Here is a 57,671-nt window from a genome sequence, read left to right as displayed (position 1 = left end):
AGCTTGCCGGCGGCGACATCACCGGCCACGCGTACCGCTTCGGCCAACGGGCGGATCGCCAGGCGGCGCAGCAGCACGTAGACGCCGGCGCTGAGGGTCAGCGCGGCGATCACGCCGACCAGCAGGGTCAGCCACAGCAGCTGGCGTGCCTCAGACACGATCACCGCATGCGGCATCACCACGCCCAGCGCGAAGCGTTGCGGGGCGTCGCCCACGCGCAGCGGCACATACACGCGTACGTTGCCGGCCGCGTCGGGGCTGAAGGCCTCGAACGGACGGTCGGCGGCGATGTCGGCCAGCATGCTGCGGGTCAGGGCATCGTTGCGCGGCTTGCCGATCTCGGCGGCATTGGCCGAGGCCAGCACCACGCCCTTGGGCGACAGCAGTTCGACGCGGCCAGCCCCCATCGGCTTCAGCGTTGACAGGTGCTTCTGCAGCGCTGCCAGCGAGAAGTCGACGGTGAACACGCCCAGGAATCTGCCGTTCTCGATGATCGGCGTGCTCAGGGTGCTCATGAGCACCTTCTGGCCGGCGATGTCATAGGCGTAAGGTTCGCTGACCTTGGGCAGCTTGTCGCGGCTGGGCACCATGTACCAGTCACCGGAACCGCTGGCAGTCTCGGTGTAGTCGGTCATCACCGACTGCTGCGGTTTGCCGTCTTGCCAGGCCCAGTAGCTCATGTAGCGGCCGGTGGCATCGTGTGCTTCGGTATTGACGAACTCCGCATCCTTGCCGTCGAAGGCATCGGCCTCCCACATGGTGCTCTTGCCCAGCCATTGAGGATGAGCACGCAGCTGTTCGCCGAGCACCGCCGCCAGGCTGGCGCGGTCGGGTATGTCACCACGGGCACGCTGGGCCAGCACGGCCTCGACCATGGCGTCATTGCTGGCGAAAGCCGTGCCCAGATCAGCCGCCACCTGGCGTGCCTCAGCGTTGGCCTCGCTGGTCATGGTCTGGCGCGAGGCGCTGATCAGACTGGCGCTGGCCTGCCGGTAGATCAGGAAGGCGGTCAGGCCGAAGCACAGCAGCGCGATCACAGCGGTGCCCAGCATCAACTTGTGGGCGATGCTGCCCGGGCGTTGGGCAGCGGCAGAGCGGGAAGAAGACATGGGAGGGTCCGCAAGGCAGTTCAGGACGACCGGCACCACGAGGGCACCGCGCAGGCGCGCGATCCGTCGCGCAGGCCACCGGCCGCCGGGGCGCGCCCGGCGCTGGAAGCGCACTGGGTTAGCGGCCGCCCGCCAACGAGGTTGAGGCGGGCGGCCTGCACATTCCTGAATCCGCTCAGGCTCGGCTCAGCGCCCCCCCCTCGCGATGCCCTCACTCGGCCACGCGGTCCTTGATCCACTGTGCCCGCGGCAGTACCTCGATGCTGCCGACGGCATACTGCTGAAGCACGTCGTCGGGCCCGAAGCACGGTTTCCAGCCCAGCGCGCCGCGCAGGCGGGCACTGTCGTAGACACGGTCGATGCTCAATGGCAGCGGCCAGCCACGGCGTTCGAATTCGGCCAGCAGCTGTGGCGCGCGACGGGCCAGCACGCTACGCGGGTGGGTGGCCAGCTCCAGGCAGTCCTCGCGCCGGAACGGCGTCGGGGCACAGGCGAGGTAGCGCGCGAACCGGGCGCCTTCGTCGAGCAGCAGTGCAGCATGTGCGCTGGCCACATCGCGGGCGTCGATGCCGCGATGCAGGCGGAACATCGCCATCCGTTCGGGCGGTTCCGGGAAACACCGGCCCATGCGCAGCACGCGAACGCTGAAGCCCGGCGTGGCGGCGGCTTCGGCCAGGGTCTCTGCCTGCAGCTTGGTACGGTGGTAGATCGTGCGCGGCAGCGGCTCGGTGTCTTCGTCGATCCAACGGCAGCCACCGGCCACCACGGCATGGCCATACAACGCAGTGGTGCTGGTCAGCACGAAGCGCCGTGCACCGGCTTCGCGTGCCGCCTGCAGCAGGTGTGCGGTGGCCTCCACGTTGATCTGCTGGAACACCGCATCCGGCACCAGGCCGACATGCGGGGCATGCAGGGCCGCGGTATGGATGACCGCATCCACGCCCTGCACCGCGCGCGCGACGGCCTGCCGATCGCTGACATCGGCAATGATGCGCGTGGTGGCAAACGGACTGCGGTCCAGCCCCACCACTTCGTGGGCAGCCGCCAACGCACCGAAGATCGCGCGCCCGATGCGGCCGGAACTGCCGGTCAACAGAATCTTCATTGAGTCCATTCACTCGAAGCGCCCGGGAACTACCGGGATGCTTCGATTCTAGGCATGCAATCGCGCATCCGCGATAGGACAGCCATGCAATCGTGCGTTCATCTTGACGACTTCGCAGGCGCCAGCAGTTGCCGCGCGATGAACAGCGGATCGTCGCCGCCGGCCACATCAGGCCTCACGCCAGTACGTTCCCAGTTTCCACCGGTGCGCAGATTGATGGGTTGCCGGTCGGGAATACTGACCTGATAGCCATCGGGCAGCAGCACAGGATCACCAAACATATGCGCGGCACCGCCACTGCGCGTACCGACAATCCATCCTGCAGTTGAGCCCCCGCGCACAGCGCGCGATGCCTGCGCTGCAGGCGCAATGGCAGGCCACTGCCGTAGCGGCGCGCAGCCTCGATGCCGATCTGGGCCAGCCGCTGGAGCAGGTACTGCGCGACGCCCTTGCAGCGCTCGCACAGCGGCCCTTCGCGCAGCGCCTGCAGGACGCCCGCCGGCGCTGAAGCCTTACTGCTCTGCGGCCATTTCGATTTCGCTGGGGAAGGTCCAGCCGCCGTTGCCCAGGCGCAGCTCCATCGTGCGGCACTGCGCGGCCAAAGGGGCTGTATTGCCGAGCACGTACTCCTCTTCGGTCGAGCCCATCACGCCGGCCTGGGTGAAGGGTGCAGTTCGTCCTAGCCACTCAGGGCGATGCGCGCAGCGGCGTACCTGCGCCGTGAAAAGCAGTACGGTGCGGCGTGAAGGCAGCCGCACCGGTGCGGACACTCCGTTAGCCGGGCACCGGCAAGGATGAGCTTCCCTTCCATGCAACGGGAGCCTTCCCATGGCCGACCAGCACCACGGCACTTCCCATCGTGGCTTCGCCTCGATGGACCAGGACAAGCAGCGCGCGATCGCCGCGAAGGGAGGACGCGCCGCGCATGCGTCCGGCAATGCACACGAGTTCAGCCCGGCCGAGGCACGCGTGGCCGGCCGCAAGGGCGGCGAGGCGATCAGCCGCAACCGACAGCACATGGCAGCGATCGGCCGCGAAGGCGGGCACGCTCGCCACGCCAATGCACGGCAGCAGCGGCAAGCGGCCGAAGCGACGCCAACGAGGGACGGTTCACAACGCCAGCAGGGCTGACCGCGGCGCGTTCAGGCGCGCCTGGGCTGCCGGAGCAGCCCGGATGCCGCGAGCAGGGCCAGCACGCCGGTAGACGGTCATCGTCCCGCGCGCACCGTCAGGCGTGGCGAGGCACCATCCACCGCTCAGGCGTGGGCGAGGATGTTCAACAGCCGACCGAACGGATCGCGGACGAAGAAGCGCCGCACGCCCCAGGGTTCGTCGGCCGGGCCATATTCCAGCGCGATGCCGGCCGCGCGCATGCGCTGCAGCACGTCCTGCAGATTGTCCACTTCGATCGACAGGTCCGGCACCGGCGTGCCCGAGCCCCCTTCGCTGGCGAAGCTGACCTGCGCTTGCGCACTGCCCTGCCCGCCGTGGGTGACGATCCAACCATGGTCCATCACCACCGACATGCCGAGCAGCTCGCCATAGAACGCAGCGGCACGTGAGGGATCGGGCGTGGCGATGTTGGCGACGACACGCTTGACGGCCATGTTCCACTCCACCAGGAAGAATGTGTCGAGACTGCCCGACCTTGCGCATGAACAGAAGAGCCCCGTCACGGACGGGGCCCGTCTTCAGCCGAGCATGGCTGGGCTTACACCGCGCCGCAGCGCTCCATGACACATCGATCGTATTCGTACTGGCATTCCATGGCATCACCACCACCGGACACACATGCCTGGTAAGCCTTCCAGCAGGGTAGATCGCAGGGCTGGACCGGTCCGGCCAGGGCCACCGAGCCGCTGCAGGCCAACGCGAACACAACACCGGCGATCACTTTCCCGAAAGTACGCATCGACATCGCTCCTTGATAAGCCTGGTGATCCCAGGCCGGGCCACCTTAGCGCTGCACACGGGACGCTGGGTGAAGGCCGATGCCGCTCGACTCAGCGGTGCAGCAACCCCAGCACACGCAGCTGCCCGGCCAACTCATCAACGTTGCGCCACGGCAGGATCGGCGAATTGCCGCGCTCGTCCGGCGGGTTGTCCGGCAGCGCATCGGACCAGCCACCGGCCCCGACAAGCGGCAGCAGCGGCCGCTTGTGCAGCCAGGCCAGGCAAACCTCCGAGATCGTACCGGCGCGCCCGCCGATCACGGTGCAGGCATCACCGGCCAGGGCCATGATCAGGTTGCGCGCATCGCCCATGCCACAGGGCACCACCACCGTGGCGGGCCAATCGGCTGCCGGCATGCCGCTTTCCGGGATCACGCTGAGCACTTGGCCACCGGCGGCTACCGCCTGCTCGGCAGCTACCCGCGTAGCGGCACTGCCACAGCCGCTGACCAGCGTGATGCCCTGCACGGCCAGGAAACGTCCTGCTTCAGCTGCGCGCTCGAACGCGTCGCTGCCAGGATCGGCACTACCCAATATCGCCAACTGTGGTTTACGCAATGCGTTACGCATGGACGGCTCCAAGGCCTCGGAAAGAAAGGTCGCGGTGCCCGGCCCGGCGGAACCACGTCATGCACCGATCACAAATCATTAACGCGTTCATAAAATCCCTTTCACATTGCTGGGGGATATCGCCACGCCTTGACGTTAACGGCCTTGATGTCCGTCAACCAAGGAAGTTGTCCGATGAATCACCCGCTGTACGGCCGTTCGTCCCGCTCCCTGTCGCACCGCCCGCTGGCGCTTGCCGTCGCCAGCTCGCTGCTGCTGGCCACCGCACTGCCAGCCATGGCCAGCGAATCACTCGAGGCCTGGCAGCAGCAGCGCCAGCTGCAGGCCGCGTGGGCGCAGCCCGCTGCCAGCACGGCACCCGCAGCGACAACCGCTGCGCCTGCCGCCAGCAGCACCGCCGTTCTTGGCAACCCGGGCGATCCCGCCAGCTGGCGCAGCGATGAATTCAACGCCGATTGGGGCCTGGCTGCGATGGGCGCGGATTACGCCTATGCACGCGGCCTGACCGGCAAGGGCGTACGCCTGGCGCTTTTCGATTCGGGCTCCGCGCTGGCGCATCCGGAGTTTGCAGGACGCAATACCTCCAGCATCACTATCGGTGCCCACTGCGCGACGCCGGGTGTGGTCGCGGGGACCGGTGCCTGCGGGCAGACCCGCGGCGAACAGCCCGGCTACAACTACTACGGCCTCGGTGCCGGCGTTCCGGCCGCACTCGCGGCACGCCTCATCGCGGCCGGCCAGCCCTATGGCTTCAGCTACGCCGACCACGGAACGCATGTACTTGGCACCATCGGCGCCAACCGCAATGGCACCGGCATGCATGGCGTGGCCTTTGGTGCGGATCTCACCGCCGCCCGCGTGTTCGGCGACACCTACTATGAGTGGCGCCTGGATCCGGACAAGTACTATCGCCCGCGCGCGGTGTACCGCACCGATCCGGATGACGCCGCCACGCTGGACATGTATGCACAGATCCAGGCGCAGGGCGTGCGTGCCATCAACCACAGCTGGGGCATCTCCACGCGCAACATGACCGCCGCCGCGCTGGACCAGCAGTACGCCAACATCGGTGCCGACTACGGCGTGTACGGCAGCATCTACGCCAGCAATGGCGATACCCCGGGCTCCACCCTCATCCAGGTGTGGTCGGCTGGCAACGGCAGCGGCGCCGTCGCCGGAATCACGGCCGCCATGCCGCGCTGGAAGCCCGAACTGGAACCGTACTGGCTCGCGGTCGCCAACGTCCGCCGGCCCAACGCCGCTGCGGGCGAAACCGACTATGTGATCGATGGCAGTTCCAGTATCTGCGGCGTTGCCGCCAACTGGTGCATCTCGGCACCCGGCACCGACATCGTCAGCACCATCGTGTCCGGCGATATCCAGGGCCGCGTCGAGAACACCTCCGCCTATGTGCGGCTGATCATCGACAGCGAGAACACCCAGTACGTCTATGGCACCAAGACCGGCACGTCGATGGCGGCGCCGCACATCACCGGCGCGCTCGGCCTGCTGATGGAGCGCTTCCCCTATCTGGACAACGCGCAGGTGCGCGACGTGCTGCTGACCACCGCACGCGACCTGGGTGCAGCAGGCATCGATCCGATCTACGGCTGGGGCATGGTGGACCTGAAGAAGGCCATCGAGGGCTACGGCTCGCTGCGCGTGGACACCAACGTGGTGATGAACCAGAAGGCCGGCGGCCTGAAAGTCTGGGAAGGCGATGCCTGGGACAACTGGACCAACGACATCGGTGGCCCTGGCAAGCTGACCAAATCCGGTATCGGCTGGCTGCGCCTGAGCGGCAACAACAGCTTCAACGGCGCGGTACTGCAGGACGGTACGCTGGAATTGAACGGCGCCAACACGCTTGCATCGGCGGTCGAAGTACAGGGCGGCCAGTTGCTGCTCAACGGCAGCCTGGTCTCCACCGCACTGACCACTACCGGTGGCGTGAGCACGGTCAGCGCCAGCGGCGTGCTGAACAACAGCAACCTGGTGATCAACGGCGGCGTGGTGTCCTTCAACGGCACGCAGACCGGCGGCACCACCACGGTCGGCGCCAATGGCCTGCTGAAGGGCGTCGGCACGCTCGGCAATACCCGCGTGGACGGCCTCATCGCGCCGGGCAACTCGATCGGCACGCTGACCATCAACGGCAACTACGTGCAGGGCGCCACCGGCGTCTATGCCGCCGAGCTGGCCCCGGGTGGCCGCAGTGACCAGTTGCACGTGACCGGCACCGCCACCCTTGGCGGCACGCTGGTCGCGCTGCCGGAGCCGGGTGTGTACTACCTCGGCGAGCAGTTCAACTTCCTGCGTGCCGACGGAGGCATCAACGGCCAGTTCGCCAAAACCGACTTCAGCGCGTTCTCCCCATTCCTGCAGTTCAGCCTGGCCTACGGCACCAACGGCACGCGCATCGACGTCGCCCGTGGCGCTTCACTGACCACCGCCGCGCACACGCCCAACCAGCGTGCCGTGGCGGCCGCCGCCGACCTGCTGCCGATCGCCCAGGGCCTGCCCAAACCACTGACCCAGCTGTTCCCGCAGCAGGTTGGAGGCGCGCTCGATGGCCTCAGCGGCGAGCTGCATCCGGCCACGGCCATCGCCCTGGTCGAGGGCAGCCGCTACGTGCGCGATGCCGCGTTGTCACGCCGTGCCGGCGCCGCCGCACCCGGTAGCGACGTGGGTGACGCGACGGGTGCATGGGTGCAGGCCATCGGTGGCAACAGCAAGCTGGACGGTGACGTCAACACTGCCCGCACCGAAGCCAACAGCAACGGCCTGCTGGTCGGCATCGACCGCGGGTTCTCCGGCTGGCAGGTCGGCGTGCTGGCCGGTACGGGCCGCACCGACGTGAAGCAGCAGGAGCGTCGCGCCAAGTCGAAGATCGACAACACGCACTTCGGTGCCTACGCCAGCCACAACTGGGGCGGTTTCGGCCTGCGCGGTGGTGTGGCGTGGAGCAAGCACGAGGTGAAGAGCACGCGTGATGTCGCCTTCGCAGGCTTCAGCGACAGCCTGAGCGCGCGCTACGACGCCCGCACCCGCCAAGCCTTCATCGAAGCCGGCTACCGCTTCGGTGGGCCGGAAGCCGGGCTGGAGCCCTACCTGCAGGTCGCACGTGTCGAAGTGGACCTCAAGCGCGTCAACGAACGCGGCGGAGCAGCGGCACTGCAGGGCAAGGTGGACGATACCGGAACCACGATCGCCACTGCCGGCCTGCGCTTCGACAAGGGACTGAAGGCTTCGTTCCAGCAGGAGAGCTGGCTGCACCTGCGCGGTGGCGTCGGCTATCGCCGCGCTTCCGGTGATCGCAGCCAGGTCGCCAACCTGGCCTTCGCCAACGGAAGCACGACGTTTGCGGTCAACGGCGCGCCGATCGCCGACAACGCGGTGGTGGCCGAACTGGGCCTGTCGGCCTGGCTGACCGAGCGCCAGCAGCTGGAACTGGGCTACAGCGGCCAGTACGGCAGTGAAAGCCGCGACCACAGTGCGAATGTGCGCTGGTCGGTGCGGTTCTAGTTCCCGTCACGTGTTCTCATGAAAGATTGGGGCGGCCTCATGGCCGCCCCTTTTTTCCACTGGCCGAGGCTAGCGGCGGCCGCGCAACATCGCCGCGGCGACCAGGCTGGCCACTGGCAGCAACAGCCCATACGCCACCAGCGGCCATACCGTATCGCCTGGCAGCAGCACCGTAGCCAGTGTTCCGAAGCAGGCCACGATCAGGCTCTGCATCGCGTAGTAGAGCGCCACCGCCATACCCGACGCATCGGCAAATTCACTCAACGCGCCGTTGGCAGCTACCGAAACCACCATCACCAGCCCCACCGCGATGCCCCACATGGGCAGCACGACGCTGGCGAATGACAGTGGCAACTCCGCAGCGAGCGCCATCAACAACACACCCGCCACCATCACGCACAGGCCACGCACGAATGTGCCAGGCACCGCCCAGCGCGCGATGAACGTCGTCGCCATGCGCGACGTGAGGATCATCACCAGTGCCACCGTCGCGAACGCCAGGCTGAAGGTGATCTGGGAGTACTGCATGCGCTCGACCAGCACGCGCGGTGCGATCGAGAAGAACACGAAGAACGTGCCCATCGCGGCACTGAATCCCAGCGTGTAGACCCAGAAGGCACCACTGCGAAGAATTTTCTGCAGTGCCGGTCCAGCGTCCCTGCGCCCTGCGGGTCGGGTTTCCTTCCACAGGCGTTGCGCGCGCAGGACGGCGATCAGGCCAAGCACACCCAGCAGCACGAAGATCGCACGCCAGCCTGCTGCCGCAGCCACCAGTGCACCCAGCATCGGCCCCAGTGCCGGCACGAAGGCCAGCATCGAAGCGAACAGTCCATACAAGGACGCCCCCTGCGGTGTATCCGCGTATACGTCGCGGACGGTGGCAAACGTCGCTACCAGCGCTGCCGACGCGCCAATCGCCTGCACTGTGCGCCAGGCCAGGAAGATCACGCTATTGCTGGACAGCGCCAGCGCAAACGAGGCAACGGTGAACAGCAGCGCCCCCAGCAACAGCACGGGGCGGCGCCCGATCCGGTCGGACAATGGGCCGAACAGCAGTTGGCCGACGCCGAGCACCAGCAGGTAGATGCTCAGCGTCAGTTGCACCCGCGCAGGCGATGTTCCCAACGCGCCGGGCATCAAGGGCACTACAGGCAGATAAATATCCATGGCCAGCGAGGCCAGGAGGTCGAACGGCGCCATCAGCGCAATGGCCGATGGCAGGGTGTGGGCCCAACGCGGGGCCTGTCGATTGAACATGGGGAGTCTCCGCCCAGATTGAGTCCGGCGGTGATCCATCCACTTCGCATGCATCGCAGGGATGTTCACCGCAACAACGTCTGCATCGTTGTTGCGGCTCAGCGAACTGTCTGCGGACCGTTCCCGTTGTTCATGGTGCTCATTGTTGGCAGTGCGGAACCGGCAAGAGTGTAGCAGCGACCGATTCAGGGTGGCCGGGGCAGCGGTGCCGCCCCGGCCGCGGCGACCCTGGGGAGTGGGGCGCCGCTGATCGTCAGGCCGCCTTCATCGCATGCTTGCGCGCGCGCATCACGTTGTGGCACTCCTGCACTTCCGGCAACAGCTGGGTGACTTCCTGGCGTACCGCCGGCGGCAGCTCGTTGTCCTTCAGCACGTCCTTGAACGCGCCCAGCAGGCGGTCCTCCGACTCTTCCAGCTCGGCCACATAGCCATAGTTGGTGTCACCGAAGGCTGCACGCACCTTGCCGTAGAACTGCTGCATCGAACCCACCACGGTGCCATGCTCGGCCGGCTTGCCGCCGCTGGCAGCCACCGAACCACTCAGCGCCGCGACGATGCGGCCCTTGACGCCGGCGATGCGGGTGAACAAGGCCGACAGCTCGGCATCCTTCACCTTGGTCGCCGCTTCTTCATAGAACGACTTGCCGTCACGAGCGATCTCGATCAGGTCGTTGAGGCGATGTTCGATGGTGGACTGGGTGCTCATGGCGTTGCTCCTGTATCTTCGTTTCAGGGGAGAAAAGCAGCTTCGACTGCGCTGCCTGCGTATCCACTGTGGACATGCTTGTGTGGTTCCCGGGTGAGCAGCGATTGATACGCACATCACGTCACTCAACCCGCACTGACTGCTTCACGCCACAGTGGCGCGTGGATCACATCGAGCGAGCCCGGGCAGGCTCACCAAGGTACGAAAAGGATGATCAGTACGATCACCAGGACCGCGGCGATCGCTCCCATCAGCACGTTTCTCTGGCGCCAACTGGGTTTCGGTTTTCCGGGAGTATTCATGCCTGCTACCTGTCTCTGCGGATGACCCCGGCAGACTGATGGATCGGCGACGGTGCGTGCGTGCAGGACATGTGCAGGCGACGTGCAGAGCACCGACACCCATGTCGATTTCCGGCACACTCGCTCGTCAGATCATCAAAGCCCTCCTTGATTGCGGACCCCATGCCTCCCATCCTCACCGCCTTCGCCACCTCCCCCGACCGTGGCCAGGGCCTGGCCCGTGACATGCGCGTGCGCTGGGCACTGGAGGAACTGTCGGTAGCCTATGACGTACAACTGCTCACCTTCACCGAGATGAAGCAGCCCGTACACCTGGCACGCAATCCGTTCGGGCAGATTCCCACCTGGCAGGAGGGCGACCGGACCCTGTTCGAATCCGGCGCCATCGTCCTGCATCTGGCCGAACAGCACCCCGGCCTGCTGCCGCGCGACCCGGACGCCCGCATGCGCGCGATCATGTGGATGTTCGCTGCGCTGAACACGGTGGAGCCCCCCATCGTTGAGCGCTCCATGGCCTGGGTGCTGGAGCGCGAGCAGCCGTGGTACGCACAGCGGCTGCCGCTGCTGGATGAGCGGGTTCGGGCGCGACTGGCGCAACTGTCGACATGGCTGGCCAAGGCGCCGTGGCTGGACGGCGATTTCAGCGTGGGCGACCTGATGATGGTCTCGGTGCTGCTGCGCCTGAAGAGCAGCGGGCTGCTCGACGAGTATCCGACGGTGGCCGCCTATGTGGCCCGCGCGACGCAGCGGCCCCCCTACCAGCGCGCCTTCGCCGCGCAGCTGGCGGTGTTCCAGAACGGGTAGTTCCACGCCATGCGTGGAAACACTCAGCGCAAGCTGCGCCGGCAGGTGGCCTGCACCAGCATCAGCTGCGCCACCAGGATCAGCATTGCGCAGCCCGACAACAGCCAAGGGTCGATGTACCACTGCTCATTGAAACTGAAGTCGCCTGCGGAAATGCGTTTCCAACCGTTGAAGTGCTGCATCGCTGCGACCACGAACGCGAAGCCACCCGCTGTGTACGACAACCAGGGCACGATGAGGCTCCCCGGGCGCGCGAACAGCGTCAGCAGGCCGAGCACGCCGATGACCGTGCGCTGCACGCGGCAGTACGGGCAGACATAGGCCATCCCGCTCCATTCCACCGCCCAGGCCAGCAGGCTGACCAACATGCCCGCCACTGCGGCGGCGTGCAGGGCTTTCGGCGTGATCGTCATGCCACTCTCGTGTGCCATCCCGTGCTCCTTGGTTGAAAGACCCGGGCAGGGTAGCAGTGCTGCAGCGTCATCCCTTCTTGATGACGGTCCGCTTGCCGATGGTGCTGGTCCTGCCAGCGGTCGGCCTGGCCAAGCCAGGAATCAGGAAATCGGTGACCTTGTGGCCCATCGACACCTTGGACGCCAACCAGCGCGGCATGCGCCCGCGACCGGTCCAGGTCAGGCGCTTGTATTCCGGGTCGCGATACTTGGGCGCGACTTTGCCGGATTTACGGCGGACGGCTTTTCGGGCGGGCGCAGGTGTTTCCGAGGCTTGGCCGCCAAAGAGTTCTTCAAGGGTGTAGCCGGCTTCGGCGGCGGCGGCCTTCAGCATCCGCCGCACCGCACTGGCCGGACGGCGGCTGGAAATCAGCTGTTTCCGCCGTTCAGCGGCAACCACCAGGGCACCCAGCTCGCGAAGGCTGAGCGATTCAATATCGATCGTCATGCGGGAAAGGTCTACTGCAGCGCGGCAGCTGTCAAGGCGCCCTGCCCGGCGCGTAGACACGGGCTTCACCGCCGGTGGGCTCCGATCGCCTGCGTCGGCCATCTCCGAGGACCTCGACGTGAGCACTTCATCGCATTCGCTCGCCTACCTGCTTGCACGCATCCTGCTGATGGCCCTGTTCCTGGTCTCCGGGCTGGGCAAGCTCGGCGATCTCAGCGGTACCCAGGGCTACATGGAGGCAATGGGAGTACCCGGCATCCTGCTCTGGCCGACCATCGCGTTCGAAATCGGCAGCGGCCTGTGCATCCTGCTCGGCTTCCAGACCCGGCTGGTGGCGGTCGTGCTCGCAGGCTTCAGCCTGGTCACCGCTTTCATCTTCCACCACAACTTCGCCGACCAGACCCAGCAGATCATGTTCCTGAAGAACCTGGGCCTCGCCGGCGGCTTCCTGCTGCTGGCGTGCACCGGGGCGGGACGTTACAGCATCGATGGGCGTGGGCGGCGCGGATGAGCGCGCGGCATGCCGCCATCACCCCTGGCCCATGGGCGCGACGCGCCGCAGGCGCAGGTTGCGCCATGTCGGCTGGGAGCCGCGAAAATCCACCGCTTCGCCATCGCTGGTGAACAACAATCCTGGCTCCACCTCAGCAACCAGGCGGATGCCATCGATGTACAGCCAGCCGTGTCGTTGCTCCAGCACAACGAACATCGATGGTTTGCCCCATTGGTCAACGCGATAGCGTCCCAGCCAGGGTTGCCAATGGGGCGCCTGCGGCCCGGTGGGCCCATCGATGGGATCGTTCTGGTCCAGGCCATCCTCGCCGTTGCTGCATTCCAGGTACGCCGGCAGCATGTCCGTCGCCGCATGGTAACGGTACGTCGCAACCTCTCCATCGGTGTCCACAGTGAAAAGTTGATCGCCGTCGATGGCCGCAAAGCGGGTACCCTCGGCGTGCGCCCCTCGATGCAGTTGCAGCTCCCCGTTTCCGGCAACCCCGATCTTCGCCTTGCCGCTGCGCCCGATCCAGCTTCCCGCCATCTGCTGCATCTGGTCCTGGGTCAACCTGATCGGCGCCAGGCTTGATAGGGGCACACGCGGCTGACGGGGCCCGAAACGCGCCGACAACAGCTGATCGAGCAGACGCTCGCCGATGCCGTACCCCGCAGACGTCGCGCGATTGAACATCGCGGCAAATCCAGCGTTTGCCTGCCTGCAGTAGGTGAACACGCACCCGAATCCGAAGCCCCCGCCGCGGTGGTGCAGCAGCCGCACCGGTGTACTGCCGTAGAGGCGTTCGCTGCGCATGACACCGAGCCCGTAGTCGCCGCCCAGGCCGAAACCATGCATCTCGTCCCAGAGACGGGGCTCAAGCAGTTGCTGCGCACCGGATCGGCCGCCACCGAGCAGGAAGCCAAGATACTTCGCCATGTCGGCGGCACTGGTCCACACGCCTCCCGACACCACCAGCGGCGTCACCGGCGGTACCTGCGTATGGCCTTCCTGGGTTCCCAGTGCCCGCACCTTGCTTGCCAGGTAGACCGACGCATCGGCCGTACTGTCGTGCATTCCCAGCGGCTCGAAGATCCGGCGCTGCAGCCAGGCCGGATAGCTGATGCCCGCAACCTGCTCAAGGACATGACCGGCAAGGTCGAAGCCCAGGTTGGAGTAGCGATAGCGCGTACCCACCGGAAAGCGCAGCCATGTCTGCGAGATGCTGCGGACGTGCGCATCAAAGCCCGGCGACGCCGGTTCGTAGTTGTTGCCCAGTGGCGCCTCGTGCGTGAATCCCGCGCGATTGGCAAGCAGCAGGCGCAGGCTGATGCGCCCCTGTGGAGCATGCTCGAAGCGGCTGCGCACCGTGAACGACGGCAGATAGCGGGTAATGGGCGCGTCCAGATCAAGGATGCCGTCCTGCACGGCCAACAGCACCGCCACCGCCGCGAAGTTCTTCGAGGTGGACTGGATGCTGAACATCGTGCTGGCGTCTACGGGCACGCTGCCCTGGCCTGATACGTGACCGAAGCCTTCAGTCCAGCGCACCTGCCCGCCTTCGACCAGGCAGACGGCAACGGCACCGATGCCGCTGCCGTCCATGGCCGAGCGGATCACGCCGCGTTCCGCGTCGATCAGGCTCGCAGTGGTGACGGTTGGCTGCGTCACCGCAGCAACGCCGGTGGGCATGAGCGTGGCCGCCGGAACGGCAGCGGCGTTGGCCAGGAAGGTGCGACGACTGAGCGTACCAGGCATCAGATCACTCCACTTCAGGATGCCGCCATCTTCCCGCCAGCAGAAATGGCAGGCCATGTGTCATTCGGCACAGAGTGCGGTGATCGATGAAGCTGCACCTTCGCCGGCTGCGCAGGCCTCAGCCCGGAGGGGGCGGCAAGCGGATTCCCTGCGCCAAAACAAAGGCGCGGGACTCGCTCCAATAGGCCTGTGGCGGTTCCCGCAGCTCGGGTCGCGCCCAGTAGTCGTTGCCATGCAACGCGCTCATCACATGGCACCAGCCGTCACGCGGATCGTGAACCTGAAATCGCCCGCGATGATGGCGCGGATGATACGCGTAGTGGCCAAGCGCCTCCTGGCGCGCTTCATCCGGCGAACGACCCGCCTGATGGACCAGCGTCCATGCACGCATGTGGCGTGCATGCGCAAGCGCGCCAAGGTACTCGTCCTCATCCAGCAGCGGCACCTGCTCACCGCGGGCCAGGCACAGTGCGTCCGATTCGGCTTCGTAGTCCAGCGACGGATGCGCCAGTTCCGGGTGCTGCTGCCAATACCCTTCGCCCTTCACGTGCAGCATCGCCCAGTGCCAGGGCTCGTCGTGGAAGATCAGCGCGTGTTCGTATTCGCGGCCGGGGCTCTGGTCGGGATAGCGCTTCCGTGCCTGTTCGAGCGCCTGCGCCTCGGGCACCTGGCCATAGTGGACCAGGCACCAGGCGAACAGGTGCCGGCTGTCTTCGATTTCGGTGGCGAAGTCTTCCACCGGTGTATCGGTGTTGGGCATGGTCGATCCCTGTGTGCGGATCAGATGGTACCGACGCTGCAGGGTGCGTGGGGGGCGGGGGCAATGAGATCTGCAACAAGTCGTGCGAGGTCGCGTGGGGGCCCATCACGATTCGAATCTGGAATCGACGGAGTATGGGACCTCTACAGCGCTTCCACGCGCCTCCACAGACCTTCCGGCCGTAGTCCACGCGGCTGATTCCCAGGCCCCGCGACCATCTTCGCTCATCTTTGTGCACCTCCTTCCGCTGACAAAAGGTCGCCGAGCGGTCGCCAATGGGCGCAATGAAGGGAATGCTCGGAGAGAACGGACTGGCCACCTTGCCGATCGGCAAACGGGCCTTGGATCCAGCGTCGCATGGTGTGGGCTGCCCGGATGTGCGGAAGCTCGCCGGCGGTGGGCTCAGGTTCCGCTGCAGATACACCAAGGCCAACGGTCAACGCGATCGCGTCGCGGCCGCACCACGAGGGAGGGCGCAACCTTCGCGGTGAGATCGCAACTGCGGCGGCCGCCGTCGGGCTAGCGAGAGAACAAGCCAATTGCTACCGCGGCACGGAATGGCCATTTTGCCACTCATGCGCTCGCCTTCCGAGGAAGGGTATTTGTCGCTTTACGTCCACCGATGCGTGATTGAGAACACCCAAGAGCCAAGCGTAGCCAGCTGCAACGAATTTCTGGTTGACAGTGAATTTCACCCCGCAATATGAAACCCCGGGAATCGAGAGGCAGGGGATCAGCGCCGAAATCAGTTATCACCACGGCCCGAGGTCCAGTCCATCGCAAAGCTCCGCCACGACAAGGGAAAAAGAATCAGGTGAAGATCAGTAGAAGTCTCACATATGGAATGTTCGTCATCGGCGTAGTCGCAACCATTTCCTGGTCGACCTGCAGACCATCCGATGTCACAGGAAGCAAAGGAGATGAGGTTCCTCCCAGTGAAAAAAGCACTTCGCCAACGCATGTCGCATCTGAATCAAGCATTCATCAATCCTTGCGTTCACCACACCAATCCATCGAATCAACAGTGGCTTTGGGTGGCAAGGCATTTCTGCTCAAGATCGAAACACCTCACTACGAAGGCGACGCCTCGGAATACATTGACAGGCGCATCACGGCTGCACGGGCGGGCGATGCCCAGTCGAGCTATGAGATCCATAACCGCATTGCCAGTTGCAAGCGAGCGCTTAACTCAGGTGATGCCGATGAGTACAAGGCCTACGCATCAGTGGGCCTGGGGGAGCAGTACTCAAGGAAAATCGATCAGGAGATTGACCACTGCCAAGGGCTGATAGGGCGAACGGAACTCGGAGATGAGAATTGGCTCTCTCTAGCTGCCGCCCAAGGGTCGGTCGAAGCGAGACTGATCTTCGCCAAAGACCCGAAAGCCATCATTGGAAACTTGACCGAAGCGCTCAAGGATCCGGAACGAATAACCAATTATCGAAGGTATGCGATTGATTATCTAAATGAGTCGGTTTCACAGGGAAGCGTCGACTCGATTGAAGCCCTTGCTGACATCCATGACCGAGGGATCATTGCCGATAAATCCCCTGAAAATAGCCTTGCATACTGGCTCGCATATCAGCGCGCGCACCCCAATAGCCAATCGACGGCATCCATTGCGAGACTCTCCAAACTGTTGCAGCCCAACCAGATAGAGCGATCCAACGAGATGTCTGAGGCTATATACAGATCCTGCTGCTTGTAACCCAACAGAAGTTTCCTACTCACCCAACATGGCGCACGATGAAAGCAATTATTTCGAAGAAATGGTTGATTGCAACCTCCCTGGTTGTCGCAATTGCTGCCCTTCCCGTGGCTTATGCGATTTGGCCCTTTGATCCTGCCCCCACCGTCTTTGGCCCAGTCAGCTGTGGTACGTGTCAGTTGCAGGCTCGAATTCCAGACAATGCCACGAAGGCGTTCCTGAATAGATACAGAGATGTAACAAACCAGCAGAGAAAGGGGGGATTCGAATTCTCAATTCAGGCAGGTTCCAAAGTCATCGTCTGCAACGCGACGCACTGCGCTACCTACGAGTTGACAGACAGCAATGACTGGAATGGAACCAACCAGGAGCCCATCACGCGTCCACCCTCCAGTCGCGGCGGCGCTGGCGCCGGCAGCGGAGGAGGTAGCGGTGGCACGGGCGGAGCCAATCTGGGTGGAGGCTGCCACGGCAACTGCGGAGGCAGCGGCAGCGGAAGGGTAACGGTCAAACCGATTACTCCTATTCGCCCGAGGTAGCTTTGGAAACGCAGAACAGATCAGGCAAGCGGGATCACCACGTCCCGCAAGTAGGGGGGGGCATAGGCAATGGGTGTGCGCGCAGTGCACTACATCACCCTACCAAATGCTCGCAATCACCACTTTTGCCACTCAAGATCCCGCTGCTCGCGCCAGCCATCTGGCTCGCGTTCTAGTTCGTAGAGATCAAAGCTCGACCGACACCCATTGATGAGGAGCGCGTTCCGCTCATCCAACTGCGGTTCGACTAGCCTAGCGAAACTCCGGTCCTCGGTCACCGATACGACCAGACGATACTTTGGCCGCACCGTCCTGGTCCAAGCAAGCATCCGCTGCAAGTGACTCCAGAACGGGGCGAGCGTTGCTACCTCATGATGATCCAAGCATGAAGGTTGGGGTGCACACGCTTCCTGCCAGAATAATTGCCCTTGTCTCGAGAAGAGCACCGCCGATACTCGCCTCTCCATTCCAGCAACATGATCTACACCAGATGCCCAGTCCACCGTCCATCACCGACATCAGCTCAGATATGAAGCGGAACTGCTCATGATCCCAAGTCGCTCGAATGCTCAACTTGCGGCAACCTTACTTCGCAGTCCTATCAACGTTTTCCTCTTGCCCCCATAGCTCGCCCCTTCCAACTAAACGAACAATCTAACACTGCGCGAAATCTCCCAGATTCGCTATCAGGTGGGGGTTCCGACCCGTGCATCACAAGACGCTGTGCTAGATTCGGGACAGTGTTCCTGGCGCGAGAGGTACCTTCATGGATGCATGGCTCAACAAATGCGCTACTTCATTAAGGCGCGGAGATCGGAGTCACCTCCGGCTTGCAGCGTATCGCTGCCTCTCAATAGCCGTTTCAGCGTTGATACTGTCAGCGTGTTCGAGCGGTGCCTCACCAACCCCATCGCATAAATCTAATCAAAGACAGTCCGTCAAATCAGGGAGTGAAATTGGTATGGAGCGATTCAAGAACGACATCGAGCGCCTGTCTAGTGTACGTTTTGATGATGTCGACGCGTTAAATGAACAGCTCCACACGCATCTGGGAGAGCCGACACGCCAGGACGTGATGGACGAACGGATCGCAGAACACGGAATGTTGGGCGACCTTGAGGTCCGGAACATCAGGCTGAGAAGTGCTGCTGACGATCCTGCACTCGCGAACCTGATCTTTGAGATCGCACCACCAAGCATTGCGCTCAAGGAAATCATCTGGGAAAACTCGACCAAACATCCACCTCGGCCTGACGCGCCTGGCTCTCGCCCTTACTGGTCTGCGCAGGTGAACGATGCAAAGGTCGTGCTCGGACTCGATTCCGATAACGTGACGCTGACCTACATATCGATCAGTCAGCGCTGATCCCTGTTATTGCGAAGGAGCCGGAGCATGGAGCGTACTGAAGAATCTGGACTGCCACAGCCGCAGGAGGGAGGCCGCCCAGGAGCCACACGGCGTCCCGCATCGCCATTGGACGACCCCTCCTTGGCGCCGCTTCTAGCAAAATCCCCAACACTTCAGGCGGGCCTCACCCAGGCGAGGCGTGAAGGTATCGTTATCCAATGGGGGGCAGCCGGTGAAGGCACTTATCTTATACCCGGCGTCAAGATCGTTATTGACGAGAATGCGATTGGGCAAGGCTCAAGGATCGCAAGTTCTCTTGCTCATGAAGTTGGGCACCATCTCTTCACCGAACCCGAAAATCGAACTTCTAAGCAAGCCTATGTGAACAGCGAGCTGCGAGGAGAAGCCGCCGCGACTCTCAGCAATGTCCAGGTCCAGCGTGAGATCGTTGCAGCTGGCGGTCCAGATATTGGCGTTTCCGGCACAGGTAATCGTCCACAACAATACGGAACCATTGCGGCGGAACTCCAGGCCGGACGGATCAACCGTAACCAAGCACTTGGGCAGATCGCTGAGGTGTTCAAGACAGAGGCGCCGTCTGTTGGTCCTCATGCGACATACGAACTCTACTATGGCGACTACTACGATCGGGAAATAGCACCCACGCAACGGCGGCGTAGGCCAGATCCAGAATTTGACGCCGAGCGCATTGCGGTTGCGGGAAGAGTCGGTTCGGACAGCGACGACTCGCCCTCACGGCAGCGAGCATCCTCCTCAGCCCCTGAACTCGGCGATGCTGACCGCTCTCTCTACATGCAGATTAGGGCAGGTGTGGAACGCCTGGACGCAGAGCATGGGAAACCCTGGGACGAGTCGAGTCAGCGCATGTCTGCAAGCTTGCTGGTACTGGCGAAGGAGCAGGGCCTTTCACGGGTTGACCATGTTGTCTTGAACAACCCGACAGAGAACCTAGCTCGAGGTGAGAGGGTCTTCATAGTCGAGGGAGCAATGGACGATCCCGCCCATCGTCGAGGCCATATGAATACGATGGATGCGCTTCGCGCACCGGAGGCGGAATCGCTCCATCGCGCTGATGCGTTGAGCCAATCACAAGCAGCGAGCCTTGAACAACAACCGGCACAGCAGGCACATACGCGAGACGGGCCATCGTTCTCGAGATAAAGCCGTCACTGTGCTATCGGCGCCATTCATTCCACCGCCTTGGCCCAAAAGTGAGCGCCCACGCTGCAGCTCGGGCGCTCTCGAATCATCATGCGGTCGCCTCCAGTTCGAAGGGTTCGAAGCGGATCACGTCCTGGCCCAGCCACTCGTTAATAGCTGCCATGCGCGTCTGCAGCGGCGCCAGTTCCATCGCCGCCCACACGCCCGCCGCGTCGCGGATCGACCCAAGCCCGCCACTGTTCTGCGGCACGATACCCAGAAGCTGCGGTGGCACCCGGAGCACCGCCGACATGTCATCGCGGGTCACACTCTTGATCCCGGTGAACTCATCTCGGACCGCCACCTCACTGACCGGGATCACCTGCAAGCCGTCCTTCTTCCCATTGGGCGAGTGCACGAACAGGTTCTTGAAATTGCCCGGCCCGCGCGACTGCCGCAGCGCGTCGCGCAACGCGTCCACGTCCAAGCCCTCGGGTTGAGGGTCGGTCATGTAGAGGATGTAGCCGGCGTGCGAACCGTTGTTGTAATACTTCCGGCGGAATAGCGTGGCCGACTCGTTCAGCAGCGCGGCCTGTACGGCTGGCATCCACTCCGGCAGGCCGTAGATCTCCTGATCAGCATCTGCCTCTCGCAGCTGGAACACCTCACCGGCGGGAAACTCATGCTCTACCCGTCCGGAACGCACCGGGAAGAACTCACCGGGCTGCACGCCACGGCGCACGTACTGCGCCAGCGGCACCGCCAGACTGTGCGCGGCTCCTGACATGGGGCGGCGACGCTCGACATACCCCATGCCGAAGGTGGTGTAGTCCAGCGCCAGCTGCGAGAACGCCTCACGGCTCAGCAGCCGGTGCTGTCGGAACGTGCGCACCAGCATGTTGCGTTTGAATGTCAGGCCGCTGTGCAGGTACGGGTTGGAGCGCGTTGTGCGCGACAGCCCTTGCAGATCCACCGGTGGCTCGAAGTAGCGGCCATTGCGCCAGCATTCGAGGTAGTCGAGGAAGCCGCGTGATTCCAGCACAGGGCTGGCCTCGCCAAAGGTGAAGGCTTCGATACTCACCGGCGGCGCGGCGATGGCGCTCTGGTCGGTGTCGGTCATCAGAAAATCTCCATGGTGCCGCGCGCAGCCCGTCCGCCTTCCAGCGGCTCGCTCTGCAGCGCGTGCGTGAGTGCCCAAGCCAAGTCAGCATGGCCGGTGGTACGCGAGCGCCCGGCGGTGTAGGTCACCTGGCGCCCGCTCGGGGTGATGGTTTTCTGGATCGCCAGCAGTGACTGCGTGAGGTCGATACAGCCGGCGTCGTATTCCAGCCGTTCGTCATTGATTACGTCATAGGCTTTCAGCACCAGCCGCGCTTTCACCTCGGGCGAATAGTTGAAGACAGTCACGCCGGGGAAGAACTGGCGCACCAGCTGAGCAACGCCGGTGCCCATGCCGGTCGCATCCACGCCGATGTAGGTCACCCAATAGCGCTTGGTGATCTGCTCGATGAACGCCGCCTGGTCTTTGAACTCCATGCCCTTGAACTGGTGGCGTTCCAGCACGCGGAACTTGCCCCCAGGCACCAGCGGCGGGGCCACAACCACGATGCCCGCGCTGTCGCCGGTCTCAGCCGGGTCGTAGCCGATCCACACGGCGCGGTCGCCGTAGGGCCGGACGGCAAACGGCTTGTGGTCGTCCGCCCATTCGACCCAGCTATCGACCTGGCAGGGCTGCAGCATCGTGAGCGGGAACACACTGGCGCTGTCGTCCACGAACTCGCACATCAGCAGGTTGGCGAACTCCTCGGCGCTGTAGTCACGGCGCAGTTCCTCGATATCGAACAGGTCACAGCCACGGTCCGCCGCGTCCAGCACGGTCACGATCTGGCGCCAGATGGCGTCCTCGCAGGGCCTGCCACCCATCAGGCGCGCATGGCTCACGTCCAACACCGAGGGCAACCGTGGCGACAAGCAGGATGCGGCCGGGCACAATCGCCCACCACTACGGGCCGCTACGATCACGACTTGCCAGTCGTGAAACCACCTCGCAAGCGTTGAGTTTTCCCGCGAATTTTCCCGCCGGCACAAAAAAGGCACTTGGGCGTAAGCCTAAGTGCCTGTTTTTTTTTATGGTGGCCCACCAGCAATCACATTCATTCCCCAAGAGATTGTTGGGGAAGAACTTTTCTCGGGCGGCCAGCTGCGGTTACTCGCACCGTTACTCACATTCCCCAGAAGGGGACTGGATTCGAAGCCTGACGATCGCTGTGAGCAGTGAAGCAATAGTCCCACGCTGTACAGGAAAGTACTATCCAGTCTTCTTCATCGCGCCGCGCGTGGGCTGACCTCCATGGGCCGTGGCGACAATTGGCAGGGGACGTAGCCGATGGCCGCTACACAGAAGCCGGGACGCGATGGCGTCAAGTATTGGCGAGCCGTAGACGCCATTGAGGCCTTGGGCAGCGCGTCGCTGGCCGAGGTCGAGGAGTGGGACCTGTCGCGCCACCCTCACGACCCGCTGGGCAACGCCCGCGCTGACCTGGAGTTGTTCACGGTCAATTCGCCCAGCCGAGTTCACTACAACTACTCGCGCACGAACTGGCGAAGCGACCAAGATCACCCGCACGACCGCTTGTTCAAGCTGGTCGATCCCGGCCCGCCGCGGCGCACGCGCTACGTTCTGTTCAATCCAGCGGACCACGGGCACGTGGACCTGCAAAAGGGTGGCGACGGAAAGTGGAAAGCCAGACCCCTGATCATGGACGATCAGGCGCGGGTGGAGGCAGACGCGCAGGCAGGCGCGTTCACCGCTCCAGTGGACAGCGACCAGGACGCCCGCGTGTGGGCGATGCGCGCCGTGGCCCAGCGCCGCGGCCAGCCGTTGTTCCGCGCCAAGCTGCTGGACGCCTACGGCGGCCGCTGCGCCATCACCGGGTGCTCGGCGATTGAAGTGCTGGAAGCGGCGCACGTGCTGCCCTACAAGGGCATACATACCAACCGGGTGGATAACGGCCTGCTGCTGCGCGCCGACCTCCACACGCTTTTCGATTGCCAACTACTGTGGATCACCCCCGTGCATACGGTGGCCTTGGCGCCGTCCCTGCTCACCACCGACTACGCCGCCTTGCAGGGCAAGGCGCTGGCCTTGCCCGCTTCACCGGCCCACCGCCCCAACGCGGCGCACTTGGCCGATCACGCGGCGCGGTGCCAAGCTCGCCACTCGGGGCTCTAAGCCGATGCGACTCTTCGACCTGCTCAAAGTATGGGAGCCCGCGTTCGACGCGTCGAAGGCCAAGGTCCACCTGGCGCGCTACAACGGCAACGAGCGGCCGCTGGACGTGTTCCTGGAAGGGAAATTCGACTGGTGGCAGCGCTGGCAGACCAAGCGCAACTTCCAGCGCGAGTTCGTCGTGTCGCTGGTCAACGCGGGCTCCCCCACGCGCTGGCTCTACGCTGGACTATTCCGATCCATCGACTATGTGGAAGAAGCCGACCCAAAGCCCCACTACTTCTACACCCTTGAGCGGGTGCCCTCCTGCGAGGAGTGGGTCGGTCGCCTCTATCTAGAAAGCGTCTACACGGGACGGCCTTCCTACCTCCGCGGGGAGACTTTGGCAAACGATCTCACTGTGGTCGAACTGCTACCCTCGCGACTGTCGATCGCAGACTTTCCAGGCTTCAAGGCGGTGAACCTCACCAAGGCGCAGCTGGACATTGTGGTGCGCAACCAGTCCGCCGCCTGGAGCGCGGCCTTGTCGTCGGTGAAGGGGGTCTACGTCATCACCGACACGGCCACTGGCCGGCTCTACGTTGGCAAGGCATCGGGCGCCGACGGCATCTGGCGGCGCTGGTGCGCGTATGCCGCCAACGGGCACGGGGGCAACGTCGCCCTGCGCCAGGAGTTCGGCATCGAGGCATCCGAGGAACGGCGGCACGCCTTGCGCTTTGCCGTCCTGGAAATCGCTGACCTGTCGGCAACCGAGGCCGATCTCTGCGAAAGGGAGAGCCACTGGAAGTCCGTTCTGCTATCACGCAACCACGGCTTCAACCGGAACTAAAAATGCCCCTTGGGTCACTCGGTCGATTCAAAAACCGCGTCGAGCGCACCAGCTCACAGGTCGCCGCGTTAAGCTTCTCAGGTACATGAGTCGATGTCGAAGGTAGTGCGTGTGGAACAAAAGAGCATAGAGGAAACCCTGGCAGGACTCGCGGCTACGTTCGACAGGACACCCGAGACGTCCAACCGCAGCGACGTCATCTTCTTCAACGGGATAAAGCGCGAAGCGGTGATCGCGCTGCTGGATGCAGCCCACTCCGCCATCCAAGAGAACCAAGAATCTGCTGCCTGGTCCTATCTCGTCCAAGCATCGGAGCAATTGGGCTACCTCATTGGCATCAATGAAGCCGAGTCCCTGGCTACGCCAGAACAGGCCATCAATGCGAAGCTAGAACAATATGGCCGCAAAGGCGGATTGAAGAAGGGCGAGAACGCCAAGCAGCTTCAAGACGCTGTCGCCAGCAAACTCATTGCCGCCACACCCAAGAACGGATGGAAGAGTCGCCAGGAGGTCCATCGGCGGTTCTTTGAAGTGGCCGACGAAGTTCCCGGATTCAGTGCAACTGACTATCAGTGGCGTGCGCTGCTCAAGCGAAGCGACGTTAAAAACGTTCTGCCGGCCACCAGCAGACGAACCCGCTGAACACCGCCGCGGGCACTGATCAATGCAGATTCGTAGGGATTCAAGCCGTGAGCGGCAACGCTGGCGCCACGATTTCGTTGAATAGCGGCTATTAGATAGCATCATAGCTGCTATAAAAACGTATAGCACCTGCTAGGGATCGGCACTTTCTCTCCGAATTTTTAACGTGTGTCCAAGCATCAGCTTGCCGACACACTCATGAATTCGCAGCGACTCCAAATCATTTCCCTGCTCGAGACGACGAAGCGCCTGAACCTCGCGCGCTCCACGCTCTACACGCGTCTCGATCGGAAATCACCCTACTTCGACCCTGATCTGCCGAAGCCCGTGCGCTACGGCTCAAGCGTCGGATTCATTGAGCACGAGATTGACGACTACATCCTTGGCCTGATGCAGGCCAGAGGGGGTGTGGACTGACAGTAGATGCGCGACTGGTTCGCGACTGTCCTGCGGGGCGCTGCTCTAGACGCTCCCTGCCACACCCCGCCACTCACAACGTGGCGAATCACTTCACAAGAATCTTGGTACAGAAAAATGCAGCACGACATCAACAATGACCTTCAGTCCGAAGCCGACGACATCATGGGAGCGCTTCGGGAATTGCAGTCCAACCCTCAGCACCGAAAGGGGCAGCTGTTCTCGCTGCTTTATCCGGCAATCGTCGAAATGCTCGAGAAGAACGTCACCCAAAAGGCGATCCTGGCCACCCTCGCGCAAAGAGGGCTGAAGCTCCATCCTGCCCGCTTCAAGGAGATGATGGCGACGGAAGCCCAGAAGATCCGCGGTATTCCTGGCTCCGGCGGTGCCGAGGAGGGTACGGAATGAACACTCCCTACTTTCCTCGCGCCTACCCCATCCACGCCATGTACAGCGTCATCCGGGACGCGATCCTGGAAGTCCAGCACAACCTGAAAGCGCCCGACGCGCTGATCGCCGGTTCGTTCCTCACGGCGATGTCCATCGCCTCGCAGGGAGATGTGGATGTCGAACTTCCCACTGGCCAGATCCGCCCGGTTTCGCTGGATGTCCTGATCATTGCCGATTCCGGCGAACGCAAGTCTGCCACCGACAGCATTGTTGGCGCGCCCATCTACGAGCACGACGAGAAGGTGGCACGGGATCACGTCCAGGCCGTGCTCGCGCACAAGGCAGATCGGCGCCTTTGGGATGCAAAGGAGGCGTCCCTGCAACGCAAGGTGGCCAAGGCACTGGACAACGGCACGGACGACGACATCGAGCAACTCCGTGAAGAACTCATCCGCCATGGCGCGCGTGAGCCCGCCAGACCTGTCCTCAGTCGCATCGTGCACCAGAACATCACCGAACGCCCCCTGATGGAAAGCATGCAGGGCGATGGCAAGTCGATTGCAATCCTGAGCGATGAAGGCGAAATCGTGCTCAAAGGAGGTGCAATGAACAAGCTTGGCACGCTCAACAAGGCTTGGGACGGCGCCACGACACTGACCTTGGATCGCGCGGACGACAGCATCGTGGTCACCAATCCCCGCCTGACCATCAGCATGATGGTGCAGGAACGGGTCTTCAGGGAGTTCATGAACAAGCGGGGCGAGATGGCTCGCGGATCAGGTCACCTTGCGCGATACCTCGTCGCTTGGCCCGCGTCCACACAGGGCTTCCGTTTCATGTCACTTGAGGAACCTGCCTGGGAGCAGCTGCCCCGCTTCCATCAGCGTGTAAGCGAGCTTCTCGCGGCGGCACATGCACGTCGTATCGCCGGTGATAACACCCGTAAGACGCTCGCGTTCAGGCAAGAGGCGAAAGAACTTTGGGTGCAAACTCAGAACGCGATTGAACCGCGCCTGCGTCAGGATGGTGATCTGGCCAGCATTCGGGACTTCGCATCCAAATCGATGGAGATCACGGGGCGGGTTGCCGCAATCCTGCATCACTTCAGCGCACAAGAGGGCAACCTGATCAGTAAGGAAACTCTGGAGCGAGCGCTGGAAGTCGTGGGCTGGCACTTCCAAGAATTCCTCGATGTATTCGGAGACAGGAATCACGAACCTGAGCAGGCTAGGGATGTTCGTACTCTGGCCATGTACCTGTGGAGGCGCTACTGGTGTGCAGGATATGGGGTAGCTTTGCGCAACGAAGTGCGAAAGAACGGCCCGATCCGGAACCAGGGACGCTTCGAAGCGGCGCTCCACCAACTGCAGATGGAGGACTCTGTTCGCGTGATGCATCAGGACGCCGCCCGAGGAAAGGGCAGGCTCTGGATCCACTTGAACGGGGCTGTCTTCAGCCAGGTCACCACCTAATAACGAGACCCTGCCAACTACAGCAATGGAGGCCGCCCCGTTTATGGGGCGGCCTCGTTCATTACCCGTCCGCCGACGGGCCTGCACGAGGTGCGATTCTGCTACAGGTATCGCAAATCGCCCCCAGTGCAGGCCTGCCGGCACACCGCGAGGGTCATGGCACGGACCCGCCAGCCCATCGGCGCCCCCAAGGCAGATCAGACGGAATCGCACCTGCCATTTCGACGTAACGAAACGTATTGGGCCTTCTCTTGCGGTGACATCCCTCGGATCCTCGCCGGCCCGAGATGGCGTTCAGCCCTTCTATCAGCACCCTGCTCCTTGAGCGTCCGGTGATCGACCCTCGCAGCATGCCCGTTGATCTCCAAATGCTGATTGATGGTATCCGCCACCAACTTTCGCATCGCAATGACCTCGTCCCTGAGCTGCATTCGATTGCGTCCTCCACTGGCCTTCCTGCGCCCACCATCTTCCGGACGCTTGCTGTTGTGCCGAGCGAAGAAGCGGTCTGCAGAGCGCTCGATTCCATCATCCATGCGATCACACGTCATCAGGTGGAGATGTGGATTGGCCTCACCCTCCAGCGAAGAGGATGGAGCATGGACTGCAAGCTGGTATGGCTTTCCAGGTGTCAGCTTCGCAACGATATCGTCCACCAAGGCCGCGTTCTGCTCTGATGTCAGCTCTGTAGGCAGCGCGATGATCGCCTCGCGGTAGGCGGCACCGTTCTTGCGCTCGTACTTGTCCGCGGCCCTCCACATAACCTTCGGATCATTGGCCGCCCAATGCGGCAGGTTTCCATGGCTCGTATGAACCAGATCATCGCGTCTGCGATGAAAGCCGTTTCTGGCGATGTAATCCGCATGACCACCTGCGGTTCCTTTACCTCCACTCTTGATTTGAAGATGAAACGTTGCCATCGATGCACTACCCTTTTTGCTGGTTGCGGAAATGAAAAGACCGGCCAGGTTGCCTTGGCCGGTCTTGAGCAATTGAAATGATCCGTGAGGAAACGGTAAGTGCGCGAAGGCTTTGCCCCCCCCCTATCACTATGGGGACAACCCAGGACTGATTACTGCGGATTACCACTCATCGAATCTATCCCTGCTCATAGGGTAGTGTTACGCGGGTGAAAAATTACTTTCACTGGTTCGTGGAACTGAAGACAGATGGCGCGAGTTAGTCACTTCAGCAACTTAGCCAGATCTGCAACGATACTGGCCTGAGGGGAGGCCTACTGACTCGCGTCAGTGAAGCATCCGCGCACTGCCGCTGGCAGCACCGACAAACAGATAGGCGAACACGGCATCGCCCTTGCTCACCACCTCGTCTTCGGAATAGCCCATGTCGGCCATTCCGCTGGCCCACAGGTGGTTCTCGATCTCGTGGCGCAACTGCGCCTGCTTGGCAGCCATGTCGCGCAGGTGACTCATCAGCAGCTTGCGCTCCTCCAGCCTGGCCAGCAGCTCGACGGCCGCCCTCTTGACCGCCTCGCGATCCTTCCGGCCGAGTGACTTCTTCCGCAGCAGGTCGAACACGGCGAGCTGTTGTTCGGTCTCCAGACCTTCCCGCTGAAAGCGCCTCGCTTCCTCGTCCATCTCGTCATGGGTGGCGAACAGCTCCCCCATTACTTTCTGAATCTCCGCCTCGTCCTTGTCGGCGTTGTACTCCGCCACGATACGCTGGAACTTTTCGTACAGGTCGACCCGCGTCGGGTTCTCCTCCAGCATGGCCTTGAGTCGCTCGTCGATCTTCTCCATGAGGTTCATCGCGACCAGGTTCTTCTGCTTGATGTTCTGGAACTCAACCCGCAAACGATCGAAGTCGATGGTGCTCAGATCGAACTGTGCAGGCGCCTTACTGGCCCTCTGCTCCAGGCCGATCCCGAGATCCACCACGTCGTAGAAGCCCTGTAGCAACCCGGTGATGTCCGGCGACGTACGTGCTGCCTGCAGCTTGTTGTAGATGGCATTGAGGGCGCTCTCCTGGGCGTCATAGGCGAACAGGCCCGGATTCGGGAACAGACCCCGGTACTTGGCGGCAACGTCCTCCACGATCACCATGAACGTTTTTCGTCGCTCATTGCTGGCCGCGAGCAAGTCGCACGCCTCCAGGATCTTCTCGCCCTTGTCCATGCCCTGGGCCTCGATCACGCCCTGCAGCTCAAACCCGAGGTCGGTCAGGAACTCGGTCGCGTGCTGGATGCTCGCCGCATACTCGGCAATGGCCTCGTCGTCGTCCTCCAGATAACCTGGATCCTCGCCTTCTCTTACTTCGACCCTGCCGTCACGGTCGCCCTGGGCGAAGGTCGCCAACGCCTTGCGCAGGCTTTTGATCATACCGTTGTAGTCGATGATCAGACCGTTCGCCTTGCCCCCGCCGACGCGATTGACCCGGGCAATCGCCTGCATCAGCGTGTGGCCCTGCATCGGCTTGTCCAGGTACAGGGTGGCCAGTGACTTGACGTCGAAGCCGGTCAGCCACATCGCGCAGACGACGGCGACCCGGAACGGGTTCTCGGCCTTCTTGAAGTCCTTCTCGAGGTTGCGTGAGGTCATCTTTGCCCGGTGGGGCGCGATTTCGAGCGGCTCACCTCGATGGTTGGTCCATTTCCTGAACTCCTCCACCTCGCCCTGCTCGCTGGAGACCACCACGCAGAACTCGGTTTCGCGCATCCATTCCAGGCGTTCACGCTTTTGCTGCATGATTTTCGGGAAGGGGCGATCAGGGAACTTGGCGGTATAAGCCAACTCGTCGGCAACCAGCTCCTTCTCCAGCACGTCGCCCAGTACCTTCCACTTGTCAGCGATCAGGTCGTACATCTTCACGCAGGTGATCTTGTCTATGCAGACCATCAGCGCCTTGCTGTTGCCGCCGGCCACGGCATTGCGGCGCTGCGAGTAGTGCTTGACGAAATCCTCCGCCACCGCGTCGAGGCGCGTGGGCGAGGTGAAGATGGAGTACTCCTTGGCCAAGGTCCGGTAGAGCTTATCCTCCTTCTCGTCCGTCCAAGGGTCTTCCGCCGTCGCTCCGAGCCTGGCTTCCTCGATATAGCGGGTGATCTTCTCGTTCAGATCGTCATCAACGATCTTCAGCTTCTCGCCGTGGTTCTCGTACTTCAGCGGCAGGGTCGCACCATCGGCGACCGCGCGCTGGAAGTCGTAAACGGAGACGTAGTCGCCAAACACCTCTCGGGTCAGCTGCTTCTCCGCCGCCTCGATCAGTGGCGTACCGGTGAAGCCGAGGAACTTGGCATTGGGCAGTCCTTTGCGCATGTTCAGGGCCAGGCGCCCGTACTGGCTGCGGTGCGCCTCGTCGCTGATGACGATGATGTCGTCGCGCTCCGAATAGGGCTCGGTCACGCGCTCCCGGTACTTCTGGATCAGGGTGAAGACGTAGCTGCGATTGCTGTCCCGGAGCATTGCCCTCAGGCTGGCGCCGGTCTGGGCCTGGTCATGCTTCGCGTTGGCACGCCCGCAGTGGGTGTAGGTGCCGGCAATCTGGTCGTCCAGCTCGGTGCGGTCGGTGACGACCACAAAGGTATAAGCCGCTGACACCCTGCGCCTGATCTTCTCGGTCAGGAACACGATGGAGTATGACTTGCCTGAGCCCTGCGTATGCCAGAACACGCCGAGCTGACCTTTCGCCAGTTCGCCTTTTGCCTTCTCATCGTCCGACTGCAGGCGAGCGATGACGCGATTCACCCCCAGGTACTGGTGGTTGCGGGCAACAATCTTGCTGGCGCTGCCTTCGCTGGTATCGAACAGGACGAAATTCTCGACGATATCCAGCAGCCGCGCCTTGTCCATCATGCCGCGCAGCAGGATCGGGAGCTGCATCGTGGTCTTGGCCGGTTCTGGGTCGTTCTCATCCAGCCGCTTCCATTGGTAATGATGCTCCGGCGTGGCCGTGATACTGGCGTACTTGGCGACATGACCGTTGGAGAAGACCACGAACTGGTTCCAGTGGAACAGCTGCTCGATGGTGCCTTCGATCGCGGCCTGCTTGCCGGATTCATCGGTGCCGCGATAGTCGCGGTAGTTCTTCTTGTAGGCGTCGTTGTAGTCCACATCGAAGCGCTTGAGTTCGACGAACACCAGCGGCAAGCCATTGACGTAACCCACCAGGTCGGCACGGCGCAGGTAGTTCTTCGAGCCGCGCACCCAGAGCTCGCGCACGGCCTTGAAAGTGTTGTTGTCCAGCCCGCTCTCGCTAAAGTCCACAAGCCGCAGGCGGCGCTCCACGGCGCGTCCGGCCCGGTCCTTGAACCGGACCAGCGCGCCGTTGCGCAACAGCTCGTGCTTGTCCTGGTTGATCGCGACCAGAGTCTTGGCATGGTCGTGTGCGGTCGCCTGATCGATGGCCTGCTGGTAGGCCTCCTCCGGCAGGCCGGGATTCAGGCGTTCCAACGCTGCCCGCAGGTCCGGCTTGAGCACTGCCTCGGTAAAGCTGCTGCGCCCGGTGAGATGCGGCCTGTCCTCGGTTTCAGCCTGGGCATGGATCGATGTCCAGCCGAGATCGTCCAGAATCGCAGCAGCGTGCTTCTGGATCATCCCGTCTTCGCTGTAATCCCCCCTTGCGTTCATCCCCTCACCCCTCGCTAAAATCGAAGCCGCACTGACGGTGATGGCGCAGCGTCAGCAGATGGATGCAGTCCTGATGGATGACATACAGCGCCAGGTAGTCTCCCAGGATGTACTCGCGCAGCTCGATGTCATCGCCCAGCAGCTCCCGCACGGCCGTCCAGGCAGCGAGCACCTCGGACGTTTCGGGGTTGCGGACGATGAACTCGCGTCCGATACGCGGTGCCTGCGCCAGACGTTTGGGAAGGGCCTCGTAGGCCTGGTCCAGCAGCGCCTGCGCCGCGGCATCCGCGCCAACGTCCAGCAGATGCGCGACAGCCTCGTCCAATCTGAGCTCGTAGGCCGCGCCCAGGAGGACCCGCATGCGTCAGGTGCCCGTCTTGCGGGCAGCGATCGCTGCGTCCAGCCGGGCCTGCGAGCGCGCCCTAGCCCCCTCCACTGGCAGGCCGGGCTTGCCCGCGCGAATGTCCTGCAAACCGCCGGCAACGTCGTTCAACAGGCCAAGCTGAGCGCTGCCCCGCGCCAGAGTTTCGCGCTCAAGCCGGTGGTAGTAGTCCAGCTTTCGGGCATCCACCAGCGCCACGTAGCTCTCGCCGTTGCGGGTGATGATCTTCTCGTGGCCAGAGCGCACCTCATCGGCCAACCGGGTCAGTTCGGCACGGGCTTTGTTGAAGGGCACGATGTCCTGCGAGGTGATGGGCATGGCTGGCTCCGACGCTATGTAGATAATAACGTTAAGGTATTCGTTGATGTTTGGCAAGCCGGACTACCGGTCATACGGCCCCGGCTGCGACAGCCGGATACCGGAGACGTCCAGTTGCCCGCTCATGAGCTTGGGCAACAAGGTGTCGCGGGCTTCAGTGAGCACGCGAACCTGGTTTTTGAGTGCCAGCACCGAATCCATCATTGGGTCAACGTGCTCGGCGAACGCCGTCGCAATACTAGTGCTCGGAACAAGCATCGAATGCTCGACAAGCGCCGATCGGCGAATGTGCTGCATCGTCGCACCGACTGCATGGCCTACGAGCTGTGGGATCGCCGCCTCAACTGCAAACCGCACCAACCTTCTGTGCGACTCACTCTTCGCTATCACTTTGAAAAGGTGTTGGTTAAGCAAAGCAGGTCCTTCACTCCACTCATTCACTAACAACGTGCCCGACCACGAGAAAAGCACGTCGCCAGTATCAATGTGGTTGCGCTTTGGGACGATCAGTCCGGGGTTGTATGGGGTTTTGGGAGAGACTCCGTCTCGCAACTCTGGAATCTTCACAACCGGAAAGCCGACTCCCTGAAGATGAGCTGGCTTGAATGCGAAGCCGTTGATGAAATCCGCAACATCAGTCAACGACTTACGCCCCCACCCCTCCGGCACACCATCCGTCACCTTGATGGCTTCATGACCGGGAAAGCGCAGGTGCACGAACCATTCGCGGTAGAGCCGGCGGGCGGCTTCTTCCAGCAGCGCTATGCGGCGTTGATTGGTGGCGATGAGGTCGTCGTAGGCGGAAAGTACCGCGACAACTTGGCGCTGCTCGTCAGGTTCAGGCAGGAGAAATTCATACGCGGCAATATCCTTCCCACTGATGTGGGGAATGTTCGCGCCCGTCGTCACAGCTTGGATATGCGCCGAAAATTCCGGCGCAGCAAGTACATAACGCAAGTAGCTTGTTTCAGCGACTCCCGATTTTCCACGAAGACGGCAAACTCGTTGCACGAGAAGTGAAGGCAAATCCTTGGGCTGAACCCACGCCATCTTCAAACCGTCATCGACAATGGGGCGATCCATTGCGAGAATCACATCATTCTCAGCAAGCTGATACTTCTCCAAACCAGATATCTCAGCCGATGGCCAGAGCTTGGTTTTGTCGCCCCAGCGGATGAAACCCTGCTGCACATTGTCTCCGCGCATCAGCTTCACACCTTCCGAACCCGCATCGAGAAATCCCGAACTTTTGAAGGCAAAGCCGATAAGCATGTCTGCGGCGTCACCAAGCCTCACGCCAACAACTCCTCGAAGTTGGCAGTGATGGTCGCGGCCAGATCGCCAGCCCTCTCGTTCAATTCCGCCAGTTCATTATGGATGGCGCGCATACGCTCGCCGAATCCTTCCTCGTCATCCTCGGCAACCGCCGCCACGCCCACGTAACGCCCCGGCGTGAGCGACCAGTCGTTCTGCTCGATGCGCTTGCGGGTGACGGCAGCACACAGGCCCGGCACGTCCACGAACTCGCCCTCAGGAAACCGTGACAGTAGCCAGTGCGCTTGTGCGATGAAGTAACCGGATTGCTTCAACGCCTCCAATACAAGGTCACGCACCGTGGCCGCTTCGTCCTTCTTCGCATCGGCGGCCAGCAGGGTGCGCCTGGCCTCGCGCACTGCCTTGGAGTCGAATGCGCGGCTGTTGCGCGCGCGCAGTTCCTTCTCGGCCTTGTCCAGCAGCTTCAGCCATTGCTTGTGTCGGGCCTCAAGCTGCCGGGCCGTGGCCTTCAGTTGCGGCGCAAGGTCTTCCAGCGCGGCCTGCGCGTCCTTCACGCTGGCAAGCTTGTCGGGCCGGGCCTTCGCAACGACCTTGCGTGCAAGCTCCACCGCCGCCTCAAGGTCTGCGATGGCTTGCCCGGTGTCCTTGCCGTCCTCGCTAGCCGCGTCAAGCTCTGCCTTGAAGGCCTCCAGCGTCGCTTCATCGAGCCGGGCCTCGTCGTCCACGCCGTCATTGAGCTCGGCCAGCGTCGCGCCTTTGGCGAACACGGTCAGGTGTTGGACCAGCGTCTCGATCGCCTCCGTGTCATCGGCCAGCCGCTGGGACAGTCGCGCCAACCAACCATCCGCCTGCTGCTGATGGCTCACCACCAGCCCCGCAAACCTGTCAGCCTGCCCGCGATACAGCCACACCACCGCGTTGAGGTTGGCAAGCTGTTCCTCACTGAACACATGCGATCGCGCCGACACCACCGTGTACACATTGCGCGCATCGAGCATCAGCACCGTATCCTTGCGCGACTCCGGCTTGCCCTTGTCGAAGAACCACAGCGTGCAAGGCAGAGTGCGGGTATAGAAGAACTTGTTGCCGATGGCGACCATCACATCCACGTGGCCGGTGTTGACCAGCTTCTCGCGGATCTCTTTGTCCTTGTTTCCTGCGTCCGAGGCGCTGGAGGCCATCACAAACCCGGCACGGCCCGTCGGATTCAAGTACGCGTAGAAGTACTGGATCCAGAGGCTGTTGGCATTGGAGATCGCCCCGGTCTTGCCAGCCAGGCCTGGCAGGCCGAACGGCAAGCGGCCATCGGGCGCAACCTGGCCTTCGACCCTCTTGGTCTCCACCCCATCCACGTTGAATGGAGGGTTGGCCATCACGAAGTCACACGCGCCAATCAGTGGTTCGATCTGGTCGTAGAAGGTATTGCCCTGGCGGATATTGCTGGCATCCAGGCCGTGAACCGCAAGGTTCATGCGGGCCAGCTTGGTGTTGGTGTCGCTCTTTTCCTGCCCATGGAAGACCACGCCGGCATCCAGCGGATCCTGACCATGGCTCTCAATGAAGTGGCCGGACTGCACGAACATGCCAGCCGATCCGCAAGCCGGGTCCAGCACCAGGCCATGGTCTGGCTCGATGACATTGACGATCATCCGCACCAGGGACGGCGGGGTGAAGAACTCGCCGCCCTCCTGGGCCCCGGTCATGGCGAACTTGTTGAGGAAATACTCGTAGATGCGCCCGAACACGTCGCCAGTGGCGTTGCGGATCGCCTCCCCGTCGAAGATCTTGATGAGGCGTGCCAACAGGTCCGGCTCGAACGCGGCGTAGCCGCGCGGCAGTGCTCCCTGCAGCACTTCATGCTCGGCTTCGATGCTGTCCATGGCTGCATCGATCGCCTCGCCTACGTTGGCACCGGTCGGCAGGCTGGCGATGTGCTCGAAGCGCGCGGCTTCCGGCAGGTAGATGGCGGCCTTGCCCTGGAAGCCCAGCTTGATGAGCGCCTCCCGCCGCGACGCGGGAACCTTGGGGTCGATCCCGGCGGCGATATCCGGGAGGTAGGCGTTGAAACGGTTGCTGGCGTGCCTCAGGAAGATCAACCCCAGCACCGGCATCGAGTACTCGCTGGCAGTGAGCTTGGAGTTGGCGCGGAGGTCGTCTGCCGATTGCCACAGGTCGCCTTCAAGTCGCTGGATGTTCATGGGGTGTTCTGATCCTTGTGCGTCTGCTGCAATTCTGCGAGAAGTTCAGTCCAGAAGTCCTCGGCGATCTCGGCTTGCTCTGCTTGTAAACCCTCGATCTGCCTCTGCAGTTCGTTTTCTCTCTCCAGAATATCGACCGCCGCATTGGCTAGCGCCGCGTTCAGTGCAAAGACTTTGAGCTTGCGAAGCGTGCCGATGGACATCATCGGAATGGTCGCGCCAGTCTTGATGCCTTCCAACACCTGTTGGCCCATCTTCGATCGCAGCCACAAGCCCAAGCCACGCAGGTCCACCTCAGGTCTCTCCCCCCTCAGGACCACAAACGATTGCCCTGCGATCCAGCCGCCCTCTCCCGGTGGCGGCACGTTGTCCGGCACGATGCCGACCTTGCCCGCGGTGCCTTTCACGACCAAAAGCAGATCACGCGGCCGCAGGAAGATGTCCATTGGATTGCCGGAACGCTTGGTCGCCAAGCGCACTCTCACGCTCTTTTCAGGAGTGTGGATGTAGCCGGTGCTGGGCAGATCGGCGGCCCCAACTTCGAGAACCTCGACTCCTTCTGCCACATCCACTCCGCGATCCCTGTTGGAGACCGGAATGAGGATGCGGACCACATCCTCCAGTGTTGCGGTTGGCAGGGTTTCCAGGCGCGCTTGCGCCTCACGCTGCTGCTCTGGAATCACGTAACGACCGACATCCAGCGTGGCATCGTTGGCGAAAATTTCATTCACGCCGACCATTTCCGCATACGAGCCCGCCTCTTGGCGTTGAGCGGGTGACTTGGTGTCAGCTTCGCCCCTCAGGCTCAGGCAGAAGTCCCGAATGAAGTCGGTGTTCTGCAGCACCACCCGCCCCTTCCCCACCGGCGCATGGAAATACGGCAGCGATGCATCCACGAACCCAACGCGGCGATGGCATGCCAGCGTGTTCAGCACCAGCATGGATGTCCCCAGCCCACTGGACTGGAAAACTCCATTGGGCATCGCGATGACTGCTTCGACCCAGCCCTGCTTCAACAGGTAATCGCGAACATCCCGATCCTTGCCCGAACTGAACAGAAAACTGTTCGGAACAACAATCACGGCGATCCCGTCCGTCTGGGCTGCCATGTGCTGCACCATCAGGCCCATCGTGCTCGCCTTGGCCGCAGGGAAACGCCTGTAGATGTCTTGCATAACCACGTCATCGACGCCGCTCGTCATTCCTATCGGGGGAATCGACAAGGTTGCATCGAACCTTTCCAGGTGTCCCCCATGGACTGCTGCGGGCGCGCGCAGCGGATCGCTTGACGCAACTGTTGTAGGCGCATCACGAAACAGGGCCAGCAATGCAGCAATCTGCGATCCCGCGTGTACTTCAGCGTGGACGCGCAGGCTGGAATGATCCATCAGCACACCGACAAGCCGGCCACTATTTTCCCAGGGCAAGTATGCCGACTGCGTGGATTCATCGATCGCCAGGTCCTTCATCAGTCGTGCCAGCTCAACGGGCACATCGAAACCCTCGAAGGCGTCACCAAGCAGGTCGCCGGCAACATCGACCGACGCGAACCTCTCGAACACGCCACCGTCGACCAGGTACTTCACAGTTCTAAGCGCGGCGAAGACCGCATCATTTGCCTGCTCGACGTATCGAGTGGCGTTGAAGAACGCCACGCCCAGCGCGCCGGGCTGCCAGAACAGCTTTTTGAGTACGCTCAGCAGCCCATCGACGCCTCCCTGGGCCAGAGCGGTATCAAGCGTGACATCGGCAGCAAGCCTGCCCTTAGCCGACAGATGCGCCCAGGTGAGCAACTGGAACGCCAGCAGCCTGGATTCATCCGGGCGGAGAGAGGTGCTGCGGAAGTGTTCCTGCACCTGGAACAGGACCTGCCCGGCATTGTCCTTGGCCATGATCAGTGCCCCCTGCCCGTGTAGCTGTACGTGGTGATCTGGGCGTCGCCTTCGGCAACGACCACCAGTCCCCCCTTGTCCATGATCTTCATGAGAGTGCGGAGCGCTTCGCGGAGCTGCTCCGACTTCTTGCGACTCAGGACGACCTTGTCGCCCTCATTCTCGCCGTACCCCAGCACCAGATCGATCATCGCCTGATTGATGCCCCGCTGGCCCATCCGCTGCTGAAAATGCCTTGTCTTGTGCATTGCAGTGCCCTCCGCTGTTGAGCGTAGATTGCACCGCGAGTAGAAGTAGGTCAATTGTAATCCTGCAGTAATTTCCTACTGCCATACTTTTGTTTAGTTTTTGTTCATCTTTTCGGGCGTAGTCAACAACGACGCAATCACCTTATCCCATTGAAACAAAAAGAAAAAAGCTGGGCTGAGGCCACCTACTCCTACTTCCAGCCCCCCGGAGACAGCCCCGTTCCAACTGCCGCTGCAGGCATGAACCCCGTCGACGGCGGCGCCAGGACTTCACACTCGCCTTTGGGCGCCGGCAGTTTCCGGATGACTCGAGCGGACTCCAGCCGGTCGATGAAGTCGTTGACGGGAGAGTAGAAGTTCGGGATCCGGTCGTTCTCCTCATCGGTGAACACCCAGTAGGCCAGTCGCCGCTTGCGAAATCCCGCGCGCTGGGCCTCGGCCCGATTGGCGTACTGGGCGACGAAGAGCCTGTACAGCTCCCGCTCGGGATGGAAGCTGCGGCGGACCCAGGCGGCGACGTCCCTCTGGTTGAACCGGTCACCCGGTCGCCGCTGTGCCACGAAATGACAGTGGGCCAGGAGCTGCCAAAGCGCCGGATCCACGCCGAAGATCCAGGCATCCTCGTGGGCGCGGAGACAGGCAGACCGAACCGCCGGGGAAACGGAGTCCAGGAGCTCACTGACCCGGCCTTCTGCACTGATCCGGTACTCGCGTAGAAGCCCGTCGACTCGCTCAGGCGATGTCAGCTCCATCAGCTGCCCCAGATCCGCGGCGTGTTGTGCACGCTTCTGTCGGCGCACGTAGGACCTCCGACCCTCCTTGTCCCTGGCCTGGCTCGCCTCGCGCTCCTGGCGAGCCTTGGCGGCCTTGACCATCTGATTCCGCAGCTCAGCGATCTCCCGGTTTCTTGCCGCAACCTGCTCCTCCAGCTCCAGCTTGTAGGCCTCCCACTCCGCGACTGCCTCGGGGCACGAGATCCAGCTGCGGTTGGCAGCGTCATCGAGCACCGCATGCTCGAAGGCCGCCAGATCATGGGGGATGTCCCGGTGCAGCTGGGAAAGGTCGATCTCGACCATCCTCCGGCCCTGGGCTTGGACTCGCTCCGCCTTGATGTCGCCCACGGCATGGGTCACACGAACCTCAATCAGGAGCTCGCCGACTTCATCCCTGCCAACGACGTCGGGCGTATAGGTGCCGAACGATCGCTCGATCTCAATGTCGCGCAGCTCCATGCTGCAGGCCGGTCGGTCAACCTGACGCCCCCAATGGAGGTGCCCATCCTCGTCCCGGGCACGCGGCGGGTTTGGCATGTCGATGGGGTCGCCGGTCCAAGCCGGGACCACCAGCCGCTGGTGATCGGCGATCAGCTGCTTGGCCCGCTCATGGATCCCGGTTTCGCGACCGGTCTGGCAGCCGGTGTCGGTCAGGTGGGCGAAATGGGGGCGCTTGCGCCTGCTCTCCTGGGCCTTTGCGACCAGGGGCGCATGGCACGCCGGGCAGACGCAGCCGCACGCCTTGCCCTTTGGCACCTCGCTCGGTGCCCAGATCCGGCCGTCTTTCAGCCCGAACGGGACTCGAAACCCGCCGCGCCGCGCCTGCGGGTTGCCGGACGGATTGCGGAGTGAGAACGGCTCTGGGATGGTATCCATGGTGCTTTCCTTGATCGGAGGGAAAGCAAAAATTCGCGGCAAACCATGGACGAAAACAGCTCCAAACCCGCCCAAACGGGTAATCCAGAGGTCAAATCCCTCCAATTGGCGCTTGATTGGCTGGATCGGGAGGGGGGCCAGCAGCGCAATGCTCGAGTGCTTCGGGAGGTCGTGGACACGACCCTGACCGCTGTTTCGCGCGGTGAACCGCCTCCTGACACGGACACCACGACCCTTCGGGCGCTCTTTCAGGAGCTGGAAGGGGCTGGGGATACCTCCTTGAAGGCGTTCCGGGCGACCGAGCTGGAGAATTGGTGGGGATCACGCCAGGAACAGATCCGCCAGAGGTGCGCTCAGGAAGGCTGCTCCCTGACGCCACACCTCGTGGTCAAGAAAGGCGGGGGCCGCGGGCTGCCCTCCAGGCTGTCCTTCGAATTTCACCGGACCATTGAGGCGGAGCCTGAGGAGGACAGCGCCTCATCACAGATCGATTCGACCCTGGTTCGCTACCAGATGGATCCCGTCAAGCCAGCCCTGTGGCTGAGGCTGACGGTGGGCAGCAGGCCGTTCCCCGTGCAGTCATGGCGCGGCTACGTGCTCATCGGCAGCGTAGTCCTGAACATGGCCCTGATTGGGCTCGTCTGGTGGTGGCTGTACGCCTCATGGGCAAAGGGCCAGCCAGTGACCACCGCCGCGCCAGCCCAGCTCGGTCTCGCGATGCTGATTACTGGGTGGCTGTGGTGGGTGTCGCTGCCGGTGTTCCGCCTGCCGACGCAGCGAGTCACGATGGCGGGGCCGTCCTATCTGGCGATGAGCGAGCTCTACGGACAGCTTCGCACCATGCCGGTGCCGGGGCGGAAGCTGAGATCCCGTGAGTTTGCTGTCGTGCGCCACTGGGGCACGTGTCCGATCTGCTCGGCCGAGGTCGACCTGGACTCCGGGCGGGCGGCGTTTCCGGACCGGCTGGTTGGTCGCTGCCATGATGCGCCGCTGGAGCACGTGTTTTCATTCGACCCGGTGCGCCTGGTGGGGAGGCCTCTGGTAGCAGCAACGCAAGACTAAGCTGAGATGCGATCCGGTGACTGCGCAGACTCACGGGGCTGATCACTCAAACCAGCCAACCGTCGACAATCAGCAGGTCGACGTTGATCAGCAACCCCCGGAAGGAGGCTTTCGGCCAGAAGCGGACACCGTGCCTCAAGTTGCCAGGCTCGGGCCAAAGCACGCTCATCCCTTGCTCAGTGTCTACAGGATCAAGCCGATGCCTGCCTTAGCGAATTGTCACGCGAAAAGCAGGTCGCTGTTCGCTTAGCTCGCCGCCGCATGCAGGACCTGAGGATTGCACAGACAGAAGATTAGAGACCGAGCCACTTCTGAAGGCCGGGGTGAAATTTCCATGCCAGCAAGACAAGCCCCATCGCAATCGGAACCCAAGCCAGCACCCGGATACCCCAAAGTGTGCGAATGAGAAACGTGCGCTGATTCAAGAATCCACCACCGGCCTGACGCAGCCGATCTGCGATGGAGGTCGGATAGCTTTGCATCTTCTTTCTGAACTGGTCGAAGATCACCTCGAAACCATGGTCGATCCGTCCCAGCTGCATCAGCTGGTTATGAATCAGTCCGGAGAAGAGCAGCGATACCACCAAGGCACCCAGAAACAGCAGATAGCTTTCGACAATTCCACCCGTCCTGTAGATCGCGATCAGGACCGCGAACGGCAGGGGCAGTGCCAGGAACTTGGCCGCGCTATCACCCATGACCGAACTAAGCTTGTTGGAGAACTCCAACTCCATCTGTGAGATTTCCAGGCGCACTTTCTCGAAAGAGAAGTTGCTGATGTAGCAATCGACATCGAAGGCATGCTTCGCCAAAACGTCGGACCAATGTGTCACCAGGAAGGTGAAGGCGTTTTCGCCCACCGGCGCGCGGCCCACAACCTCGGCCACGGCCAAACGGAACAGCGCACGATGCTCGTGAACATGAAGGGCAAGCGCATTCTGATCAGACGTCAGCCGGCGCAGGGGCTCAAGATCAAGGTGGGGCACGGCGAGCGCGGATGGCTCCAACCGGGTAGAAAGCGTGAGCGTACGCGGCGGGGCCTTGTCGCCCGCCGGGATGACGAACACCAGCCGCCGTGAGTCGGCGGGCCCGCCTTGCTCGGTGGGCAAGGAGATCCTCACAAGCAGTTGGATCAACTCGCACAGCGCATAGGCACGACTCAATGCCTCGGGCGGATCAGGCTCGCCTGCCCAGTAGTTTTCTTCGACCAGGTAAAAGTTCTGGGGCTGCTCGCCTCGGCTAAGCGCTTGGGATCTGGCGACAAAATCTTCAACGTCCAGATAGAAACGGCCGAGATCGTTATCACCTACCAGCCAGCAGAACTCCAGGTGGCCGCTTCCGTCCTCATCGGGCGGATCTATAAAGCGCCCGTACGCGTCATCAATTGCCTCACAGGACGCAATTGCCGCACGAAGAGGCGCCGAAGCCATGCCCGAATAGCAAAACCGCCCCGTCTCGAAGGCGGGGTGCTGGCTTTCGCGATAGAGCGAGACGACGTGAGAGAACATCGCACTACCTGTCCTCATCACCAGGCAACATTGCCCGTGCTGCCAAGGCCGCCTCGATCTGTCTGACCATGCCCTGTGGTAGGTGCGTGACCGTTACGCTTTGCTCTTGCGGATTGTAGATAATTTCGCCTTCGCCCACGCCCAGCGCGCCGTTCTCGAAGCTGAGTTGCCAGCGTGGCCCCTTGCCGACGATCCGCGTATACGCGCGTAGCACTTTCGCGCTTAGCGGGAACTCGTCCGGAATCTGCACGCCGTCGCTATTTAAGTGATCCTTCAAGCCATCGACATGGCGCTCAAAATCCACACCGACCGTGTGACGAACCACAGCAGCGATCGTGTCGAGCGTCACCAGAGTGCCATCCCCTTGCTCGCACATGTAATCGATGACAGCCATGCGCGCAGCAGAAGCCTTGTCGCGGATCTCCGCCACGGACTTAACGAATCGGTAGACTTCGCTGACGACCGCTTTGGTCGTTCGACCCGACGCCACGCCTTTCTCGCAACCCAGGGCCTCCACGAAGTAATCGGCCACGTCTGACTGCGACTTGCGATTGACGAAGCACAGATAAGTCTTTTCCTCAGCGGCTTCCGGCTGGTCGTCGGCGACGGGCGATTCTCCCGATGCTTGCGCCAGGACGCTTTGGTAGCGATCCAGGTTAACGCGTGCGGCTTGATGCAGCTTGGACAGGTCGATCTCAGTGATCTGCGTCGGCTCCAGATCGGCCGACAACACCATGCCGCTACGTTCTTTGATCATGGCGACAAGCAGAAAGTCCGTCGCCTGGATGCGATAGGCAATAAAACAGATGTGCCCGCCGGTAGCGAAGTTTTCCTCACACGCCTTACTTTCCAGCTCCCGCATGGCCACGTGGGAAGAGGCGATGAATGCCTCCTCCGTACAGCCGCCGAGCAGGGACTGAACCGAACTCGGGAACAGACCCTCGCGGCGGTTGGTACCAAACTGTCCCCAGAAAACCGAGCTGCCATCCTTGCCGACCAGTTTGGCCAGTTGCTCGGCCAACGATCGGACCGCAGGCTTATCGATGTCCAATACGCTGTCACGCGTGCGGATGCTCGCGGCGGCCGATCCTGCGGCCTTGTCCAGCGAATGAATAATTGCGAACTGCAGTTCGTCCATAGCCTCCCCTGTTTATCCCCGTCCCATCGCAGGGGGTGCGACAGCCTGCGCGGTCCAGGGGACAGCATGGCCGTTCGCCCCACGCCCTGCAAGCGCAGGGGCTTCCGTCTCCCACAGGCAGTCCCTAGTTGGGAGCTAGCTGCCAGTCACCCATGCGGTGCAGCCCCCGACCGGGGGAAGGCGGCCGTACCGGTTGATCCTGTTGGAACCGCCACCAGCTCCGGCTCGAGTGTTGAGAGCCGGGTCTAGCTAGCCAGTCCTCAGAGTGCCGCTAGAGACGGCGCAAGCTCAGTCACCTCAATCGAGGGCTGACAAGCCTCCAGAGATAGAACTCGCCCTGAGGAAGTTCCACCCGCCGCAGAATTTGCGCTTTCGACCTTGGTCGGCGCCTCGAGGTCAGTCGAAGTCCTATGTCGGAGGCGGGCCACGGGTCCGGCTCGAAGGCCGCTTGGCGTCCAGCATAGGCGAGCCCTCCAGCAGCTCGGCCAACTACAGCGCATCCTCGAGCTCAACCCGGGGGGGGCGCCAAAGCAATGTCCGCTTAGGGTCGAAAGCCGTCTCATCGGACCTGAGCATCGTTGTTCGATCTGTTGGTCTTGTGGCCTGAATGCGCGCGAACGAAAAAAGTAGGTTACCGATGGCAGCCCGCCAGCCCCTATTGGCTGGCGGGTGAATTGACTGGCAAGCACCCACCGGGTCTGGCCTATGACCATCACACCCATCCACGCTCAGCCAAGGCCGTCGTCTGGTGACCGCCCACAACAATGTGGTCGAGCAGTCGCACATCCACCAAGGAGAGCACCTGTTTGAGTTGCGCCGTGACAGCTCGATCCGCTGCGGAAGGTTCAACCGATCCAGAAGGGTGGTTGTGCCCAATGATGATCGCGGCGCAGTTCGTCCGGATTGCGTGTCGAACAACCTCCCTGGGGTGTACTTCAGCACCGTCGATCGTTCCTTGGAACAGCTCTGCGTACTCAATGAGGCGGTGACGGCTGTCGAGGAACGCTGCGGCGAACATCTCCCGCTGGAGTCCCGACAACTTGTCCCGAAAGAACTCCTTTGCCTTCTTCGGATCGGTGAAAGACGCCCCTCGCCTCATCCGCTGCCCGACCACGGCTCGTGCCGCTTCCACGATCTCGTCACCGCTGGCGACCTTGTATCTGCGTGACTTGCTCCTCACGTAGAGCGACAGGTGCTCTGGCGTGTCTTTGTCCATCGCTTCCTCATCTATAAGATGGCCCTACAGGACCGGAAACGACGAAGGGGCGCACGGGCGCCCCTTCGATCGCTGTTCGTGTTTGCCCGGTCAGCCGCCAGGAGACGCCTGGTGTCCGGGTGAGTACTTCGTCCCCGTCGCGGTGTACATCCACACCAGGAACCTGCCAAAGCCGTACAACGCGAAGCCGTAGACGACCACTGCGCCAATCACCCTCGTCATCGCACCCTCCTTCGCTTGGCGTCATGCGGTGCCGGCACGGGCGACCTTCTTCTGAAGGCGCTCGTGCAAGCTGACGGTGTCGCTGGTTTGCGCTGGGGCGCCGGAACCCGGCTCCTGGCTATCCGGATAGAACTCCTCCACCACGGCCGGGACATCCTCTGCCAGGTCCTCAAACGCGCCATTGGCAAACCCACGGCGAGCGGCCTCGTCCAGGGCTTCCTGATCGAACCCCGCGTCCCTGCGGCTCTGGTCGACCTCCCGCGCCTGGGTAATGGCCTGTTCCAGCGTCAGCCCCGAGCGGACGACCAGGTCGACGTAGTAGATCGCTGAGCGGAAGCTCATCGTCGTCGACTTGCCCCGTAGCTTGAGCTCCAAGGGCATGCAGGCGAGTCTTCCGCCCGACACGGCGTGGAAGTACTGCAGCCGGGCCGCGAGCGTGCGGATGGTGTTGTAGGACGTGGTGCGCAGCACGAAGCTGCCCAGCTCGTCCTCCTCCCCCACTCGTACGTTGAGTCGGGCATAGGCCTTGCATTCGCCCATGGCGAACGCGCAGGCGTCCGGACCCGGACAGGACTCCTGGGTGACGCCCTCCTTGGCCATCCGGCGGCTGGTCTCTCCATTGCCCACGCACACCGGCCTGCCCGTACTCCGGTCGAACAGGGAGTAGTCCGCCCTCAGGTTCAACGCCGGGTCGTCGAACAGCAGCTGGACCGGGACCGATCGAAGCTTGCCGCCGGCATCCTTGCGTAGGGCCTCGTCGAGCGGGTGCAGGATCCACCCTTCCCTGTTCTGCACCTGACTGGTCAGAGTGAACTGGTCATCCTTCTCCGGCAGGCGCTTGCCGTTGCGCTCGACCACACGGCCGATCGAGATCCGCCCAACCACGGGCGGCGTGATTGCCAGGCCTTTCAGCATGGTCATGCTCCTTCTGGTGAGTGGGTGACGATCCGGAAGCGACGGCTCCCGGGCCTGGTGACGGTGAACTCGGCCACGAGCTCGGGGTGCGCCTCGACCAGCTTCTTGGTGTCGACGCTGGAGCTGTCCTTGGATCGGCGGAAAGTGATCTCACCGGTCGGGAACACTGCCTTCGAGGCTTCCCCCATCGCCTCCTGCAGCCGCTGGCGAAGGCACTCGGCCTGCTTGGCCTTCTCATCGATCTCGTCCCTGAGCGAGACAAGGCCCCTGAAGGCTTCCGAGAGCGCCCCGTCCTCGCTGAAGTCCACCGTGGTGTCGTTGCCCCGGTACAGGCTCCTGAGCGCCTTGGCGGCCGATTCACTGCCGTCGGCCGGCGGTGGAACGTCCTGGGTGACGTACTCCCAGAACCGGGCTTCCAGAACGACCAGGCGGGAGATGATCTCCTCATCCCGCTCGACCCGGTGGATCTCCAGCTTCTGGCCGCACAGCAGTACCGCCACGTCCGCGGCATCCTTGCCCGTGACCGCCAGCTGGTGCTGGACCTGGAGCTGGACGTATTCGGGCACGCCATCGCGCCACAGACGCGCTCCAAACTCCCCGGCCGTCTTGCACTCAAGGATCTGGACGTCCGGGTTGCCCACGACCTCGCGGTCGATGTTGGCCAGCATGTAGCTGTAGGTGGGGTGCTGCAGGACGGCGTTGAGCCGGCGGACCTTGATGCCCGTCCGCTGCGTGTAGGCCGAGGCCACGTAGGGCTCCAGCAAGGTGCCCCAGTACATGGGCGAGTCCTGACCCGGTTCCTCGTCCTGGACGGCCCGGCCGGTCTTCTCCATCCATAGCTCCAGCTGGCTCTTGTAGGGGCAAAGGCCGACTGCCGCGGCGGCGTCCGAGCTGCCGATTCCCTGCTTACGGACCTCCAACCACTCCTCACGCGCCATCTCCCGCGTGTCGATCAGGCGCAATGCCGGTGATCTGCTCATTACGGTTTCTCCAAAGAAAAAGGCCCGGCGCTCCTTTCGGAGGCCGGGCCTATGGGTTGCTGTTGAAACGGCTTGACGAGTGCTGGCTTCTAGGCCGGCGAGACCTTCATTGCGGTGGCAACGATGCGATCCAGGATGGCGGGGGCAAGATCAACGGACCCTCCGGCCAGCAGGTGCCGGCCGAAGTCCCGACCGAAGGGTTCCGCTACCTCGTAGCACCACAGGCCCGGAAACACCTCGCTGCAGGCCTGCCACGTCCGTCCCAGCAGCTCGGCCTGGTCGATGCACGCCCGGATGTAGCCCCACTCCCCCTCGAACGGCATGTCCGAGTAGGGAGTGCAGCTCTTGTCCAGGGCGTGCTTGGCGTCAATGGCGATGTAGGCCACGTCGAGACGATCGACCGCCATCGCTCAGGCCACCAGTTTCAGCGCTTCATCCCACGCGCGCTGCTTGATCTGGGCGCCCGCACCGAACCAGGCCGCTTCCCTGCGGTGATCGTCACTGCGGGCCCGCCGATGGTGGTCGACGAACTCGGTGACGCTGCTCAGCACGCCCCAAGCCGTTCCTTTGGCGCTCGCCAGCTCGGACCCCTTGCCTGCGCCGTCGTACAGGGCGCGAGCGGTCTTGAACGCCTGCTCATTGACCGCTACGCCCTCCCCGTCCGGGTTCGGATAGGTCAGGACCCGACGAAGCAGGCCATCGACCGAGTCCGGATCCACCGGGCAGTCGACCAGCGCCTTCATGCGGGCGACGAACGAGTCCCAGGTGGAGACGGTGATCCCGAGCTGGCGCTTCACCAGGTCCGGATTGAACTGGCTGCGGTGGGGCACCTTCACGGCCCCGGCGTTGCTGCCCAGGGCGATCGACAGGGTGTTGTTGCAGACCACTCGGACCGAGGTGAACTGGGCGGTCGTGGCCAGGGTACCGTCGCAGGCCGTGGCCAGCAGCAGGTAGCCGTCCACGCGGTCCCTTCGCTTCAGGACGGTGCTCTGCCCGGTCTTGGCCAGCGCCCAGAACTTGCGCCCCTCGCGGAGCACGCCGGCCGACTCCAGCTCGAAGCCGCCGACTTCGGTCAGGTCGCGGTAGAACTCCAGGATCTCACCCGGCTGGACCACCTTGTACCGCTTGGACACGACCGACAAAGGCGCTTGCGTGTCGGACCGGTACAGGACTTTCTGCTCCGGGAAGGCGTTGATGGCACCGATCCCGTTCTTGCCAACCACGTAGCGGACCTCCGACTCTTCGATCGACCAGTCCATGCCGGCCTCCCGCTTCCAAACATCGATCGGCTGTTGCGGCGCCAGCTTGTGACCGAGGCCGTGCCACGGCCGCTCGCCGGCATAGGCCATTGTTTCAACCAGGTGCATCGTCTCTTCTCCTTAATCTCGGGCATAAACGCACAAGGCCCGGCGATTGCCGGGCCTTGTGGTGTGTCACGGGTTGGATCACGGGAACTTCGGGTGTTTACTGCGGACGCAGCTGGCAACGCTCACCAGAGCTGTTGCGATTACCACAAGGATGCAGTAGATCGCCTCCGACCTGTCACTCATAGGGAATCCAGGATTAAGGCACACAAGGAGCGCTGTGCCCTTGCGCAAAGCCAGACCCTACTGGCTTCAACGAGGTGATATGTAGGTAAGATTCTTTTGAATCGCGTTTTGATGCGTTGTTCAACGCGCTCGGCCGGAGGTGCGTTCCATAATGCCGCTCCGTCACGGTTGCTGTTGTGGCTGACCGGCATGCCAGCCGACGTCCGCTTTCGACGGCGGTTTCATACGATCGATGCAACACATAGCTAACTGCCCAGGCAGCAGGAGTGTTGCGGATGAAGCGAAGAACCCGGATCCAGTACACCGATGCCCAGAAGGGCCTGATGTGGGACCGCTGGCAGAAAGGCGAGTCGCTGCACCAGATCGCCAAGCTCTTCGACAGGCACCACACGTCGGTGCGCGTGATTCTTGCTGCGACCGGCGGTATCCGCCCTGCGGCTAGACGGCGATCGGTCCGGGCGCTGACCCTGGCCGAGCGCGAAGATGTCTCGCGGGCGTTGGTTGCCGGCCATTCGATCCGATCGATCGCAGTGGCGCTGGGGCGGGCACCGTCGACGATCAGCCGGGAGATCCGGCGCAATGGCGGCGCCGAGCGGTACCGTGCAAGCCATGCGGACCAGGCGGCGTGGGACCGGGCGCATCGCCCGAAGACTTGTAAGCTGGCACTACATCCTGCGCTGGCGAAACGGGTGGCGGACAAGCTGCAGCAGCAGTGGTCGCCGCAGCAGATCGCCGGCTGGCTGATGCGTACCTTTCCGAGCGATGCGACCTGTCAGGTGTCCCACGAAACGATCTACCGCACGCTCTTCATCCAGTCGCGCGGCGCGCTGAAGAAAGAGCTGCTGGAGCATCTGCGACGGACGCGGGCCATGCGGCGATCGCGCCACCACACACAGAAGACGGCGGACCATGGCCGCATCTGCGACACCATATCGATCCGTGAACGCCCCGCCGATGTCGAGGATCGGGCGGTTCCGGGGCACTGGGAAGGCGACCTGCTGTTCGGCAGCGGCAACAGCCAGATCGCCACGCTGGTCGAGCGCAGCACACGCTACGTGATGCTGGTGAAGGTCGATCGCAAGGACACGAAGACAGTCGTGGATGCGCTGATTGAGCATGCGCGCCAGTTGCCGAACCAGCTGTACCAGTCGCTGACCTGGGATCGTGGCAAGGAGCTGGCTGACCATCGCCGCTTCACGTTGGCCACCGACATCCAGGTCTATTTCTGCGATCCGCAGAGCCCTTGGCAGCGCGGTTCCAATGAGAACACCAATGGCCTGCTGCGGCAGTACTTTCCGAAGGGCATCGATGTATCGGGCTTTACGCAGGCCCAGTTGGATGAGGTGGCAAGACGACTGAACGAACGGCCACGCAAGACGCTGAAATTCGAGACGCCAATCGAGCGTTACCGACAGGCTGTTGCGTTGACCGGTTGAAACCGCCACCCGAAGCGGACATTCGCATGATTTGAATCGAAAAGGCCCGCATCTCTGCTGGGCCTCCGCATTCTGAGCGATCAGGAAGTGAACCTGACCCCGTTGTTCCTCCCCTACCCGTTGCGCTTCCTGTTCGCCAGCAAGCCGGAGGCCATCAGCCCGGTGCTGGGCATCGTGCATCGTGTGATCGCCGGTTGGCTTGCCGATCAGGCCGGCGTGCCGCGGGATACGGCGCAATGCGGCGTGGTGACCCTGATCCAGCGCTTCGGCAGCGCGCTGAATCTCAACATCCACTTCCACATGCTGTGGCTCGACGGCGTGTACGAGGACACCACCGAGCGTCCGCAGCGCAAGCCGCGCCTGCACCGCACCCGTGCGCCCACATCGGCGCAACTGACGGAACTGGCCAACACCATCGCGCATCGCGTGTGCCGGCACCTGTCGCGCCGCGGCTGGCTCGAAGGCGAAGACGAATCCGTGTTCCTGTCCGACAGCGCGGGTAGCGACGACGGCATGGATGGGCTGCGGATGAGTTCGATGACCTACCGCATCGCCACCGGTCGCGACGCTGGCCGCAAGGTCGTCACCCTGAAAACGCTACCCGGTGATGCGGGTTCTCTGGACGGCGACGCCGGCAAGGTCGGCGGCTTCTCGCTGCATGCCGGCGTGGCCGCGGAAGCACACGAAAGCCACAAGCTCGAAAAGCTGTGCCGCTACATCACGCGCCCGGCGATCAGCGAGCAGCGGCTATCGATCTCGCCACAGGGCAGGGTGCGTTACCAGCTCAAGACGCCGTGGCGCAATGGCACCACGCATGTCGAATGGGATGCGGTGGACTTCATCGCCAAGCTGGCGGCACTGGTCCCGCCACCTCGCGCGCATCTCACCCGCTTCCACGGCGTATTCGCCCCGAATGCAAACCTGCGTGCGCAGCTGACGCCCTCGGGGCGCGGCAAGCGGCCTGCGGGCGATGCGGCGCCGGTTGACGCAAGCGCCCACGACGAGCCGCGCAGCCCCGAGCAGAAGCGCCGTGCGATGAGCTGGGCGCAACGGCTCAAGCGGGTCTTTTCCATCGACATCACCACCTGCGCCCACTGCGGCGGCGCGGTACGGATCGTCGCCAGCATCGAGGAACCCACCGCCATCCGCGCCATCCTCGCCCACTTCGAGAAGCACGGCGCGCTGGAGCAAGCGCACTACCGGCCCGCAGCGCGCGCGCCGCCGCCGGCCGCGTGACGAGGTGCCGGCCACGCAGCCGGCAGCCAAGCCAGAGTCCGATCCGATGCGGCCACGACCCCGCAGGGCTGCGCTCGGCCCTGTGCCGGGATTCGGTGAGAAATGGCTACGCACTGAGCCGCTGCGTGGCCCCGCGATGTCGAAAACCCACGCATGAACCCCCGATCTGTGCCCGATCTGTGCCCAAAGCGGCGCTTGCGTGGCCGCGTCCTACCCGCCAGACTCGCCAAAAAGGGCGGTTGAACTTCCTATACCCAGGGCGCGTGCGCGAGTGGCGCGCCGACGCCGGCCCCGACGATCCCGCACGGCTGCGCGCCTGGTCCGGCCCCGGCAGCGACGATGCGCCCTTCGATCCGCAGCTGGCCGGGGAGGCGCCACCCGCGCTGGGCTATCGGCCGCTGACCGGTGGGCTGCCGGCGGCCGGGCCGGGCGCGGCCGACATGATGCGCTGGCAGGCACTGGGCCGGGGCCGCATCGGTGTCGTCACCGTGGCCGACAGCTGGCAGCTGCCGCTGGCGGGCCGGGCCGATCTGCACGGCGAGTTGTGGAGTGCCTGGGCCGCCGCACTGGCCCGTCCGCCCGGCGCGGCCGTGGCTGGCTTCCGCGGCGAGGCGCGGGTCGGCGAGCGCGTGGCGCTGTGCGACCTGGCGCCCGGCGCGCGCGTGGTGGCGCCCGATGGCCGCGCGATCCTCCCCGTGCCCGATCCGGCCGCCGACGGCTGCGCCGGCCTGTGGCCGCGCGCGCCCGGCTGGCACCGCGTCGACGGCGGCGACGTGCTGTGGGTGCGTGGCGTCGACGATGCGCCCGGCATGCAGGCGGCCGCGCTGCAGGCCGGGACCCGACGGCTCGCGGGCGCCGGCGCCGGCGCGCAGACGCCGCCGCCCCGTGCGGTGCCTGCCGTCGTCTGGTTCTTCGCCTGCCTGCTGGTCACCGCGCTGCTGTGGGCGCTGCACCGCATGCGGCGCGGGCGCGGCGGCGTCGCTCCCATCGCCTGAGTGCGCCACCCGCGCTGCGGACACGGCCTGTTCACAGATCCGTGACGGGACTTCGGCGACCCTAGGCGTCCTGCCGCACGTCGGCCTGCCCGGGGTGTGTGGCGTTGCGAGTCCGTGTCCTGTTGTTACTGAGCGTGCTGCTGGCGGCCTGCAGCGATGCGCCCGACGCCCCGCCGCCGCCGCGCCCGGTGATCGTCCAGCTGGTCGAAAGCGCGTCCGCCGACCGCACGCTGCGCCTGCCCGGGCGTGTGGAGGCCGCCGAAGGCACCGAACTCGCGTTCCAGGCTGATGGCCGCATCACCCGGTATCGGGTGAGCGACGGCGAACGGGTCGAACGCGGCCAGGTCCTGGCCGAACTCGACGACACCGACTACCGCCTGCAACTGGGCGAGGCCGAGGTCGCCCTGCGGACCGCCGAGGCCGATGTCGCCCGCCGCCGCGGCCTGCGCGACGAAGGCATCCTCGCGCCGGCCGCGGTGGAACAGGCCGAGGCGCAGCTGGCGAGTACGCGCGCGAACCGCGATGCCGCGGCGCGCCAGGTGGGATTCACCCGGCTGCGCGCGCCGTACGCGGGCGTGGTGGTGCGCCGCCTCGCCGCGGCCGGCGTGGTGGTGCCGGCCGGCGAACCGGTGCTGCGGATGCAGGATGCGGACTTGATCGAGGTCGTCGTCGACGTGCCCGAGCGCGACGCCGCGCGCCTGGCGTTCGGTCCCGCACTCGTCGCCCGCGGTCGCGTGCTCGCGTTGCCCGAACTGCCGCCGATGGTCCTGGCCTACCGTGAACATGCGACCGCGCCGGATGCGCAGTCACGCAGCTATCGGCTGGCGTTGCGCGGTACGCCGCCGCCGGGTGCCAACGTGCTGCCCGGCATGGCGGTGCAGGTGGCGATCGAAGACCCGGCGCCCGCCACGCTCGCGGCCGGCCAGCACCGTGTGCCGGCGAGCGCGGTGCTGAGCGCGGCCGACGGGCAGGCGGTGGTGTGGACGGTGGGCGAGGACGGCGCCGCGCAGCCGGTGCCGGTGCGGGTGCACGCGATCGAGGGCACGCAGGCGCGCATCGAAGGCGAACTTGCGCCATCGGCGCAGGTGGTCGTCGCCGGTGCACGCCTGCTGCAGGCCGGGCAGATCGTCGAACCGCGCATCCGGCGCTGACCCGGCATGGAGATCGCGCGTTACGCCATCCGCCACCCGGTCAATGTCTGGCTGCTGATCCTCGCCTGCCTGGTCGGCGGCGTGTTCGCCTATTTCAATCTCGAGCGGCTGGAAGACCCCGAGTTCACGATCAAGGAAGCGGTCGTGACCACGATCTACCCCGGCGCCAGCGCCGAACAGGTGGAGCGCGAAGTCAGCGACGTGCTCGAAAGCGCGGTCCAGCAGCTCACCCAGCTCAAGCAGGTGCGCACGACGTCGCGGCCCGGCTATTCCGAGCTGCGGGTGGAGATCCTCGAGCGCTATTCCAGCGAGGAGATTCCGCAGATCTGGGACGAGCTGCGGCGCAAGATCAACGACACCGCGGCCAGTCTGCCGCCCGGTGCGCAGGCGCCGGTGGTCAACGACGATTTCGGCGATGTCTTCGGCCTGTACTACGCGATGACCGGCGACGGCCTCACCCGCACCGAGCTGCACGAGGCCGCCAAGACCCTGCGCCGCGGCCTGCTGCCGGTGGAGGGCGTGGGCAAGGTCGAGATCGCCGGCGCGATCGAGGAACGGTTCGTCGTCGAGATTCCGCAGGCGCGCCTCGCCGCGCTGCGCATCGCGCCCGAGGAGATCGCCGGCGCACTGGCCGATGCGGAAACCGAACTGCACGCCGGTGGGCTGCGCAGCGAGGACCTGTACCTGCGCGTCGCGCCCGGCGGCGCCTTCGATACGCTGCAGGCCCTGCGCACGTTGCCGGTGGGGCGCGGCGATGCGCGGGTGACCCTCGGCGACATCGCGCAGATCCGCCGCGAGTTCGCCGAGCGGCCGGCCCAGATCATCCGCCACGACGGGCGCGAGGCGCTGACCATCGGCGTCGCCGGCCTGCCGTCGGTGAACATCGTCGACGTGGGCGAGGCCGTCGACGCGGCCCTGGCGCGGCTCGAGCCGACCCTGCCGCTCGGCGTCGAACTGCATCCGATCTACCAGCAGGCCGATGTCGTCGACGCGGCGGTGACCAGCTTCGCGATCAACGTGGCGATGTCACTGGGCATCGTGATCGGCGTGCTGTGTCTGGTGATGGGCTGGCGCGCCGGCGTGATCATCGGCAGCGTGCTGCTGCTGACTGTCGGCGGCACGCTGCTGGCGATGTATCTGCTGGGCCTGCAGCTCGAACGCGTGTCGCTGGCGGCGCTGGTGATCGCGATGGGCATGCTGGTCGACAACGCTGTGGTGATCTGCGACGGCATGCAGGTGCGGCTGCGCCAGGGGCACTCGGCGATGCGCGCGGCGCGCGAGTCGGTCCGGCTGACGCAATGGTCGCTGCTCGGCGCGACCATCATCGGCATCCTCGCGTTCGCCGGCATCGGCCTGTCGCAGGACACCACCGGTGAATTCCTGTTCTCGCTGTTCTCGGTGATCCTGATCTCGCTGCTGCTCAGCTGGGTGCTGGCGATCACCGTGGTGCCGCTGCTGGGCTACTGGTGGCTGGCGTCGAAGGACGCGCGCGAGCGCGACGACGAAGACGGACGCGACGGCGACGGCGATGCGGGCGACAGCCCCTACCGGGGCAGGTTCTACGACCGCTTTCGCGGCGTGCTCGATGCGCGACTCGGTCGTGCCGGCCTGACCGTGACCCTGGCGACACTGCTGACCATCGGCTGCGTCGTCGGATTCGGCTTCCTGCCGCAGTCGTTCTTTCCGCCCGCGTCCACGCCGATGGCCTTCGTCGACATCAACACCCGCCAGGGCAGCGACATCCGCGCCACCGACGCCGCGGTGCGCGAGGTCGAGGACTATCTGGCCCAGGAGTTCCCCGAGGTGCTCAGCCGGGTCGCGTTCGTGGGGCAGGGCGCGTCGCGCTTCATGCTGACCTACGCGCCGGCGATGCCCGACAGCGCGTTCGCGCAGGTCATCCTGCTGGTCGACGACGCCGACGTGCTCGAGGACATGCTCACGCGCCTCAATCGCGAAGCCGCAGAGCGCTTCCCCGAGCTGCGCGTGCACGCGGCGCGGCTGATGTTCGGCGGCGCGTCCGAGGCGCGCGTCGAGGCGCGCTTCAGCGGTCCCTCGGGCGAGACGCTGCGCGAGATCGCGGCGCGTGCCGAGGCCATTTTCCGCGACACGCCGATGCTCGAGAACGTGCACCACGACTGGGGCGAACGCGAGCTCGTGCTGCGGCCGCGGCTGGATCTGCAGCGCATGGCCGAGGCCGGACTCGGTCGACAGGACATCGCCCAGGCGCTGACCATGGCCACCGAAGGCGTGCCGCTGGCGGTGCTGCGCGAGGGCGATGCGCAGCGCCAGGTGCTGCTGCGCGCGCCGGACGACGAGCGCCCTGCGCCGGAGGGGTTGCTCGATCGCCTCGCCTGGAGCGCGGGCGCGACGGCCTACGTCCCGATCGCCCAGGTGGCCGATCGCGTCGACGTGGTGCAGGAGGACGCCGCGATCCAGCGCCGCGATCGCGTGCGCACCATCGCCGTGCAGGCCGAGCCGGTGGTCGGCGTGGAGGCGAGCGACGCCCACGCCGACATCCGCGAGGCGATCGAAGCCATGCCGTTGCCGCCCGGCTACACCCTGACCTGGGGCGGCGAATTCGAGAGTTCCGGCGATGCGCAGACGGCCCTGATGCGCACGCTGCTGCTGCCGTATCTGGGCATGATCCTGGTGACCGTGCTGCTGTTTTCCCGCGTGCGCCAGCCGGTGGTGATCTGGCTGGTGGTGCCGATGTCGATCTGCGGCGTGACCATCGGGCTGGCGATCTCCGGCCAGCCGTTCGGCTTCGTGGCGCTGCTCGGTCTGCTCAGCCTGACCGGCCTGCTGCTCAAGAACGCGATCGTGCTGGTGGAGGAGATCGACCGCCGGATGGCCGAAGGCGGCAATGGCCGCGCCGCGATCGTCGAAGCGACGACGAGCCGCCTGGTGCCGGTGACGATGGCGGCCGGCACCACGGTGCTGGGCATGGTGCCGCTGCTGTTCGACGATCTGTTCGCATCGCTGGCCGTGACGATCATGGGCGGTCTGGCGTTCGCGACCGTGCTCACCCTGGTCGTCGTGCCGTGCCTGTACCTGCTGGTCTTCAAGGTGCCGCGCGACGACGACCGCAGAACCGCGGAGGCACGCGCATGAAGATCTCCAGGCTCGGTGTCCTCGCGGCCGCGCTCGCGCTCGCCGCCTGCAGCACGCCGCCGGTGCGCGAGCGGCCGCCGCTGCCGGCGGCCTACTACGCGCCCGCGGGTGATGCTGCGCGGCCGGCCGATCCGGCGGCGCTCGCATACTGGTGGCGCCAGTTCGACGATCCGCTGCTGGCGGAACTGGTCGAGACCGCGCTGGTCCGCAGTCTCGACCAGCAGGCGGCGCTGGCCCAGCTGCGCATCGCACGCGCGCAACTGCGGCAATCCCGCGCGGCGCTGCTGCCGCGGCTCGATCTCGGCGGTCAGGCCAGCCGCCAGATCATCAATACCGATGCGCTGGCCGACACGCCGCTGGGCGAGGAATTCGATGTCGGCGGCGACGTCAATTTCGACACCTGGCAGCTGGCGCTGCAGGCCGAGTGGGAAGTGGATCTGTTCGGCGCGAACCGGCTGCGCCGCGATGGGGCCGGGCGCCAGGTGCAATCGGCCGAGGCACAGCTGGTGGCGGTGCGCCTGGGCGTCGCATCCAATCTCGCGCAGGGCTACGTGCAGGCGCGCGCGCTGCTCGCCCAGCGTGCACTGCTCGACGAAGGCGTGCGCATCGCGCGTGAGGCCGAGCGTGTCGCCGACGGGCGCTTCCGGCTGGGCGAGGTCACCCGACTGGATGTGGAAGCCGCCGGCGCGCAGCGCGCGGCGCTCGAAGCGCAGCGCGGCGACATCGACGCCGGTCTCGCCGAAACCGCGTTCGCGCTGGATACGCTGATCGACCGGCCGCACGGAACGGTGCTGCAGCGCCTGGGCGACGGCACGCGCGTGCCGATGGCCGATGCCGGGATTCCGCGCGGACAGCCGATGGATCTGTTGCGCCGACGACCCGACGTCATCGCCGCGGTCGCCGGGCTGGAGGCCGCCGAACTGGCGGCGCTGGCCAGCCGCCGCGACCTGTTCCCCAAGCTGGGGGTCAGCGCGGCGCTCGGGCGCAGCGGGGTCGCGATCGGCGATCTGTCCGGTGCTTCGGACCTGCGCTCGCTCGCCGCGCAGCTCGGGTTTCCGTGGCTGGACTTCGGCGCCAGCCGCGCGGCGATCGATCTCGCCGACGCGCAGGCCGACGCCGGCTTCGTCGAGCTGCGCCAGGCGCTGGCCACCGCATTGCAGGAGGTCGAGACCGCGACCGCCCAGCTCGCCGCGCGCGGGGCGCAGCGCGCCGCCCGTGGGGAAGCGCTGTCACGCGCCGAACGCACCCGGGCGATGGCCCGACGCACCTACGAGGTGGGCCTGGCCAATCTCGCCGACCTGCTCGATGCCGAGCGCGCATGGCTCGATGCACGCCAGCAGGCGCTCGACACCGAGCGCGCCGTCGCATTGGCACAGATCGCGCTCTACACCGCGCTGGGCGGTGGCTGGCGTGCGCCGGACGCCGCCGCGCCGCAGGAGGCCGCGGTACGCGACACCATCGAGTCCGTGCCCGATCGCATCCGCGCACCCGCGTCGCCCGCTGGCGATTGAGTCGCCGAGAGGCGGGCGCCCGGATGCGTGCCGCCATCCTCGCCCACTTCGAGAAGCACGGCGCGCTGGAGCAAGCGCACTACCGGCCCGCAGCGCGCGCGCCGCCGCCGGCCGCGTGA

49 protein-coding genes and 3 pseudogenes (1 of these 52 running past the window's edge) are annotated in these 57,671 nt (G+C 64.0%); 21 read left to right on the top strand and 31 right to left on the bottom strand.

Translation table 11 applies throughout. The features are described 5' to 3' along the window. From A7X97_RS18765 to A7X97_RS18755, 3 genes and pseudogenes are all read right to left on the bottom strand, one after another. Positions 1-1,109, bottom strand: the 5' end (the start) of a protein-coding gene (locus A7X97_RS18765) for a methyl-accepting chemotaxis protein (RefSeq protein ID WP_061478109.1). The gene continues 1,423 nt to the left of window position 1, outside the view; the window shows 1,109 of its 2,532 coding nt (coding positions 1-1,109); it begins with the start codon at positions 1,107-1,109; its stop codon lies beyond the left edge, outside the window. Between the two features lie 211 nt (positions 1,110-1,320). Continuing rightward, a complete protein-coding gene (locus A7X97_RS18760; protein WP_072167234.1) occupies positions 1,321-2,214 on the bottom strand; it encodes an NAD-dependent epimerase/dehydratase family protein in 894 nt (297 codons plus the stop codon). Between the two features lie 98 nt (positions 2,215-2,312). Next, positions 2,313-2,528, bottom strand: a pseudogene (locus A7X97_RS18755) (S41 family peptidase); the annotation flags it as partial. On the opposite strand from A7X97_RS18755, the pseudogene A7X97_RS18750 reads away from it, so the two are divergent. Further along, a pseudogene (locus A7X97_RS18750) lies at positions 2,522-2,722 on the top strand (MarR family transcriptional regulator); the annotation flags it as partial. The pseudogenes A7X97_RS18755 and A7X97_RS18750 overlap by 7 nt on opposite strands. A 4-nt stretch (positions 2,723-2,726) precedes the next feature. Here the strand turns inward: A7X97_RS18750 and A7X97_RS22275 are convergent. After that, positions 2,727-2,861: a hypothetical protein gene (locus tag A7X97_RS22275; protein ID WP_255299123.1), complete on the bottom strand. Its 135-nt coding sequence runs from the start codon at positions 2,859-2,861 to the stop codon at positions 2,727-2,729. A 181-nt stretch (positions 2,862-3,042) separates the two neighbouring features. Here A7X97_RS22275 and A7X97_RS18740 point away from each other — a divergent pair, with 181 nt between their 5' ends. Continuing rightward, complete coding sequence (locus A7X97_RS18740; protein WP_072167238.1) at positions 3,043-3,345, top strand: KGG domain-containing protein; 303 nt, start codon at positions 3,043-3,045, stop codon at positions 3,343-3,345. 125 nt (positions 3,346-3,470) lie between these two features. Here A7X97_RS18740 and A7X97_RS18735 read toward each other — a convergent pair whose 3' ends face one another. The 3 genes from A7X97_RS18735 to A7X97_RS18725 form a co-directional block, all read right to left on the bottom strand. Beyond that, positions 3,471-3,821, bottom strand: coding sequence for a VOC family protein (locus A7X97_RS18735; protein WP_111008299.1), 351 nt, complete (start codon positions 3,819-3,821; stop codon positions 3,471-3,473). A gap of 104 nt (positions 3,822-3,925) precedes the next feature. Continuing rightward, on the bottom strand, positions 3,926-4,126 hold the full coding sequence (locus A7X97_RS18730) for a hypothetical protein (protein ID WP_072167240.1): 201 nt from the start codon (positions 4,124-4,126) through the stop codon (positions 3,926-3,928). Between the two features lie 91 nt (positions 4,127-4,217). Next, positions 4,218-4,736: an SLOG cluster 4 domain-containing protein gene (locus A7X97_RS18725; RefSeq protein WP_111008298.1), complete on the bottom strand. Its 519-nt coding sequence runs from the start codon at positions 4,734-4,736 to the stop codon at positions 4,218-4,220. Positions 4,737-4,910: 174 nt separating this feature from the next. Here A7X97_RS18725 and A7X97_RS18720 point away from each other — a divergent pair, with 174 nt between their 5' ends. Next, the gene (locus A7X97_RS18720) at positions 4,911-8,261 is read left to right on the top strand and encodes an autotransporter domain-containing protein (protein WP_111008297.1); all 3,351 of its coding nucleotides are present in this window, start codon (positions 4,911-4,913) and stop codon (positions 8,259-8,261) included. Between the two features lie 69 nt (positions 8,262-8,330). Here the strand turns inward: A7X97_RS18720 and cml are convergent, their stop codons facing one another. Then, a complete protein-coding gene (gene cml / locus A7X97_RS18715) occupies positions 8,331-9,518 on the bottom strand; it encodes a CmlA/FloR family chloramphenicol efflux MFS transporter (protein ID WP_111008296.1) in 1,188 nt (395 codons plus the stop codon). A gap of 253 nt (positions 9,519-9,771) precedes the next feature. After that, positions 9,772-10,224 (bottom strand): PA2169 family four-helix-bundle protein, encoded by a 453-nt coding sequence (locus A7X97_RS18710; RefSeq protein WP_005419568.1) that lies wholly within the window; start codon positions 10,222-10,224, stop codon positions 9,772-9,774. Positions 10,225-10,688: 464 nt separating this feature from the next. Between A7X97_RS18710 and A7X97_RS18705 the strand changes: the two genes are divergently transcribed. Continuing rightward, positions 10,689-11,330: a glutathione S-transferase family protein gene (locus A7X97_RS18705; RefSeq protein ID WP_111008295.1), complete on the top strand. Its 642-nt coding sequence runs from the start codon at positions 10,689-10,691 to the stop codon at positions 11,328-11,330. A gap of 23 nt (positions 11,331-11,353) precedes the next feature. Here the strand turns inward: A7X97_RS18705 and A7X97_RS18700 are convergent, their stop codons facing one another. Both A7X97_RS18700 and A7X97_RS18695 read right to left on the bottom strand, forming a co-directional pair. Then, positions 11,354-11,761 (bottom strand): hypothetical protein, encoded by a 408-nt coding sequence (locus tag A7X97_RS18700; protein WP_111008294.1) that lies wholly within the window; start codon positions 11,759-11,761, stop codon positions 11,354-11,356. 49 nt (positions 11,762-11,810) lie between these two features. Further along, positions 11,811-12,230, bottom strand: coding sequence for an H-NS histone family protein (locus tag A7X97_RS18695; protein WP_111008293.1), 420 nt, complete (start codon positions 12,228-12,230; stop codon positions 11,811-11,813). 118 nt (positions 12,231-12,348) lie between these two features. Between A7X97_RS18695 and A7X97_RS18690 the strand changes: the two genes are divergently transcribed. Further along, positions 12,349-12,741 (top strand): DoxX family protein, encoded by a 393-nt coding sequence (locus tag A7X97_RS18690; protein WP_019660763.1) that lies wholly within the window; start codon positions 12,349-12,351, stop codon positions 12,739-12,741. Between the two features lie 18 nt (positions 12,742-12,759). Here A7X97_RS18690 and A7X97_RS18685 read toward each other — a convergent pair whose 3' ends face one another. Beyond that, positions 12,760-14,535, bottom strand: coding sequence for a serine hydrolase domain-containing protein (locus A7X97_RS18685; protein ID WP_245885064.1), 1,776 nt, complete (start codon positions 14,533-14,535; stop codon positions 12,760-12,762). A gap of 61 nt (positions 14,536-14,596) precedes the next feature. Next, positions 14,597-15,238, bottom strand: coding sequence for a hypothetical protein (locus tag A7X97_RS18680; RefSeq protein WP_088496110.1), 642 nt, complete (start codon positions 15,236-15,238; stop codon positions 14,597-14,599). Between the two features lie 844 nt (positions 15,239-16,082). Here A7X97_RS18680 and A7X97_RS18675 point away from each other — a divergent pair. From A7X97_RS18675 to A7X97_RS18660, 3 genes are all read left to right on the top strand, one after another. Next, positions 16,083-16,946 carry an SEL1-like repeat protein gene (locus A7X97_RS18675; RefSeq protein ID WP_146260260.1) on the top strand — a complete coding sequence of 288 codons (864 nt, stop codon included), beginning with the start codon at positions 16,083-16,085 and terminating at the stop codon, positions 16,944-16,946. Between the two features lie 1,500 nt (positions 16,947-18,446). Beyond that, positions 18,447-18,851, top strand: a complete 405-nt coding sequence (locus A7X97_RS18665) for a hypothetical protein (protein WP_065196868.1) — start codon at positions 18,447-18,449, stop codon at positions 18,849-18,851. Positions 18,852-18,878: 27 nt separating this feature from the next. Further along, positions 18,879-20,015 (top strand): XVIPCD domain-containing protein, encoded by a 1,137-nt coding sequence (locus tag A7X97_RS18660; protein WP_088496107.1) that lies wholly within the window; start codon positions 18,879-18,881, stop codon positions 20,013-20,015. 88 nt (positions 20,016-20,103) lie between these two features. Here A7X97_RS18660 and A7X97_RS18655 read toward each other — a convergent pair whose 3' ends face one another. Together A7X97_RS18655 and A7X97_RS18650 are read right to left on the bottom strand one after the other, a co-directional pair. Further along, the gene (locus tag A7X97_RS18655) at positions 20,104-21,114 is read right to left on the bottom strand and encodes a phage portal protein (RefSeq protein WP_111008291.1); all 1,011 of its coding nucleotides are present in this window, start codon (positions 21,112-21,114) and stop codon (positions 20,104-20,106) included. After that, positions 21,114-21,935, bottom strand: coding sequence for a phage terminase large subunit family protein (locus A7X97_RS18650; RefSeq protein WP_245885063.1), 822 nt, complete (start codon positions 21,933-21,935; stop codon positions 21,114-21,116). Before A7X97_RS18650 ends, A7X97_RS18655 begins: the two co-directional genes overlap by 1 nt. Positions 21,936-22,380: 445 nt before the next feature. Between A7X97_RS18650 and A7X97_RS22195 the strand changes: the two genes are divergently transcribed. From A7X97_RS22195 to A7X97_RS18620, 6 genes are all read left to right on the top strand, one after another. Further along, positions 22,381-23,226 (top strand): HNH endonuclease, encoded by an 846-nt coding sequence (locus tag A7X97_RS22195; protein ID WP_239544480.1) that lies wholly within the window; start codon positions 22,381-22,383, stop codon positions 23,224-23,226. 4 nt (positions 23,227-23,230) lie between these two features. Next, positions 23,231-24,052, top strand: a complete 822-nt coding sequence (locus A7X97_RS18640; RefSeq protein WP_111008290.1) for a GIY-YIG nuclease family protein — start codon at positions 23,231-23,233, stop codon at positions 24,050-24,052. Positions 24,053-24,145: 93 nt separating this feature from the next. Then, complete coding sequence (locus A7X97_RS18635; RefSeq protein ID WP_111008289.1) at positions 24,146-24,694, top strand: hypothetical protein; 549 nt, start codon at positions 24,146-24,148, stop codon at positions 24,692-24,694. 168 nt (positions 24,695-24,862) lie between these two features. Continuing rightward, entirely contained in the window at positions 24,863-25,111 is a 249-nt protein-coding gene (locus A7X97_RS18630; RefSeq protein WP_111008288.1) for a helix-turn-helix transcriptional regulator, read from the top strand. A 117-nt stretch (positions 25,112-25,228) separates the two neighbouring features. Next, positions 25,229-25,519: a hypothetical protein gene (locus tag A7X97_RS18625; RefSeq protein ID WP_099470527.1), complete on the top strand. Its 291-nt coding sequence runs from the start codon at positions 25,229-25,231 to the stop codon at positions 25,517-25,519. Then, a complete protein-coding gene (locus A7X97_RS18620) occupies positions 25,516-26,973 on the top strand; it encodes a YfjI family protein (protein WP_111008287.1) in 1,458 nt (485 codons plus the stop codon). Before A7X97_RS18625 ends, A7X97_RS18620 begins: the two co-directional genes overlap by 4 nt. Positions 26,974-27,170: 197 nt before the next feature. Here A7X97_RS18620 and A7X97_RS18615 read toward each other — a convergent pair whose 3' ends face one another. The 9 genes from A7X97_RS18615 to A7X97_RS18575 all read right to left on the bottom strand — a co-directional run bounded on the left by A7X97_RS18615 (position 27,171) and on the right by A7X97_RS18575 (position 39,521). Continuing rightward, a complete protein-coding gene (locus A7X97_RS18615) occupies positions 27,171-27,965 on the bottom strand; it encodes a MobA/MobL family protein (protein WP_204275145.1) in 795 nt (264 codons plus the stop codon). Between the two features lie 255 nt (positions 27,966-28,220). Continuing rightward, positions 28,221-31,559, bottom strand: a complete 3,339-nt coding sequence (locus A7X97_RS18610) for a type I restriction endonuclease subunit R (protein ID WP_111008286.1) — start codon at positions 31,557-31,559, stop codon at positions 28,221-28,223. A gap of 4 nt (positions 31,560-31,563) precedes the next feature. After that, entirely contained in the window at positions 31,564-31,884 is a 321-nt protein-coding gene (locus tag A7X97_RS18605) for a type II toxin-antitoxin system RelE/ParE family toxin (protein ID WP_164242517.1), read from the bottom strand. Positions 31,885-31,923: 39 nt separating this feature from the next. Next, positions 31,924-32,259, bottom strand: coding sequence for a type II toxin-antitoxin system Phd/YefM family antitoxin (locus A7X97_RS18600; protein ID WP_111008284.1), 336 nt, complete (start codon positions 32,257-32,259; stop codon positions 31,924-31,926). Between the two features lie 63 nt (positions 32,260-32,322). Beyond that, complete coding sequence (locus A7X97_RS18595) at positions 32,323-33,555, bottom strand: restriction endonuclease subunit S (RefSeq protein WP_111008283.1); 1,233 nt, start codon at positions 33,553-33,555, stop codon at positions 32,323-32,325. After that, positions 33,552-35,732, bottom strand: coding sequence for a type I restriction-modification system subunit M (locus tag A7X97_RS18590; protein WP_111008282.1), 2,181 nt, complete (start codon positions 35,730-35,732; stop codon positions 33,552-33,554). The genes A7X97_RS18595 and A7X97_RS18590 overlap by 4 nt, the downstream gene beginning before the upstream one ends. Beyond that, the gene (locus A7X97_RS18585) at positions 35,729-37,624 is read right to left on the bottom strand and encodes an N-6 DNA methylase (protein ID WP_111008281.1); all 1,896 of its coding nucleotides are present in this window, start codon (positions 37,622-37,624) and stop codon (positions 35,729-35,731) included. The genes A7X97_RS18590 and A7X97_RS18585 overlap by 4 nt, the downstream gene beginning before the upstream one ends. Positions 37,625-37,626: 2 nt before the next feature. Beyond that, positions 37,627-37,926: a DUF4258 domain-containing protein gene (locus A7X97_RS18580; RefSeq protein WP_245885062.1), complete on the bottom strand. Its 300-nt coding sequence runs from the start codon at positions 37,924-37,926 to the stop codon at positions 37,627-37,629. Positions 37,927-38,063: 137 nt separating this feature from the next. After that, positions 38,064-39,521: a competence protein CoiA family protein gene (locus tag A7X97_RS18575; protein ID WP_099470519.1), complete on the bottom strand. Its 1,458-nt coding sequence runs from the start codon at positions 39,519-39,521 to the stop codon at positions 38,064-38,066. Positions 39,522-39,566: 45 nt separating this feature from the next. On the opposite strand from A7X97_RS18575, the gene A7X97_RS18570 reads away from it, so the two are divergent. Beyond that, positions 39,567-40,583: a hypothetical protein gene (locus A7X97_RS18570; protein ID WP_099470518.1), complete on the top strand. Its 1,017-nt coding sequence runs from the start codon at positions 39,567-39,569 to the stop codon at positions 40,581-40,583. A gap of 293 nt (positions 40,584-40,876) precedes the next feature. On the opposite strand, the gene A7X97_RS18565 is transcribed toward A7X97_RS18570, so the two are convergent. The 7 genes from A7X97_RS18565 to A7X97_RS18535 form a co-directional block, all read right to left on the bottom strand. Next, on the bottom strand, positions 40,877-42,091 hold the full coding sequence (locus A7X97_RS18565; protein ID WP_111008279.1) for a hypothetical protein: 1,215 nt from the start codon (positions 42,089-42,091) through the stop codon (positions 40,877-40,879). A 4-nt stretch (positions 42,092-42,095) separates the two neighbouring features. Further along, positions 42,096-43,229 carry a nucleoid-associated protein gene (locus A7X97_RS18560; protein ID WP_111008278.1) on the bottom strand — a complete coding sequence of 378 codons (1,134 nt, stop codon included), beginning with the start codon at positions 43,227-43,229 and terminating at the stop codon, positions 42,096-42,098. A 712-nt stretch (positions 43,230-43,941) separates the two neighbouring features. After that, positions 43,942-44,445 (bottom strand): RadC family protein, encoded by a 504-nt coding sequence (gene radC / locus A7X97_RS18555; protein ID WP_111008277.1) that lies wholly within the window; start codon positions 44,443-44,445, stop codon positions 43,942-43,944. 243 nt (positions 44,446-44,688) lie between these two features. Then, positions 44,689-45,582 carry a recombination directionality factor gene (locus A7X97_RS18550; protein WP_099470514.1) on the bottom strand — a complete coding sequence of 298 codons (894 nt, stop codon included), beginning with the start codon at positions 45,580-45,582 and terminating at the stop codon, positions 44,689-44,691. Positions 45,583-45,584: 2 nt separating this feature from the next. After that, a complete protein-coding gene (locus A7X97_RS18545; RefSeq protein ID WP_099470513.1) occupies positions 45,585-46,562 on the bottom strand; it encodes a YqaJ viral recombinase family nuclease in 978 nt (325 codons plus the stop codon). Positions 46,563-46,651: 89 nt separating this feature from the next. After that, positions 46,652-46,969 (bottom strand): hypothetical protein, encoded by a 318-nt coding sequence (locus tag A7X97_RS18540; protein WP_099470512.1) that lies wholly within the window; start codon positions 46,967-46,969, stop codon positions 46,652-46,654. 3 nt (positions 46,970-46,972) lie between these two features. Further along, complete coding sequence (locus A7X97_RS18535) at positions 46,973-47,929, bottom strand: DUF932 domain-containing protein (protein WP_099470511.1); 957 nt, start codon at positions 47,927-47,929, stop codon at positions 46,973-46,975. Positions 47,930-48,387: 458 nt separating this feature from the next. On the opposite strand from A7X97_RS18535, the gene A7X97_RS18530 reads away from it, so the two are divergent. From A7X97_RS18530 to A7X97_RS18500, 6 genes and pseudogenes are all read left to right on the top strand, one after another. Continuing rightward, complete coding sequence (locus A7X97_RS18530) at positions 48,388-49,548, top strand: IS30 family transposase (protein ID WP_111008276.1); 1,161 nt, start codon at positions 48,388-48,390, stop codon at positions 49,546-49,548. A 102-nt stretch (positions 49,549-49,650) separates the two neighbouring features. Continuing rightward, positions 49,651-50,784, top strand: a pseudogene (locus tag A7X97_RS18525) (transposase); the annotation flags it as partial. 239 nt (positions 50,785-51,023) lie between these two features. Beyond that, positions 51,024-51,779, top strand: a complete 756-nt coding sequence (locus A7X97_RS18515) for a hypothetical protein (RefSeq protein ID WP_146260259.1) — start codon at positions 51,024-51,026, stop codon at positions 51,777-51,779. A 104-nt stretch (positions 51,780-51,883) separates the two neighbouring features. Further along, positions 51,884-52,930: an efflux RND transporter periplasmic adaptor subunit gene (locus A7X97_RS18510; RefSeq protein ID WP_171974408.1), complete on the top strand. Its 1,047-nt coding sequence runs from the start codon at positions 51,884-51,886 to the stop codon at positions 52,928-52,930. A gap of 6 nt (positions 52,931-52,936) precedes the next feature. Beyond that, entirely contained in the window at positions 52,937-56,041 is a 3,105-nt protein-coding gene (locus A7X97_RS18505; RefSeq protein ID WP_075077143.1) for an efflux RND transporter permease subunit, read from the top strand. After that, entirely contained in the window at positions 56,038-57,552 is a 1,515-nt protein-coding gene (locus A7X97_RS18500; RefSeq protein WP_075077144.1) for an efflux transporter outer membrane subunit, read from the top strand. The genes A7X97_RS18505 and A7X97_RS18500 overlap by 4 nt, the downstream gene beginning before the upstream one ends. The last annotated feature ends 119 nt before the right edge of the window (positions 57,553-57,671 follow it).

Origin of the sequence: Stenotrophomonas sepilia (assembly GCF_003244875.1) — a bacterium.
GTDB lineage: Bacteria > Pseudomonadota > Gammaproteobacteria > Xanthomonadales > Xanthomonadaceae > Stenotrophomonas > Stenotrophomonas sepilia.
This window is presented reverse-complemented; position numbering and strand designations above follow the sequence as displayed.

Bases quoted from the DNA above. Each gene is read 5' to 3' on its own strand.
- A7X97_RS18565 (WP_111008279.1), bottom strand. From the start codon at position 42,091: ATGTTCTCTCACGTCGTCTCGCTCTATCGCGAAAGCCAGCACCCCGCC.
- A7X97_RS18655 (WP_111008291.1), bottom strand. From the start codon at position 21,114: ATGACCGACACCGACCAGAGCGCCATCGCCGCGCCGCCGGTGAGTATC.
- A7X97_RS18660 (WP_088496107.1), top strand. From the start codon at position 18,879: ATGGAGCGTACTGAAGAATCTGGACTGCCACAGCCGCAGGAGGGAGGC.
- A7X97_RS18560 (WP_111008278.1), bottom strand. From the start codon at position 43,229: ATGGACGAACTGCAGTTCGCAATTATTCATTCGCTGGACAAGGCCGCA.
- A7X97_RS22275 (WP_255299123.1), bottom strand. From the start codon at position 2,861: ATGGGCTCGACCGAAGAGGAGTACGTGCTCGGCAATACAGCCCCTTTG.
- cml (WP_111008296.1), bottom strand. From the start codon at position 9,518: ATGTTCAATCGACAGGCCCCGCGTTGGGCCCACACCCTGCCATCGGCC.
- A7X97_RS18720 (WP_111008297.1), top strand. From the start codon at position 4,911: ATGAATCACCCGCTGTACGGCCGTTCGTCCCGCTCCCTGTCGCACCGC.
- A7X97_RS18530 (WP_111008276.1), top strand. From the start codon at position 48,388: ATGAAGCGAAGAACCCGGATCCAGTACACCGATGCCCAGAAGGGCCTG.
- A7X97_RS18760 (WP_072167234.1), bottom strand. From the start codon at position 2,214: ATGAAGATTCTGTTGACCGGCAGTTCCGGCCGCATCGGGCGCGCGATC.
- A7X97_RS18735 (WP_111008299.1), bottom strand. From the start codon at position 3,821: ATGGCCGTCAAGCGTGTCGTCGCCAACATCGCCACGCCCGATCCCTCA.
- A7X97_RS18685 (WP_245885064.1), bottom strand. From the start codon at position 14,535: ATGGCCTGCCATTTCTGCTGGCGGGAAGATGGCGGCATCCTGAAGTGG.
- A7X97_RS22195 (WP_239544480.1), top strand. From the start codon at position 22,381: ATGGCCGCTACACAGAAGCCGGGACGCGATGGCGTCAAGTATTGGCGA.
- A7X97_RS18545 (WP_099470513.1), bottom strand. From the start codon at position 46,562: ATGAGCAGATCACCGGCATTGCGCCTGATCGACACGCGGGAGATGGCG.
- A7X97_RS18590 (WP_111008282.1), bottom strand. From the start codon at position 35,732: ATGAACATCCAGCGACTTGAAGGCGACCTGTGGCAATCGGCAGACGAC.
- A7X97_RS18695 (WP_111008293.1), bottom strand. From the start codon at position 12,230: ATGACGATCGATATTGAATCGCTCAGCCTTCGCGAGCTGGGTGCCCTG.
- A7X97_RS18500 (WP_075077144.1), top strand. From the start codon at position 56,038: ATGAAGATCTCCAGGCTCGGTGTCCTCGCGGCCGCGCTCGCGCTCGCC.
- A7X97_RS18600 (WP_111008284.1), bottom strand. From the start codon at position 32,259: ATGCCCATCACCTCGCAGGACATCGTGCCCTTCAACAAAGCCCGTGCC.
- A7X97_RS18505 (WP_075077143.1), top strand. From the start codon at position 52,937: ATGGAGATCGCGCGTTACGCCATCCGCCACCCGGTCAATGTCTGGCTG.
- A7X97_RS18710 (WP_005419568.1), bottom strand. From the start codon at position 10,224: ATGAGCACCCAGTCCACCATCGAACATCGCCTCAACGACCTGATCGAG.
- radC (WP_111008277.1), bottom strand. From the start codon at position 44,445: ATGGACAAAGACACGCCAGAGCACCTGTCGCTCTACGTGAGGAGCAAG.
- A7X97_RS18610 (WP_111008286.1), bottom strand. From the start codon at position 31,559: ATGAACGCAAGGGGGGATTACAGCGAAGACGGGATGATCCAGAAGCAC.
- A7X97_RS18535 (WP_099470511.1), bottom strand. From the start codon at position 47,929: ATGCACCTGGTTGAAACAATGGCCTATGCCGGCGAGCGGCCGTGGCAC.
- A7X97_RS18675 (WP_146260260.1), top strand. From the start codon at position 16,083: ATGTTCGTCATCGGCGTAGTCGCAACCATTTCCTGGTCGACCTGCAGA.
- A7X97_RS18730 (WP_072167240.1), bottom strand. From the start codon at position 4,126: ATGCGTACTTTCGGGAAAGTGATCGCCGGTGTTGTGTTCGCGTTGGCC.
- A7X97_RS18725 (WP_111008298.1), bottom strand. From the start codon at position 4,736: ATGCGTAACGCATTGCGTAAACCACAGTTGGCGATATTGGGTAGTGCC.
- A7X97_RS18540 (WP_099470512.1), bottom strand. From the start codon at position 46,969: ATGGCGGTCGATCGTCTCGACGTGGCCTACATCGCCATTGACGCCAAG.
- A7X97_RS18740 (WP_072167238.1), top strand. From the start codon at position 3,043: ATGGCCGACCAGCACCACGGCACTTCCCATCGTGGCTTCGCCTCGATG.
- A7X97_RS18640 (WP_111008290.1), top strand. From the start codon at position 23,231: ATGCGACTCTTCGACCTGCTCAAAGTATGGGAGCCCGCGTTCGACGCG.
- A7X97_RS18635 (WP_111008289.1), top strand. From the start codon at position 24,146: ATGTCGAAGGTAGTGCGTGTGGAACAAAAGAGCATAGAGGAAACCCTG.
- A7X97_RS18575 (WP_099470519.1), bottom strand. From the start codon at position 39,521: ATGGATACCATCCCAGAGCCGTTCTCACTCCGCAATCCGTCCGGCAAC.
- A7X97_RS18625 (WP_099470527.1), top strand. From the start codon at position 25,229: ATGCAGCACGACATCAACAATGACCTTCAGTCCGAAGCCGACGACATC.
- A7X97_RS18705 (WP_111008295.1), top strand. From the start codon at position 10,689: ATGCCTCCCATCCTCACCGCCTTCGCCACCTCCCCCGACCGTGGCCAG.
- A7X97_RS18585 (WP_111008281.1), bottom strand. From the start codon at position 37,624: ATGGCCAAGGACAATGCCGGGCAGGTCCTGTTCCAGGTGCAGGAACAC.
- A7X97_RS18680 (WP_088496110.1), bottom strand. From the start codon at position 15,238: ATGCCCAACACCGATACACCGGTGGAAGACTTCGCCACCGAAATCGAA.
- A7X97_RS18620 (WP_111008287.1), top strand. From the start codon at position 25,516: ATGAACACTCCCTACTTTCCTCGCGCCTACCCCATCCACGCCATGTAC.
- A7X97_RS18570 (WP_099470518.1), top strand. From the start codon at position 39,567: ATGGACGAAAACAGCTCCAAACCCGCCCAAACGGGTAATCCAGAGGTC.
- A7X97_RS18550 (WP_099470514.1), bottom strand. From the start codon at position 45,582: ATGCTGAAAGGCCTGGCAATCACGCCGCCCGTGGTTGGGCGGATCTCG.
- A7X97_RS18665 (WP_065196868.1), top strand. From the start codon at position 18,447: ATGGAGCGATTCAAGAACGACATCGAGCGCCTGTCTAGTGTACGTTTT.
- A7X97_RS18700 (WP_111008294.1), bottom strand. From the start codon at position 11,761: ATGGCACACGAGAGTGGCATGACGATCACGCCGAAAGCCCTGCACGCC.